General features: G+C 59.8%; 54 protein-coding genes and 3 pseudogenes (2 of these 57 running past the window's edge). 31 read left to right on the forward strand and 26 right to left on the reverse strand.

Annotated elements, in window-relative coordinates:
- The 6 genes from ACZRJ6_RS17315 to ACZRJ6_RS17340 form a co-directional block, all read left to right on the forward strand.
- Positions 1–672, forward strand: partial view of a GMC family oxidoreductase gene (locus tag ACZRJ6_RS17315; protein WP_463969366.1) — the end only. The gene continues 975 nt to the left of window position 1, outside the view; only the last 672 of its 1,647 coding nucleotides appear in the window; its start codon lies off the left edge, out of view; its stop codon occupies positions 670–672.
- A gap of 94 nt (positions 673–766) precedes the next feature.
- Entirely contained in the window at positions 767–2,389 is a 1,623-nt protein-coding gene (locus ACZRJ6_RS17320; RefSeq protein ID WP_463969365.1) for an MFS transporter, read from the forward strand.
- A 164-nt stretch (positions 2,390–2,553) separates the two neighbouring features.
- Positions 2,554–4,503, forward strand: coding sequence for a DNA topoisomerase III (locus ACZRJ6_RS17325; protein WP_463969364.1), 1,950 nt, complete (start codon positions 2,554–2,556; stop codon positions 4,501–4,503).
- A gap of 133 nt (positions 4,504–4,636) precedes the next feature.
- Positions 4,637–5,077 (forward strand): CBS domain-containing protein, encoded by a 441-nt coding sequence (locus ACZRJ6_RS17330; protein ID WP_463969363.1) that lies wholly within the window; start codon positions 4,637–4,639, stop codon positions 5,075–5,077.
- A 139-nt stretch (positions 5,078–5,216) separates the two neighbouring features.
- Positions 5,217–5,522, forward strand: coding sequence for a hypothetical protein (locus ACZRJ6_RS17335; RefSeq protein WP_463969362.1), 306 nt, complete (start codon positions 5,217–5,219; stop codon positions 5,520–5,522).
- Between the two features lie 81 nt (positions 5,523–5,603).
- Positions 5,604–5,933, forward strand: a complete 330-nt coding sequence (locus ACZRJ6_RS17340) for a hypothetical protein (RefSeq protein ID WP_463969361.1) — start codon at positions 5,604–5,606, stop codon at positions 5,931–5,933.
- 63 nt (positions 5,934–5,996) lie between these two features.
- On the opposite strand, the gene ACZRJ6_RS17345 is transcribed toward ACZRJ6_RS17340, so the two are convergent.
- On the reverse strand, positions 5,997–6,902 hold the full coding sequence (locus ACZRJ6_RS17345) for a LysR substrate-binding domain-containing protein (protein ID WP_133100410.1): 906 nt from the start codon (positions 6,900–6,902) through the stop codon (positions 5,997–5,999).
- 133 nt (positions 6,903–7,035) lie between these two features.
- On the opposite strand from ACZRJ6_RS17345, the gene ACZRJ6_RS17350 reads away from it, so the two are divergent.
- From ACZRJ6_RS17350 to ACZRJ6_RS17360, 3 genes are read left to right on the forward strand one after another with little or no spacing between them, the layout of a single operon-like run.
- Positions 7,036–7,734: a CoA transferase subunit A gene (locus tag ACZRJ6_RS17350; RefSeq protein WP_463969360.1), complete on the forward strand. Its 699-nt coding sequence runs from the start codon at positions 7,036–7,038 to the stop codon at positions 7,732–7,734.
- Positions 7,735–7,768: 34 nt separating this feature from the next.
- Positions 7,769–8,434, forward strand: coding sequence for a CoA transferase subunit B (locus ACZRJ6_RS17355; protein WP_133100412.1), 666 nt, complete (start codon positions 7,769–7,771; stop codon positions 8,432–8,434).
- Between the two features lie 11 nt (positions 8,435–8,445).
- Positions 8,446–9,627, forward strand: a complete 1,182-nt coding sequence (locus tag ACZRJ6_RS17360; RefSeq protein WP_463969359.1) for an acetyl-CoA C-acetyltransferase — start codon at positions 8,446–8,448, stop codon at positions 9,625–9,627.
- 134 nt (positions 9,628–9,761) lie between these two features.
- Here the strand turns inward: ACZRJ6_RS17360 and ACZRJ6_RS17365 are convergent, their stop codons facing one another.
- Positions 9,762–10,181, reverse strand: coding sequence for a PaaI family thioesterase (locus ACZRJ6_RS17365; protein WP_463969358.1), 420 nt, complete (start codon positions 10,179–10,181; stop codon positions 9,762–9,764).
- Positions 10,182–10,338: 157 nt separating this feature from the next.
- On the opposite strand from ACZRJ6_RS17365, the gene ACZRJ6_RS17370 reads away from it, so the two are divergent.
- Entirely contained in the window at positions 10,339–11,118 is a 780-nt protein-coding gene (locus ACZRJ6_RS17370; protein ID WP_463969357.1) for a DUF4349 domain-containing protein, read from the forward strand.
- A 31-nt stretch (positions 11,119–11,149) separates the two neighbouring features.
- Here ACZRJ6_RS17370 and ACZRJ6_RS17375 read toward each other — a convergent pair whose 3' ends face one another.
- Positions 11,150–12,235, reverse strand: a complete 1,086-nt coding sequence (locus ACZRJ6_RS17375; RefSeq protein WP_463969356.1) for a DUF1615 domain-containing protein — start codon at positions 12,233–12,235, stop codon at positions 11,150–11,152.
- Between the two features lie 160 nt (positions 12,236–12,395).
- Here ACZRJ6_RS17375 and ACZRJ6_RS17380 point away from each other — a divergent pair, with 160 nt between their 5' ends.
- Positions 12,396–13,010: a LysE family translocator gene (locus ACZRJ6_RS17380; RefSeq protein WP_463969355.1), complete on the forward strand. Its 615-nt coding sequence runs from the start codon at positions 12,396–12,398 to the stop codon at positions 13,008–13,010.
- Positions 13,011–13,061: 51 nt separating this feature from the next.
- On the opposite strand, the gene hemB is transcribed toward ACZRJ6_RS17380, so the two are convergent.
- Both hemB and ACZRJ6_RS17390 read right to left on the reverse strand, forming a co-directional pair.
- Positions 13,062–14,036 carry a porphobilinogen synthase gene (gene hemB, locus ACZRJ6_RS17385; protein WP_149413104.1) on the reverse strand — a complete coding sequence of 325 codons (975 nt, stop codon included), beginning with the start codon at positions 14,034–14,036 and terminating at the stop codon, positions 13,062–13,064.
- A 195-nt stretch (positions 14,037–14,231) separates the two neighbouring features.
- On the reverse strand, positions 14,232–15,074 hold the full coding sequence (locus tag ACZRJ6_RS17390) for a PhzF family phenazine biosynthesis protein (RefSeq protein WP_463969354.1): 843 nt from the start codon (positions 15,072–15,074) through the stop codon (positions 14,232–14,234).
- A 301-nt stretch (positions 15,075–15,375) separates the two neighbouring features.
- On the opposite strand from ACZRJ6_RS17390, the gene ACZRJ6_RS17395 reads away from it, so the two are divergent.
- Positions 15,376–16,077, forward strand: a complete 702-nt coding sequence (locus ACZRJ6_RS17395) for a histidine phosphatase family protein (protein ID WP_463969353.1) — start codon at positions 15,376–15,378, stop codon at positions 16,075–16,077.
- A 95-nt stretch (positions 16,078–16,172) separates the two neighbouring features.
- A complete protein-coding gene (locus tag ACZRJ6_RS17400; RefSeq protein WP_463969352.1) occupies positions 16,173–17,228 on the forward strand; it encodes a permease in 1,056 nt (351 codons plus the stop codon).
- Here ACZRJ6_RS17400 and mnmH read toward each other — a convergent pair.
- The 4 genes from mnmH to ACZRJ6_RS17420 all read right to left on the reverse strand — a co-directional run bounded on the left by mnmH (position 17,225) and on the right by ACZRJ6_RS17420 (position 20,527).
- On the reverse strand, positions 17,225–18,328 hold the full coding sequence (gene mnmH / locus ACZRJ6_RS17405; RefSeq protein ID WP_463969351.1) for a tRNA 2-selenouridine(34) synthase MnmH: 1,104 nt from the start codon (positions 18,326–18,328) through the stop codon (positions 17,225–17,227). The genes ACZRJ6_RS17400 and mnmH overlap by 4 nt on opposite strands.
- Positions 18,328–19,362, reverse strand: a complete 1,035-nt coding sequence (gene selD, locus ACZRJ6_RS17410; protein ID WP_463969350.1) for a selenide, water dikinase SelD — start codon at positions 19,360–19,362, stop codon at positions 18,328–18,330. The genes mnmH and selD overlap by 1 nt, the downstream gene beginning before the upstream one ends.
- A 129-nt stretch (positions 19,363–19,491) precedes the next feature.
- The gene (locus ACZRJ6_RS17415) at positions 19,492–20,238 is read right to left on the reverse strand and encodes a TerC family protein (RefSeq protein ID WP_463969349.1); all 747 of its coding nucleotides are present in this window, start codon (positions 20,236–20,238) and stop codon (positions 19,492–19,494) included.
- 28 nt (positions 20,239–20,266) lie between these two features.
- Positions 20,267–20,527: a hypothetical protein gene (locus ACZRJ6_RS17420; protein WP_149413112.1), complete on the reverse strand. Its 261-nt coding sequence runs from the start codon at positions 20,525–20,527 to the stop codon at positions 20,267–20,269.
- A gap of 149 nt (positions 20,528–20,676) precedes the next feature.
- Between ACZRJ6_RS17420 and nhaR the strand changes: the two genes are divergently transcribed.
- A complete protein-coding gene (gene nhaR / locus ACZRJ6_RS17425) occupies positions 20,677–21,582 on the forward strand; it encodes a transcriptional activator NhaR (protein WP_463969348.1) in 906 nt (301 codons plus the stop codon).
- Here the strand turns inward: nhaR and ACZRJ6_RS17430 are convergent.
- Complete coding sequence (locus ACZRJ6_RS17430) at positions 21,579–22,733, reverse strand: MFS transporter (protein WP_463969347.1); 1,155 nt, start codon at positions 22,731–22,733, stop codon at positions 21,579–21,581. The two genes, nhaR and ACZRJ6_RS17430, sit on opposite strands and share 4 nt — an antisense overlap.
- Positions 22,734–23,059: 326 nt before the next feature.
- Here ACZRJ6_RS17430 and sstT point away from each other — a divergent pair, with 326 nt between their 5' ends.
- Positions 23,060–24,283 (forward strand): serine/threonine transporter SstT, encoded by a 1,224-nt coding sequence (gene sstT / locus ACZRJ6_RS17435; RefSeq protein ID WP_463969346.1) that lies wholly within the window; start codon positions 23,060–23,062, stop codon positions 24,281–24,283.
- Between the two features lie 69 nt (positions 24,284–24,352).
- On the opposite strand, the gene ACZRJ6_RS17440 is transcribed toward sstT, so the two are convergent.
- A complete protein-coding gene (locus tag ACZRJ6_RS17440) occupies positions 24,353–24,862 on the reverse strand; it encodes a DUF1993 domain-containing protein (RefSeq protein ID WP_463969345.1) in 510 nt (169 codons plus the stop codon).
- 125 nt (positions 24,863–24,987) lie between these two features.
- Here ACZRJ6_RS17440 and ACZRJ6_RS17445 point away from each other — a divergent pair, with 125 nt between their 5' ends.
- Positions 24,988–25,635 carry a YceH family protein gene (locus ACZRJ6_RS17445; protein WP_463969344.1) on the forward strand — a complete coding sequence of 216 codons (648 nt, stop codon included), beginning with the start codon at positions 24,988–24,990 and terminating at the stop codon, positions 25,633–25,635.
- A 70-nt stretch (positions 25,636–25,705) separates the two neighbouring features.
- Here ACZRJ6_RS17445 and ACZRJ6_RS17450 read toward each other — a convergent pair whose 3' ends face one another.
- On the reverse strand, positions 25,706–26,524 hold the full coding sequence (locus ACZRJ6_RS17450) for a shikimate 5-dehydrogenase (RefSeq protein WP_463969343.1): 819 nt from the start codon (positions 26,522–26,524) through the stop codon (positions 25,706–25,708).
- A 155-nt stretch (positions 26,525–26,679) separates the two neighbouring features.
- Between ACZRJ6_RS17450 and ACZRJ6_RS17455 the strand changes: the two genes are divergently transcribed.
- From ACZRJ6_RS17455 to ACZRJ6_RS17465, 3 genes are all read left to right on the forward strand, one after another.
- Positions 26,680–27,030 carry a hypothetical protein gene (locus ACZRJ6_RS17455; protein WP_463969342.1) on the forward strand — a complete coding sequence of 117 codons (351 nt, stop codon included), beginning with the start codon at positions 26,680–26,682 and terminating at the stop codon, positions 27,028–27,030.
- A 245-nt stretch (positions 27,031–27,275) separates the two neighbouring features.
- Positions 27,276–27,470, forward strand: a complete 195-nt coding sequence (locus ACZRJ6_RS17460; protein WP_133100434.1) for a hypothetical protein — start codon at positions 27,276–27,278, stop codon at positions 27,468–27,470.
- Positions 27,471–27,583: 113 nt separating this feature from the next.
- Positions 27,584–27,763, forward strand: coding sequence for a hypothetical protein (locus tag ACZRJ6_RS17465; protein ID WP_463969341.1), 180 nt, complete (start codon positions 27,584–27,586; stop codon positions 27,761–27,763).
- Here ACZRJ6_RS17465 and ACZRJ6_RS17470 read toward each other — a convergent pair.
- On the reverse strand, positions 27,760–28,821 hold the full coding sequence (locus ACZRJ6_RS17470) for an AI-2E family transporter (RefSeq protein ID WP_463969340.1): 1,062 nt from the start codon (positions 28,819–28,821) through the stop codon (positions 27,760–27,762). The two genes, ACZRJ6_RS17465 and ACZRJ6_RS17470, sit on opposite strands and share 4 nt — an antisense overlap.
- Before the next feature lie 162 nt (positions 28,822–28,983).
- Between ACZRJ6_RS17470 and trhP the strand changes: the two genes are divergently transcribed.
- Positions 28,984–30,303, forward strand: a complete 1,320-nt coding sequence (gene trhP, locus ACZRJ6_RS17475) for a prephenate-dependent tRNA uridine(34) hydroxylase TrhP (protein WP_463969339.1) — start codon at positions 28,984–28,986, stop codon at positions 30,301–30,303.
- Between the two features lie 79 nt (positions 30,304–30,382).
- On the opposite strand, the gene ACZRJ6_RS17480 is transcribed toward trhP, so the two are convergent.
- The 3 genes and pseudogenes from ACZRJ6_RS17480 to ACZRJ6_RS17490 form a co-directional block, all read right to left on the reverse strand.
- Positions 30,383–31,204 carry a methyl-accepting chemotaxis protein gene (locus tag ACZRJ6_RS17480; protein ID WP_463993553.1) on the reverse strand — a complete coding sequence of 274 codons (822 nt, stop codon included), beginning with the start codon at positions 31,202–31,204 and terminating at the stop codon, positions 30,383–30,385.
- Positions 31,205–31,240: 36 nt separating this feature from the next.
- A pseudogene (locus ACZRJ6_RS17485) lies at positions 31,241–32,062 on the reverse strand (cache domain-containing protein); the annotation flags it as partial.
- A 119-nt stretch (positions 32,063–32,181) separates the two neighbouring features.
- The gene (locus ACZRJ6_RS17490) at positions 32,182–33,501 is read right to left on the reverse strand and encodes a Na+/H+ antiporter family protein (protein ID WP_463969594.1); all 1,320 of its coding nucleotides are present in this window, start codon (positions 33,499–33,501) and stop codon (positions 32,182–32,184) included.
- 476 nt (positions 33,502–33,977) lie between these two features.
- Here ACZRJ6_RS17490 and ACZRJ6_RS17495 point away from each other — a divergent pair.
- Positions 33,978–35,048: pseudogene (locus ACZRJ6_RS17495) on the forward strand (cache domain-containing protein); the annotation flags it as partial.
- A gap of 348 nt (positions 35,049–35,396) precedes the next feature.
- Positions 35,397–35,906, forward strand: a pseudogene (locus tag ACZRJ6_RS17500) (methyl-accepting chemotaxis protein); the annotation flags it as partial.
- Between the two features lie 84 nt (positions 35,907–35,990).
- Here ACZRJ6_RS17500 and ACZRJ6_RS17505 read toward each other — a convergent pair.
- From ACZRJ6_RS17505 to ACZRJ6_RS17520, 4 genes are read right to left on the reverse strand one after another with little or no spacing between them, the layout of a single operon-like run.
- A complete protein-coding gene (locus ACZRJ6_RS17505) occupies positions 35,991–37,310 on the reverse strand; it encodes a sensor histidine kinase (protein ID WP_463969338.1) in 1,320 nt (439 codons plus the stop codon).
- Entirely contained in the window at positions 37,307–37,975 is a 669-nt protein-coding gene (locus tag ACZRJ6_RS17510; RefSeq protein WP_463969337.1) for a response regulator transcription factor, read from the reverse strand. The genes ACZRJ6_RS17505 and ACZRJ6_RS17510 overlap by 4 nt, the downstream gene beginning before the upstream one ends.
- Positions 37,975–38,298: a PepSY domain-containing protein gene (locus ACZRJ6_RS17515; RefSeq protein WP_133100443.1), complete on the reverse strand. Its 324-nt coding sequence runs from the start codon at positions 38,296–38,298 to the stop codon at positions 37,975–37,977. The genes ACZRJ6_RS17510 and ACZRJ6_RS17515 overlap by 1 nt, the downstream gene beginning before the upstream one ends.
- The gene (locus tag ACZRJ6_RS17520) at positions 38,298–38,606 is read right to left on the reverse strand and encodes a PepSY domain-containing protein (RefSeq protein ID WP_463969336.1); all 309 of its coding nucleotides are present in this window, start codon (positions 38,604–38,606) and stop codon (positions 38,298–38,300) included. The genes ACZRJ6_RS17515 and ACZRJ6_RS17520 overlap by 1 nt, the downstream gene beginning before the upstream one ends.
- 158 nt (positions 38,607–38,764) lie before the next feature.
- On the opposite strand from ACZRJ6_RS17520, the gene ACZRJ6_RS17525 reads away from it, so the two are divergent.
- The 5 genes from ACZRJ6_RS17525 to codA all read left to right on the forward strand — a co-directional run bounded on the left by ACZRJ6_RS17525 (position 38,765) and on the right by codA (position 43,790).
- Positions 38,765–39,844, forward strand: coding sequence for a patatin-like phospholipase domain-containing protein (locus ACZRJ6_RS17525; RefSeq protein ID WP_463969335.1), 1,080 nt, complete (start codon positions 38,765–38,767; stop codon positions 39,842–39,844).
- 77 nt (positions 39,845–39,921) lie between these two features.
- Positions 39,922–40,278, forward strand: a complete 357-nt coding sequence (gene queD / locus ACZRJ6_RS17530; RefSeq protein ID WP_019692825.1) for a 6-carboxytetrahydropterin synthase QueD — start codon at positions 39,922–39,924, stop codon at positions 40,276–40,278.
- 111 nt (positions 40,279–40,389) lie between these two features.
- Complete coding sequence (locus ACZRJ6_RS17535) at positions 40,390–41,013, forward strand: NUDIX hydrolase (protein ID WP_463969334.1); 624 nt, start codon at positions 40,390–40,392, stop codon at positions 41,011–41,013.
- A 206-nt stretch (positions 41,014–41,219) separates the two neighbouring features.
- Positions 41,220–42,488 carry a cytosine permease gene (gene codB / locus ACZRJ6_RS17540; protein ID WP_463969333.1) on the forward strand — a complete coding sequence of 423 codons (1,269 nt, stop codon included), beginning with the start codon at positions 41,220–41,222 and terminating at the stop codon, positions 42,486–42,488.
- A gap of 66 nt (positions 42,489–42,554) precedes the next feature.
- The gene (gene codA, locus ACZRJ6_RS17545; protein WP_463969332.1) at positions 42,555–43,790 is read left to right on the forward strand and encodes a cytosine deaminase; all 1,236 of its coding nucleotides are present in this window, start codon (positions 42,555–42,557) and stop codon (positions 43,788–43,790) included.
- Positions 43,791–43,792: 2 nt separating this feature from the next.
- Here codA and ACZRJ6_RS17550 read toward each other — a convergent pair whose 3' ends face one another.
- The 6 genes from ACZRJ6_RS17550 to ACZRJ6_RS17575 all read right to left on the reverse strand — a co-directional run bounded on the left by ACZRJ6_RS17550 (position 43,793) and on the right by ACZRJ6_RS17575 (position 51,717).
- Positions 43,793–45,949 (reverse strand): lipase family protein, encoded by a 2,157-nt coding sequence (locus ACZRJ6_RS17550; RefSeq protein ID WP_463969331.1) that lies wholly within the window; start codon positions 45,947–45,949, stop codon positions 43,793–43,795.
- A 12-nt stretch (positions 45,950–45,961) separates the two neighbouring features.
- A complete protein-coding gene (locus ACZRJ6_RS17555) occupies positions 45,962–46,756 on the reverse strand; it encodes a hypothetical protein (RefSeq protein WP_463969330.1) in 795 nt (264 codons plus the stop codon).
- A complete protein-coding gene (locus tag ACZRJ6_RS17560) occupies positions 46,749–47,597 on the reverse strand; it encodes a DUF4123 domain-containing protein (protein ID WP_463969329.1) in 849 nt (282 codons plus the stop codon). The genes ACZRJ6_RS17555 and ACZRJ6_RS17560 overlap by 8 nt, the downstream gene beginning before the upstream one ends.
- Positions 47,597–49,642 carry a type VI secretion system Vgr family protein gene (locus ACZRJ6_RS17565; RefSeq protein ID WP_463969328.1) on the reverse strand — a complete coding sequence of 682 codons (2,046 nt, stop codon included), beginning with the start codon at positions 49,640–49,642 and terminating at the stop codon, positions 47,597–47,599. Before ACZRJ6_RS17565 ends, ACZRJ6_RS17560 begins: the two co-directional genes overlap by 1 nt.
- Positions 49,643–49,978: 336 nt before the next feature.
- Positions 49,979–50,959 (reverse strand): diaminopimelate epimerase, encoded by a 981-nt coding sequence (locus ACZRJ6_RS17570; protein ID WP_463969327.1) that lies wholly within the window; start codon positions 50,957–50,959, stop codon positions 49,979–49,981.
- Entirely contained in the window at positions 50,956–51,717 is a 762-nt protein-coding gene (locus ACZRJ6_RS17575; protein WP_463969326.1) for a FadR/GntR family transcriptional regulator, read from the reverse strand. Before ACZRJ6_RS17575 ends, ACZRJ6_RS17570 begins: the two co-directional genes overlap by 4 nt.
- Positions 51,718–51,951: 234 nt before the next feature.
- On the opposite strand from ACZRJ6_RS17575, the gene ACZRJ6_RS17580 reads away from it, so the two are divergent.
- The 4 genes in view from ACZRJ6_RS17580 to ACZRJ6_RS17595 are tightly spaced (at most 37 nt apart) and all read left to right on the forward strand, a layout consistent with a single transcriptional unit that may run on beyond the window.
- Positions 51,952–52,692, forward strand: a complete 741-nt coding sequence (locus ACZRJ6_RS17580) for an SDR family oxidoreductase (protein ID WP_463969325.1) — start codon at positions 51,952–51,954, stop codon at positions 52,690–52,692.
- Positions 52,693–52,720: 28 nt separating this feature from the next.
- Positions 52,721–53,566 (forward strand): ureidoglycolate lyase, encoded by an 846-nt coding sequence (locus tag ACZRJ6_RS17585; protein WP_463969324.1) that lies wholly within the window; start codon positions 52,721–52,723, stop codon positions 53,564–53,566.
- A gap of 20 nt (positions 53,567–53,586) precedes the next feature.
- Complete coding sequence (locus ACZRJ6_RS17590; RefSeq protein ID WP_463969323.1) at positions 53,587–54,864, forward strand: L-fuconate dehydratase; 1,278 nt, start codon at positions 53,587–53,589, stop codon at positions 54,862–54,864.
- A 37-nt stretch (positions 54,865–54,901) separates the two neighbouring features.
- On the forward strand, positions 54,902–55,195 hold the start of the coding sequence (locus ACZRJ6_RS17595; protein ID WP_463969322.1) for an amidohydrolase family protein. The gene runs 567 nt beyond the window's last position; only the first 294 of its 861 coding nucleotides appear in the window; its start codon is at positions 54,902–54,904; its stop codon lies off the right edge, out of view.

Consider the following 55,195-nt stretch of genomic DNA (forward strand, 5'->3'; position numbering starts at 1 on the left):
GGCCTGCGTTACCTCTATGACCGCAGCGGCCCGCTGTCCATGGCTCCCAGCCAGCTTGGCGCGTTTGCCCGGTCGGGGCCGGAACAGACCTCGGCAAACCTCGAATACCACGTGCAACCGCTGTCCCTGGAACGCTTTGGCGAACCGTTGCACGCCTTCCCGGCCTTTACCGCATCAGTCTGCGACTTGCGCCCACAAAGCCGCGGACGTATCGATATCCGCTCGGCCGACCCCAAGGATGCACCGCTGATCCAGCCCAATTACCTGAGCCACCCGGAAGACTTGCGGGTCGCCGCCGACGCCATTCGCCTGACCCGGCGCATCGTCGGCGCCCAGGCCCTGAGCCAATTCAAGCCGGTGGAGTACCTGCCCGGCGACGCCTTGCAAAGCGACGAACAACTGCAAGAAGCTGCCGCGCGGATCGGCACCACCATCTTCCACCCGGTGGGCACCTGCCGCATGGGCAGCGATAAAGATGCGGTGGTCGACGCGCAACTGCGGGTTCATGGTGTTCCCGGCCTGCGTATCGCTGATGCCTCGATCATGCCGCGCATCATCTCCGGCAATACCTGCTCACCGACGCTGATGATCGCGGAAAAAGCCGCGCATCTGATCCTGTCCCCCGACACAAGGAGCCTCGCCCCAGAGAGAGAACTGGTTACGGCAATCTGAGCACCCCCGTCTCCTACAGGGGGAGGTGGTGCGGCGACGCCGACACAGCGTCGACAGTGGAACAACAATAAATAATCACTGTGAGGGATACCCAATGTCAGAGCATGCTCAACCCCTGGACTCCGCGATCAGCGCGAGAACCAGCAACGAAACCAAAAAAGTCATCTTCGCCTCGTCCCTGGGGACCGTGTTCGAGTGGTATGACTTTTTCCTCTATGGCGCCCTGGCGGCGGTGATCAGCAAGCAGTTCTTTGCCGGAGTCAACGACACTACGGCGTTTATCTTTGCCCTGATGGCCTTTGCGGCCGGCTTTGTCGTGCGACCGTTCGGCGCGCTGGTATTTGGCCGCCTCGGCGACATGATCGGGCGCAAGTACACATTCCTTGTCACCATCATCCTGATGGGTGTGGCGACCTTTTGTGTCGGCCTGCTGCCAACCTATTCGAGCATCGGCATCGCCGCACCGATAATCCTGGTGGTGCTGCGTATGCTCCAGGGCCTGGCCCTGGGTGGTGAATACGGCGGCGCCGCGACCTACGTCGCCGAGCACGCTCCGGCCGACAAGCGCGGGTTCCACACCAGTTGGATTCAATCCACCGCTACCCTCGGCCTGCTGTTGTCGCTGCTGGTGGTGCTGGCGTGCCGTTATTTCACCGGTGACCAATTCGAAGTCTGGGGCTGGCGTCTGCCGTTCCTGCTGTCGATCGTGCTGCTGGGGATTTCCACCTGGATTCGCATGAGCCTGCACGAGTCGCCAGCGTTCCTGAAAATGAAAGAGGAAGGCAAGGCTAGCAAGGCGCCGATCCGCGAGTCCTTCGGCAAGTGGGAAAACCTCAAGGTGGTGCTGATCGCCCTGTTCAGCATCAACGCTGGCCAAGCTGTGACCTTCTACGCCGCGCAATTCTACGTGCTGTTCTTCCTCACCCAGTTCCTGAAGATGGACCCGGCCCTGGCCAATATGCTGCTGATCATCAGCGTGGTGATCGGTGCGCCGTTCTTTATCTTCTTCGGCTGGCTGTCTGACAAGGTCGGGCGCAAACCGGTACTGATGGTCGGCCTGCTGCTGGCTACCGTGCTGTACTTCCCGATCTTCAAGAGCCTGGCCCACTACACCAACCCGGCCATGGACCAGGCCAGCCAACAGGCACCGATCACCGTGCTGGCGGACCCGGCCACCTGCACCTTCCAGTTCGACCCGGTAGGCAAGGCACGTTTTGACAGCCCATGCGACAAGATCAAGACCTTCCTGGTCAAACAGGGCCTGCCTTACAACAGCGCCGCCGCTCCGGCGGGCAGCACAGCCCAGGTGAGTGTGGGCGAGGTGCGTATCGACGGCTTCGACGAAGCGGCCCTGCGTGGCGCCGTGACCCTGGCAGGCTACCCATCCTCGGCGGATGTGGCGCAGGTCAACAAAACCATGGTGGTGGTGCTGATCGTCGCCCTGATCCTGATCGCCGCCATGTGCTACGGCCCGCTGGCAGCGCTGATGGTGGAGCTGTTCCCGACACGCATCCGCTACACCTCGATGTCCTTGCCGTATCACATCGGCAACGGCTGGTTCGGGGGCTTCCTGCCGACGGTGTCGTTTGCGCTGGTGGTGTACACCGGCGATATCTTCTATGGCCTGTGGTACCCGGTAGTAATTACTGGGGTGAGTTTGATCGTCGGGCTGATTTTCCTGAAAGAAACGAAGAATGTGGACATAGATAATAATTGAGCCTCAAGCGGTAAGCTTCAAGCGGCAAGTAAGAGCGAGTCGGCTTTTACTTGCAGCTTGAAGCTTGAAGCTTTTAGCTGTACATCCATCCAGATAAAGGTTGCTCAAATCCCTTCCATTGCCCATCCTGCTCCCCATTCAACTTCGTAACGAATGTGGTGACCATGCGGCTGTTCCTCTGTGAAAAACCGTCCCAGGCCAAGGATATCGCTGCCGTGCTCGGCGCCAGCCGCCGTGGTGACGGTTGCTGGCTGGGTGCCGGGGTCACAGTGACCTGGTGCATCGGCCACCTGCTGGAAACCGCTCCGCCCGATGCCTACGACGCCCGCTACAAGCGCTGGGTACTGACCGACCTGCCCATCGTCCCGGAAAAATGGAAGATGCTGGTCAAGCCCAGGACCGCCAGCCAGTTCAAGGTGGTCAAGCGCCTGCTGGGGGAAGCCCAGGAACTGGTAATTGCCACCGACGCCGACCGTGAAGGCGAGATGATTGCCCGGGAGCTGGTTGAGCACTGCCGTTATCGCGGGCCAATCCAGCGGCTGTGGCTATCGGCACTGGACGACGCCTCGATCCGCAAGGCCCTGGCGGTCCTCAAGCCCGGCGCCGAAACCTTCAGCCTCTACCACTCGGCCCTCGGACGTTCGCGGGCCGATTGGCTGATCGGCATGAATATGAGCCGTCTGTTCACCCTGCTGGGCCGCCAGTCCGGCTACCAGGGCGTATTGCCAGTCGGCCGCGTGCAAACCCCCACCCTGCGCCTGGTGGTGGACCGCGACCGCAGCATCGCCGACTTCGTGCCGGTGGCCTATTGGGCCATCGATGTCGAGCTGCGACATGACTCGATCACTTTCACCGCCCAATGGCGCGCCACCGAAGACGCCTGTGACGATCAGGGCCGCTGCCTCAATCCGCAGCTGGCGCAACAGGCCGCGACGGCAATGAGCAACGCCGCCAGCGCGCGGTTGATCAAGTTGCGTACCGAACGCATGCGCGAAGTGGCACCCCTGCTCTTCGACCTTGGCACCTTGCAGGAAATCTGCTCGAAAAAACTCGGCCTCGGCGCCCAGGAAACCCTGGATATCGCCCAATCCCTTTACGAAACCCATAAGGTCATCACCTACCCGCGCAGTGACTGCGGCTACCTGCCCGTCAGCCAGCACGGCGATGCGCCAAAGATTCTGGCGGCGCTGGGCCGGGCCGATCCGGCAGTCAACGCACTGATGCCACACATGGATGCCCAGCGGCGCTCCCGGGCCTGGAACGATGCCAAGGTCAGCGCCCACCACGGCATCATCCCCACAGGCGCGGGAAAGGACCTCGGCCAACTGACCGGCAAGCATCGCGCGGTCTACACCCTGATTCGCGCACGCTACCTGGCGCAGTTTCTGCCCAACCACGAGTACGACCGCACCCAGGCAGATTTCGACTGCGCGGGCGAAGCCTTGCGGGCGGTGGGCAAAGTTATCGTCGAGCCAGGCTGGAAACGGGCCTTGCCCGAAGCCCTGGCACCGAGCAAAGGCCGCGAGGCGCCCGCACCACAGCCCTTGCCGGCACTGATACAAGGTCGGGACTACGCGGTGGCGAAGGTCAACCTGAAAGACCTGTGGACCCAGCCGCCGAAGCCCTTCACCGAAGGCGACCTGATCAAGGCGATGAAGAACGTCGCCAAGCTGGTGGAAGACCCGTTGCTCAAGCAGAAACTCAAGGACACCACCGGCATCGGCACTGAAGCGACCCGGGCCGGGATCATCCAGGGTTTGCTGGATAGGGGTTATCTGGTGAAAAACGGCAAGGCCCTGTCCGCGACACCCGCGGCGTTCAGCCTGATTGATGCCGTACCACGGGCAATTGCCGACCCCGGCACCACGGCCATTTGGGAGCAGGCGCTGGACATGGTGCAAAGCGGTGAAATGAGCCTGGAAGAATTCGTCTCCAAGCAGGCCGCGTGGATGAGCAAGCAGGTCAGCCGTTGCAGCGGGTTGAGCCTGACTATCAGCGGTCCGGCCAGCCCCGCGGGAAGTGGCGCCACACCCTGGAAAAACAAACGCAAGCCCGCCAAACGCAAGACCACCGCCAGCCCGAAACGCGCGGCAAAACCGGCAAACAAGACGTGAACAGGGAAAAAGTCCTGCCAATGACGTTTTTCGACGGGATATACACCGCTTTAGACCTTGCTCAGTCGTGGACCGTCTAGGATTCTGTAGGGATCGCTGACTTCCCAACAACAACACCACCGGAGTGGCCGCCATGAAGACCGTTGCACAAGTGCTCAAATCCAAAGAACAGAAAAACCAGGCAGTCCATACCATCAAGTCACACCAGACAGTGATGGAGGCTCTGATTCTGATGGCGGCAAAAAACGTCGGTGCCTTGCCGGTCGTTGATGAAGGCAAGGTTATCGGCGTCATCAGCGAGCGTGATTACGCGCGCAAACTGATTCTCAAGGGTCGATCCTCTGCCACGACAGCGGTCAGCGAAATCATGAGTTCACCGGTAATTACCGTCGACATTCACCAAAGCGTCGAGAAGTGCATGAACATCATGACCGACAGTCACCTGCGCCATTTGCCGGTGGTGGAAGATGGGAAGTTGCTGGGCCTGCTGTCCATCGGCGACCTGGTCAAGGAAGCGATTGCCGAACAGGCCGACCTGATCAAGCAGCTGGAGCAGTACATTCGCGGCGAGTGACAGCCATAAGTACCTACAGTCGTCCTCGACGCTGCTGGTGGAACGCTTGGGATAGCGAAAGCACTCGACCCACCCGCACAAAAAATGACGCTCAAGTCACAACTTCCTGCTTTCCCCTGCCTCCGCAACGATTTATGTAGTGATCAAAAATAATCACTACATAATCGTTGACGTAACCTTTTTGTCCTTGCATGATTCAGTTGTCTCCCGGATCGGGAGCGTTGGTAACAAGCGTTTTGAACAAGCTCGTCTGACCGCCGAGCTGTTTTTCCCGGATGTGCACTGCCCACAAGGCAGATTGATGAAGCTGACTGGCCCGAAAGGATCGGTACAAGGAGCTAAAACGCTGCTTGTCTTCGTTATGAAAGCATTGCGTAGCAGTTCATCAGCAAGACTACATGCATCAGGTTCAAGACCCTGCCCGTATTCGGCAGCCCGTCGCTGACGCCCGGTTTTCGGAACCGGAGACAACTAAACAGTGTTAACGAATCAATTGAAGATCGCCAACTGGTCAAGGGGCTTACACATGAATCTGAACAACCAACCAACTATTAATGAATTGGCTGAGATGTTCGCAGCGCAGAAAGACACACTCGACGACCATATCCTGTGGATTGGTAAATCGGGTCAGGTCCATATTGACTGCCTGGCGCCCCATACCGTGGAAGAAGAGTTCGACAAGAATAACCGTGAGCTGGCAGCGCGCCTGAAGATGTACCGCCGTGGCCAGGGTTATGTCGGCAAGAAGGCTGCCGCCGACCGCGGCTTTATCGAGCAGGTTTTCCATACGCTGAACAGCGAATGGCAGGCCCTGAAAGACAACTCGCAAGTTCGAGTAATCGATAAATACTGCTAATTGATAGCAACTAATAACTTAAGCCTGCTCGCTAAACCGAGCAGGCTTTTTTATTGCTGATTTTTATAACTGGGCCGGAAACCGTCCCTTCCCCGCCTCATCGCGAAAAATATCAAACAATGCCTGGGCTGCTGCCGAGAGTTCATGGCCGGGCTTGGTCAATACGCCAATGGGTCGTTCGATCACCGGATCGCGCAAGGTAATGCAATGGGCGCCCGCCTCCTGCATTTGCCGGGCACACAACGCCGGTACTGCGCTGACACCCAGGCCACTGGCGACCATTTTTCCCACCGTCGCCAGTTGATGACTTTCCAGCGCCACTGGCAATTTCATACCCAAGGCTCCCAGGTGTTCCTCCAGCATCACCCGCACCGTTGAAGGGCGTTGCAGGGTAATGAAGGGTTGCTCCAGCAGGCTTTTCCAGTCGATCTCGGCCATTTGCGTCAACGGTGAATCAGCGGGCACTACGGCGATAAAACGGTCCAGGTACAACGGTGTAAATCCCAGTGACGAGCTTTGTGGCGGTTCGAAGGCGACCCCTAGTTCCACTTGGCGATCACGGACCATTTCCAGCACCTGCTCGTTGATCACGTCATTGACCGTGACATTGACCTGGGGAAAACGCGCACGAAATATCTTCAGGATCGGCGGCAGCAGGTTACCGGCAAATGACGGCATCGCCGCCACTGTCACCCGCCCACGCTGCAGGGTGAAACGCTGGCGCAGTTCGTCCTCGGCGTTATCCCAATCAGCAATCAAGCGCCGAGCCAGGGGCAAGAGGGATTCACCTTCCGGGGTCAGCGCGACATTACGGGTATTGCGGCTGAACAGGCGCCCGCCCAGGCCCTCCTCCAGGCCTTTGATGGTCAGGCTCAGCGCCGACTGGGAAAGGTGCAGGCGCTCGCAGGCGGCAGCAAAACTCAAGCTCTGGGCCACGGCAAGAAAGGCCCGCATCTGTTTAACTGTCATGAGACTACTCCGGACCGTCGGCGACTATGCTGTTTTTTAAATCAATCAACCTTAAAAAACAACTTAACAAATCAATCCCACGGCGCAACACTCGGGGCATATGGCTGACCCACAAACAATAAAAGAGGTGCATATGGCAGGTTTCGATAAACGCGTGGCGTCCTATGAGGAAGCGCTGGCAGGTCTTGAAGACGGCATGACTGTACTCTCCGGCGGTTTCGGCCTGTGCGGCATCCCGGAAAACCTCATCGCCGAGATCAAGCGCAAAGGCACCCGCGACCTGACTGTGGTCTCCAACAACTGCGGCGTCGATGGTTTCGGCCTGGGCGTGCTGCTGGAAGGTAAGCAGATCAGCAAGGTCGTCGCCTCCTACGTCGGTGAAAATGCCCTGTTCGAGAAGCAACTGCTCAGCGGCGAAATCGAGGTAGTGCTCACCCCCCAAGGCACCCTGGCAGAAAAGCTGCGTGCAGGCGGCGCCGGCATCCCGGCCTTCTTCACTGCAACCGGCGTCGGCACCCCGGTTGCCGAAGGCAAGGAAATCCGCGAATTCAATGGTCGCCCTTACCTGATGGAAGAATCCATCACCGGCGACTTCGCCATCGTCAAAGGCTGGAAAGCCGACCACTTCGGTAACGTGATCTACCGCCACACGGCGCAGAACTTCAACCCGCTGGCCGCCACCGCCGGCAAGATCACCGTGGTCGAAGTCGAGGAAATCGTCGAACCGGGCGAGCTGGACCCGGCGCAGATCCACACCCCTGGCATCTACGTCGATAGGATCATTTGCGGCACCTTCGAGAAGCGCATCGAACAGCGCACCGTGCGCAAGTGACCTTTATCCAGCCCAAATAATAAGGAGACAACACATGGCTCTTACCCGCGAACAAATGGCTCAACGCGTCGCCCGCGAAATGCAGGACGGTTTTTACGTGAACCTGGGCATCGGCATCCCGACCCTGGTGGCCAACTACATCCCCGAAGGCATGGAAGTGATGCTGCAGTCGGAAAACGGCCTGCTTGGCATGGGCGCGTTTCCTACTGAAGAAACCATCGATGCCGACATGATTAATGCTGGCAAACAAACCGTTACTGCCCGTATCGGCGCTTCGATTTTTTCCTCGGCCGAGTCCTTCGCGATGATTCGCGGTGGGCATATCGACCTGACGGTATTGGGCGCCTTTGAGGTCGACGTCGAAGGAAACATCGCCTCTTGGATGATCCCCGGTAAGCTGGTCAAGGGTATGGGCGGCGCCATGGACCTGGTGGCCGGTGCAGAAAACATCATCGTCACCATGACCCACGCCTCCAAAGACGGCGAGTCGAAACTGCTGAGCCGTTGCAGCCTGCCGCTGACCGGTGCCAATTGCATAAAGCGCGTGCTGACGGACCTGGCCTACCTGGAAATCGAAAATGGCGCATTTGTCCTCAAGGAACGCGCACCTGGCGTCAGCGTTGAAGAGATTGTCAGCAAGACCGCCGGTAAACTGATCGTCCCGGACCATGTTCCAGAAATGCAGTTCGCTGCGCAGTGAGGAAAGATTCCATGCAAGACGTCGTCATTGTTGCTGCCACACGCACCGCCGTGGGCAGTTTCCAGGGCTCGCTGGCCAACATCCCAGCGCCGGAACTGGGGGCTGCGGTGATCCGCCGCCTGCTGGAGCAGACCGGCCTGGATCCCGCGCTGGTGGATGAAGTGATCCTCGGCCAGGTGCTGACCGCAGGCAGCGGCCAGAACCCGGCGCGCCAGGCCTCGATCCTCGCCGGCCTGCCCCACGCCGTACCCGCGCTGACCTTGAACAAGGTCTGCGGCTCGGGCCTCAAGGCCCTGCATCTTGGCGCGCAAGCCATTCGCTGCGGTGACGCCGAGGTGATCATCGCTGGCGGCATGGAAAACATGAGCCTGGCGCCCTACGTCCTGCCAGCCGCCCGCACCGGCCTGCGCATGGGCCACGCCAAGATGATCGACAGCATGATCACCGACGGCCTGTGGGATGCGTTCAACGACTACCACATGGGCATCACCGCCGAGAACCTGGTGGACAAGTACGGCATCAGCCGTGAAGCCCAGGACGCTTTCGCCGCCGCCTCCCAGCAAAAAGCCACTGCCGCCATCGAGGCCGGGCGATTTGTTGATGAGATCACGCCGATCCTGATTCCCCAGCGCAAGGGCGACCCGGTTGCCTTCGCCGTGGACGAACAGCCTCGCGCCGGTACCACCGCCGAATCCCTGGGCAAGCTCAAGCCGGCCTTCAAGAAAGACGGCAGCGTTACCGCTGGCAACTCCTCCAGCCTCAACGACGGCGCCGCTGCCGTGCTGCTGATGAGTGCCGACAAGGCCAAAACCCTCGGCTTGCCGGTGCTGGCGCGTATCGCCAGCTACGCCAATGCCGGCGTAGACCCGGCAATCATGGGTATTGGCCCGGTTTCGGCCACCCGCCGCTGCCTGGACAAGGCCGGCTGGCAGTTGAGCGACCTGGACCTGATCGAAGCCAACGAAGCCTTCGCCGCCCAGTCGCTGGCGGTGGGCAAAGAGCTGGAATGGGATACAGCGAAGGTCAACGTCAACGGCGGCGCGATTGCCATCGGTCACCCGATTGGTGCGTCAGGCTGCCGAGTGCTGGTGACCTTGCTACACGAAATGATCAAGCGTGATGCCAAGAAAGGTCTGGCGACCCTGTGCATCGGCGGTGGCCAAGGCGTAGCACTGGCCCTCGAACGCAGCTGACTCAAAGAGCACCATGGAACAGGCCCGGCTCCACGAAAAGCCGGGCCTTTTCTTTGCCTGGATTTACCCGGTACTTGCCACACGTCGCGTGCCCTGCGCTATTCACGTAGCTGTCGAGCTTTAGCGAGGCGGTGTCAGGAGCAACTCGGTACCTGCGGCACCGCAAACACCGCACTGGCCCGCACCACCACCTTCTCCCCTACCTGCAAGCTCACTGTGGCAAAAGCCATCTGCCGGCCGCGCTTGTGGTGCTCCAGTCGGACCTCGATCCACTCCCCCACCTGTACCGAACCCAGGTAGTCCAGGGTCATGCTGGCAGTGATCAGTGGCAATGGTGGCTCACTGGAAAACGCCATCGCGTAGCCCATGCCGACATCCGCCAGGGTTGCCAATACGCCGCCGTGGACGGTGCCGCGCCCGTTGGCGTGGCGGTTGTCGGCACGCAGGCCGAGTTCCAGTTGCAGGCCTTCGCCGCGACAGTACACCGGGCCCAACAAATCCAGAAGAGGGCTGCTGCGCGATAAGGAGATAAATCCTTCGGGGACACGGGTCATGGCAGGTGCGTCCTGGAGTGAGACTTGAGGTGTAACCCGGCCCATCCGTCGAGACCAGCAAGATCAGCGCGACAAATCCCGGGCGATGCTTTGCGTTAATCCTGCAGACCCGCTTTAATCGCTCTCGACCTTATCTTGCACACTCAAAGGAACTGCAATGCGCCACCTGGAAGGCAGATTCACCGCGCTGATGTTGTTGACGGCCCTGGCCCTCACCGGCTGCTCACCCAAGGATCATTCTGAAGCCACGGTGATCAATGGCGAACAAGGCCGCGCAGGTGCGCAATTGGCCTATGAACATGAATTGAGCCTGTCCTTGCCCGTCGCCGTGCTGGTGCCGCGCATGCAGGCCACCCGCGAAGCCTGCGAATCGGCACGTTTCGGTGCCTGCAATATCCTGCGTATTGAAGAGAACAGCGACGGTGGCACGATTGTGCTGCGTATCGCCCCCACCGGGGTCGAGCCGATGGTGGCCATGGCCGCCGAAGGTGGGCAACGCGGGCAACGGATCACCAGCGCCGAGGACTTGGCCGATGCCGTAGCTAACAACCGCCGCGGTCAGGAACGCTTGCAGGCACAGCAACAGCGCCTTGATGCATTGGCTGCGCGCAAGGACATCACCGTGGGCGACCTGATTGCCTTGACCAAGGAGCAGGCGAACATCGAGAACGCGTTGCAGGAACTGGCCCAGGTTGCCGCCGGCCACCAGCGGCGGCTGGACACCAACCGCGTGACCCTGAACTTCCGGCCATCCGATGGCACGCAACAACAGTCGCGCTTGAGCCGGATGTTCAGCAACCTTGGGGACAATCTGGTGGACGGCACCGCCGATGCCCTGGAACGGTCGAGCTACGTGCTGCCGTTCGTGATCCTGGCGTTCCCGGTGTTGTGGCTGTGGGTCTGGTTGTGGCGCAAGCTCGTGAAGCGCCGTCACTGAGCGTCGTCGTAGCAAGTTGGGCTGGGCCGTGTCAGCGCTTCATGCAGCGCTGATAGCGATCATCCACCCGTTTGGCAAACCAGGCCGTGGTCAGGTTGCGGGTGATCTTCGGGCTTTTCAGCACGATGCCCGGCAAAATCGCCCGAGGCAGCGGTTTGCCTTCGGCCTTCTCGGCCAGGGCAAACACGCGTTGATACAGGGTGGTGTCTTCGAAATCCAGTCGGTCACCCTGCTCCAACTGGCTGCGAATACTCGGGTTACGCATGTCCAGGGACTTGCCCAGTGAGCGCACCGCCAATTCCGTGGTGCCCGGCAGGATCGAGCCATAGCGGATCAAATCCCCATCCAGTGCCAGACTCTTCCCCGAAGCGCGACTGACAGCTGCCTGGAACGCGGCGTTGCGGCTGGCATACCAACCGGCGTTGAAATCGGCGAAGCGGTACAGCGGCTGATCGTAGCTCACCGGGTAGCCCAGCAAGTGGGCAATGCCAAAATACATACCGCCACGACGGGTGAACACTTCCCGGCGAATAGTGCCATCCACCGTGTAGGGATAACCCCGAGCCTGCTTCTCGGCGAAGGCAATGCTCACCTGCATCGGGCCTGCGGTATGCACCGGATTGAAACTGCCAAACAGCGTGCGCCCCAAGGGTACGACACTGATGAAATCATCAAAGATAGCGCTCAGATCCTTTTCCGTGCGCGCGGCACTCAAGCGTTCGGCATAGGATTTGCCCGTCGGCGAGCGCAATTGCAGTGCACCACGCACCAGCACAGCGGGCACATGCACCTTGGCCGCACGCCGCAGAATTTCATCCTGGGCAATCTTGCCCATGCCCGGCACTGGCGGGTCGACCTGATAGGTGGACTCCTGTTCGGTCACCGCCAATACCGCGCAGATATTCTCGGTGCTGGGGTAGATTTTCTGGGTATCGAACGCGGTATAGATGTCCTGGGCCCAGCCAGCGCGGTCCGGGACTTTCGCCGGCAGCAACCGCACGATCTGCGCCTTGACCTCGGCTTCGCTGCGCTCAGGCTGTTGCGCTGTACGTTGGCTGGAGCAGCCGGCCAACACCAGCAATGTGGTCAAGCAGAGGATCAGGCGGTGGGAATACATGGGGCTTCCTTGGGCAGCGACAGTCCAGTCATGGCAGATATCGACAGGCAAGTTTAACGCGGGTTCGCCGACCGGCTTGAAGGATCTCTCTGTAGTCGCCATCGCCACCGGAACATGACAGGATCAGGCTCTCACCATTCCAACAAGGAGTTTGAATGCCATGCTCAGCCTGAACTTCCTCATTACCTGCCTGATTGTCGTGCTGATCCCCGGCACCGGCGTGATTTTCACTATTTCCACAGGCCTGACGGCTGGCAAGCGTGCCAGCATCTTCGCGGCGCTGGGCTGCACCGCTGGAATCGTCCCGCACCTCCTGGCATCGGTATTGGGGCTGTCCGCCCTGCTGCACACCAGTGCATTGGCATTCGAGGCGTTGAAGTTCGCCGGGGCGGCTTATCTGTTGTACCTGGCCTACGCGACGTGGCGCGATCGCTCGGCGTTTGCCATGAACGACACTCCAACGGTTTCCAGCGCCCGCAGCCTGATGGTCAGAGGCTGCCTGCTGAATATCCTCAACCCGAAGCTGACCATTTTTTTCCTGGCATTCCTGCCACAATTCGTCAGCCCAGGCAGCACCGCACCAGCCGTGCAAATGCTGATGTTGAGCAGTGTGTTCATGGCAATGACGTTTGCGGTGTTTGTGATTTATGGCCTGCTGGCCAATGTTTTCCGCCGTGGCGTGATCGAATCGCCACGGGTGCAGAATTGGCTGCGCCGCAGCTTTGCCGCAACGTTTGCAGGATTGGGGTTGAATCTGGCGTTTGCGCAGCGGTAAGGCTACTTCCCTGTAGGCGCTGGCTTGCTCCTACAGAGGATTGGGGTTGGATCAGATCCCGGCCAACGCCAGATCCATCGCAAAGTAGGTAAAGATCAAATCCGCCCCGGCCCGCTTGATCGAGCCCAGGGTTTCCCGAACGATCCGCGCTTCATCAATGGCTCCAGCCTGGGCGCCGAACTTGATCATCGCGTATTCGCCGCTGACCTGATACGCCGCCACCGGCAAGCGCGAGGCTTCGCGGATGTCACGGATGATGTCCAGGTATGCGCCGGCCGGCTTGACCATCAGTGCGTCGGCGCCTTCCTGTTCGTCCAGCAGGGATTCGCGCACGGCTTCGCGGCGGTTCATCGGGTTCATCTGGTAGCTTTTACGATCGCCCTTGAGCGCGCTGCCGCCGGCTTCGCGGAACGGGCCGTAAAGCGCCGAGGCAAATTTGGTGGAATAGGCCATGATCGGGATATGGCTAAAACCAGCCTCATCCAGGGCCCGGCGAATGGCCTGGACCTGACCGTCCATGGCCGCCGAGGGCGCGATCACATCGGCACCGGCGCGGGCGGCGGCCACGGCTTGCTTGCCAAGGTTGACCAGGGTGCGGTCGTTGTCCACTTCACTGCCGTGCATCACGCCGCAGTGGCCGTGATCGGTGTATTCACAGAAGCAGGTATCGGACATGACGATCATTTCCGGCACCGCATCCTTGGCGATAGCGGACATGCGCGAGACCAGGCCGCGCTCGTTCCAGGTGTCGCTGCCGCTGGCGTCCAAGTGATGGGAAACGCCGAAGGTCATCACCGATTTGATCCCGGCACGGGCGTAACGCTCGATTTCGCCCGCCAGTTTCGATTCAGGGATGCGCATCACGCCGGGCATGCTGGTGATGGGCACGAAATCGTCGATTTCTTCTTCGACGAAAATCGGCAGTACCAAGTCGTTAAGGGTGAATTCGGTTTCCTGGAACAGGCTGCGCAACTCAGGGGAACGGCGCAGGCGACGGGGACGGGCTTCGGGGAACTGGCTAGACATTGGTTTTCCTACAATTTTCTACAAGAAGGGCCAACGCATGTGGCGAGGCAGATAGCTTAATAGGGCGAAAGCTTATGCCCGGTTTGACCGAAAACACAAACACCGCATCCATAACGGTGCCTTTGCGTTTGCGTAATAATGGCTTTTGCGACTATGCCCGGGACAAACAAAAGGCACGCTGGCGGCGAATAACCGTTAAAGGGTCAACCGCCCCTCAATACACACCGAGACCGCGCCGCCAATCCATATCTCGTCGCCTTGCTGTTCCACGCGGATTCGCCCGGCGCGGCCCATGGCCGTGCCCTGGCTGACCACATAGCGGCTCGGCGCCAGGCCCTCACCCAACAGCCATTGGGCGACGCCAGCGTTGAGACTACCGGTCGCCGGGTCTTCCGGGGCGCCGTCGCCAGCAATGAAGGCGCGGACTTCGAACTGCGCTTCGTCGCCGTCCCGATCCGGGTTCCACGGGGCGATCACGCCTACCGCCAGCCCCTGCAGTTGCGAATAGTCCGGACGCAAGCCCAACACCTCCTCACGATCAGCCAACATTACCGCCAGCCAGCCTGCACCGTTGTCGGCCCACTGGGTACGCACGATGGCACCCGGTTCAAGGCTCAAGGCCAGGCGAACACGCTCCACCAACTCGGCCTCGACCGGACCGGATCGCAACAGCGGTGGTGCAATAAACGCCAGTTCGTCACCTTGACGACGGATACGCACCAGGCCGATTTCGCACTCCTGGATGATCTCCTCACCCATAGGCTTGCCACCGGCACGCAGCCAAGCATGACAACTGCCCAGGGTTGGGTGCCCGGCGAAGGGCAATTCCTGCAGCGTGGTGAAAATTCGCACACGATAGTCGGCACGTGGGTCACGGGGTTTGAGCAGGAAGGTGGTTTCGCTGAGGTTGGTCCACTTGGCGAAGTCGGCCATCTGCTGGTCGCTGAGGCTGTCGGCGCCCAGCACCACGGCCAGTGGATTGCCTTTGAGGGGCTGGGAACTGAAAACGTCCAGTTGCTTGAAATCGAAGGAAGGCATGGGGCTGCACTCAAATGGAGATTAGGCTGTTGGAATATTCAGGTCAGCGGTTTATCGCATGGGTCATTGGGAACGATGATAATCATCTGGCGGGCAACCTGCACCGGTCTTCAATTCGCAACATCTGCTGACTATTATCCCTTGGAACCGAACGAAAACGCGTGAGTACACTCTTAAGTGCGCTCAACCCACTGAAGGGAGACCCGCCGCCACACCGACACGAAACACCGCACGACGCTGGATGCGTCGTTGGGGCCTGGCTTGTCCGCCTTAATCCGATGCACTGAAGACTCGAACCATAATGAAGATCAAGCCTCTGTGCCTTGCCAAACGCCTTAAACGATATTCATACACCATGTTGCCGCTGCTACTGGTAGGCGGAGCGCTGGTTCTGACCCTGGAAGCCCGAGAAAGCCGTGCCCAGCAAGTGGACGGCGTGCAGACCCTGGTGTTCCTGCGCCACGGCGAAAAACCCGCCGGCGGCCTGGGCCAGCTCAATTGCCAGGGCCTCAACCGCGCCATGAACCTGGCCACCGTGCTGCCAGAAAAATTCGGCAACGCCAACTTTGTGTTCGCCGCCAACCCGACGCGCAATGTCGAAGAAGGCGAACTAGACAACTCCTACAGCTACATTCGCCCGCTGATGACCATCAGCCCCAGCGCCATCAAGCTCGGTTTGCCAGTGAACATCAAGTTCTCGGCCAACGACACCAGCGCCCTGGCCGATGAACTGGTGGAGGACAAGTACCACAACTCGATCATCTACACTGCCTGGTCCCACGGCTATCTGCCGGAGTTGATCAACAAGGTGGCGAGCGAAGCGGTCGGTGAAAAGCACACCATCACCGATGACTGGTCCGGCAGCGATTTCGATACCCTGTATGTGCTGACCCTGACCTGGCACAACGGCAAGGCCACCTTGCTCAGTCGCAACTACAAGCAGGGCCTGGATAATGGCCTGAAGACTTGCCCGGATGCTACGCAGGTCAGTGCTGATACCTGAATGCACTGAATCTGTGGCGAGCGGGCTTGCTTGCTCGCCACAAGAGCCACACGGAGTATGATGCGCCGCTATCGACTCATCTGCGGAATCCCAACATGTCCAACCTCACCTCTACCAGCCTCGCCCGGGGCTGGTCCTTCTGGTGGAAGCCTGCGCTTTTTCTGCTGGTGGCCTGTGTCGGCCTCTACTACGTAAAGTGGTCGCCCTACTACTTCAAGGCGTTTGTGGCTGCGGATAACCACAGCATTGGCGCCTCAATTCTCAACGACGAGCAAAGTGCACCACTGGCGGCAGCGCTGGCCTATGCCAAGGTGTATTTCCTGGCCATCTGGAAAGCTGCCGTCCTGGCCGTGATTCTCGGCTCGTTGCTGCAAGTGCTGATCCCCCGGGACTGGCTATTGCGTCTGTTTGGCCGTGCCGGGCTGGGTTCAACCCTGCGCGGTGGGCTATTCGCCTTGCCGGGGATGATGTGCAGTTGCTGCGCCGCACCGGTGGCCGCAGGCATGCGTCGGCAACAAGTGTCAGTGGGCGCCGCGCTGGCGTTCTGGATTGCCAACCCGGTACTTAACCCGGCAACGCTGGTGTTCATGGGCTTCGTGCTGGGTTGGGGGTTTACTGCCTTGCGACTGGTGGCGGGGATTGTGCTGGTGGTCGGTGTGTCCCTGGTGGCGCAGCGTATCGCCCGTCCTGATCAGGTACCCGAAGCGGCGCTGGACGCCGTGGCCGAAGTCAGCACCACCGACAACCAACCGTTCCTGACCCGCTGGCTGCGCACCTTGTGGCAGTTGTTCTGGAGCACTATTCCGGTCTATATCCTGGCGGTGTTGCTGCTGGGTGCGGCGCGGGTCTGGCTGTTTCCCCACGTCGACGGGGCGATGGCTGACAGCCTGTGGTGGCTGGTGCCTCTGGCGATTGTCGGCACGCTGTTCGTAATACCAACAGCGGCGGAAATCCCTATCGTCCAAACCATGATGACCTTGGGGATGGGCACCGGCCCTGCAGTGGCCTTGCTGATGACCCTGCCGAGCGTGAGCCTGCCGTCGCTGTTGATGCTGCGCAAGGATTTCGATGCGCGAGTGCTGGTGACGGTGGCAGGGCTGACCATGCTCATGGGCGTGCTGTGTGGTTTGATCGGGGCCTTCATTCTCTAAACTGACCGAACAGCCCGCTCGCGCAAATACTCCAATACGGCCACCTGTTCCCCGGAGAACTCGATTCGTACGCCTTTGCCTTCACGCTGGAAGGCGTACATCGGGTCGTAATACTCTCGCAACAAGCCTTCGATCCAGCCCCGATGCAGGTCTACGGCACCGCTGCGCGCCTGTTCCGCCAGGGCGTCCTGCATGATCGCCTGCAACCGTTGAAACCGCTCGCCGCCCAAGCGTTTATGGATGTTACCCAAGCTTTGGGTTAGACGCTCGGCAAATAGCCGGTAACCCGTTTCGCCAAATACCTCGATGAATTCAGCACACAAGTCGATCACATAATCGCGCAGGATTCGTTCGACCCGGCCTTCAACGCTGTCTTCCAGCCACACCAAGGGAAAGGCTTGCATACCTTTATGCAAGGTCAATGGCAGGGCACAACTGCCGATCATGCGGCTTTCGTCCTCTACCACGAACTGTTCGATGCCAAGCGCACGTTTTTTCAGCAGGTCGACCGCCAGGCGATTCTCAAAATCGATGTTGGAGGGCTGCGTCGTGGCGCGCTTGCCAAAGCTGGAACCACGGTGATTGGCGTGGCCCTCAAGGTCCAGGGCATTGTTCAATTGACCGAGCACTTCGGTTTTGCCGGTGCCGGTCATGCCGCCCAGCAAAACGAAATCACACTGGGTGGTGGCCTGCTCGACGGTGTCGAGCAGGAACGTGCGCATAGCCTTGTAGCCACCCCCGACCCGGGGATAATCGATTCCCGCCTCACTTTTCAACCATTGCTGGACGATCTGCGAGCGCAGCCCGCCGCGAAAGCAGTACAGATAACCGTCAGGGTTGGCGCGGGCGAACTGCGCCCACTGCTCGATACGTTCGGCCTTGATCGTCCCGGACACCAACTCATGCCCGAGCACAATCGCCGCCTGCTGGCCCTGCTGTTTGTAACAAGTGCCCACGCGCTGACGTTCATCGTCGTTCATCAGCGGCAGGTTGATCACCCCTGGGAACGCGCCCTTGACGAACTCTACCGGCGCACGGGTATCCATCATTGGCCGGTCGTTGAGAAAGATGTCGCGGTAATCGGTGATGTCGATGGGCATCAAAACACCTCTACCGCGTTGGTCTGTCGCTCAACCAGTTGACCAATCGGCTCCAGGTTCAAGCCCAACTCAGCCGCTACTGCCAGGAACTCGGCATCACCCTCGGGCGTAACCGCTACCAACAGGCCGCCACTGGTTTGCGGGTCGCACAACACACGCTTGTGCAATTCAGTCATGCGCCCCAGTTTGCTGGCGTAGCTGTCGAAGTTGCGCAAGGTACCGCCGGGCACGCAGCCCTGCTCCAGGTAGTACTCGACCCCTGGCAGGCGTGGGACTTTTTCATACTCGATGCGCGCGGTCACACCGCTGCCGTCGGCCATTTCCACCAGGTGGCCCAACAGGCCGAAACCGGTGACATCGGTCATTGCTGTGACGCCAGACAACTTGCCAAAACGGCTGCCAGGCTTATTGAGGGTGCACATCCAATCCCGCGCCAGGCCGATGTCGGTTTCCCGCAGTTTGCCCTTTTTTTCCGCCGTGGTGAGGATGCCGATGCCCAAGGGCTTGGTCAGGTACAACTGGCAGCCGGCGGTGGCGGTGTCGTTGCGCTTCATATGGCGCTTTTCCACTAGCCCGGTAACGGCAAGACCGAAGATCGGCTCCGGGGAGTCGATGGAGTGACCACCGGCCAGGGGAATGCCAGCAGCGTCACACACCGAGCGGCCACCGCGAATCACCTCACGGGCAATCTCCGGGGCCAGTACGTTGACCGGCCAGCCGAGAATGGCGATGGCCATCAACGGGTCGCCGCCCATGGCGTAGATATCGCTGATAGCGTTGGTGGCGGCGATGCGGCCGAAGTCGAAGGGATCATCGACAATCGGCATAAAGAAATCAGTGGTGGAGACCACGCCACGTTCGTCGTCGATGGCGTAAACCGCCGCGTCGTCGCGGGAGGCGTTGCCTACCCAGAGCTTGGGATCAAGGTTCTGCGCGCCGCTGCCGGCAAGAATCACTTCCAGTACTTGGGGGGAAATTTTGCAACCACAACCCGCACCGTGGCTGTACTGGGTCAGGCGAATCGGCTCGTTCATGGTTTACCTCCGGACATCAAGGTGACGGATTCTAACAGAGCCGTCCGGCAAACCTGTGTTCTTGGTGTCAGACAGCAAAAAGGCCAGCCGCGCTGATCAGAGCGCGGCCGGCCTTTGTTGTTTCAGCCCTTAGTGTTTTTCAGCAAGCCGTCTATGCCGGGTACGCCGTGCAATGTTCAGGCACTCGATCACCGCCGAGAACGCCATGGCCGCGTAGACGTAGCCTTTTGGCACATGAGCGCCGAAGCCTTCGGCAATCAGGGTCATGCCGATCATGATGAGGAAGCCCAGGGCCAGCATCACCACCGTCGGGTTGTCGTTGATGAACTTGGCCAAAGGTTCGGCCGCCACCAGCATTACGATTACCGAGACCACCACGGCAATGATCATGATCGGCAAGTGCTCGGTCATACCCACGGCGGTGACGATGCTGTCGATGGAGAACACCAGGTCCAGCAGCAGGATCTGGCCGATGGCCGAGGCAAAGCCCAGGGACACGCTCGGCGAATTGCTTCCAACCTTTTCCGGCTCAGGGTCCATGCTGTGGTGGATTTCGGTAGTCGCCTTCCACAGCAGGAACAGGCCACCGGCGATCAGGATCATGTCTTTCCAGGAGAACGCATTCCCCAGGATTTCAATGACTGGCTCAGTCAGCTGCACGATAAACGCGATGGTGCTCAACAGGCCCAGACGCAAAACCAGCGCCATGCTGATACCGATACGCCGTGCCTTGGCCCGGTGTTGCACGGGCAATTTATTGGTGAGAATCGAGATGAAGATCAGGTTGTCGATCCCCAGCACGATTTCCATGACGATCAAGGTCGCCAGGGCCACCCAGGCGGTAGGGCTCGCGGCCAGTTGTACAAGGTAGTCCATAGGTCAGTCCTGACTCGGTGTGCTGGGGTTAGGTTTCCTGCGAGGAGGCTTCACGCGTCTCGCTGTCGGATTGCTCTTCGGCGTTTTTCTCTTTGGGGCTGATCAACCCTTGGGTCGCCTCGCTCAACGCCTGCTCGGCCGCCTGATGAGTATCGTCGATGACTTGCTTGGCCGACTCGCTCGCTTTACCCAGCAGTTGCTGCGCACTTTTTTCGGCCTGATCACAACCACTGATCATGACCAATGAAAGCGCAAGCAACGACGCTGCGCCCAGGGAATTGAGTTTCATGATGCGTTCCTCGTTAGAACCGTTGGACCCAAGCATTGAGCCCGCGATAGCGAGGCATTCTAAGGAAGCAAACAGTTCAGGAAAATTCGTATTTTTTCCGCTTATACTTCGGTTTACACGAACTAATAATTTTCCCTTGAAGGCGGCCCATGCTCAATTACCGACAATTGCACTACTTCTGGGTGGTCGCCAAGACCGGCAGCATCGTGCGCGCCTGTGAGCAATTGAACCTCACGCCGCAGACTATCAGTGGGCAAATCAGCCTGTTGGAGCAGACTTTCGGCGTGGCGCTGTTTCAGAGGGTGGGGCGCAAGTTGGAGTTGACTGAGGCCGGACGGCAGGCGCTGCCTTATGCCGAACAGATGTTCCAGATGGGCAATGAATTGGAGGCCATGCTGCGGGCCCAGCCCAATGAACAGCAAATTCTGTTTCGTGTCGGCGTCGCTGATGTGGTGCCCAAGTCGATCGTCTACCGGCTGATCGCGCCCATCATGGAATTGAGCGAGCCGATCCGCATTACCTGCCGCGAAGACAAACTCGAACGCTTACTGGCTGACCTGGCGATCCAGCGGCTGGACCTGGTGATCTCCGACAGCCCGATGCCCTCGCACCTGGATATCAAGGGCTACAGCCAAAAACTGGGGGAATGCGGCATCAGCTTCTTCGCCACCCAGGCATTGGCTGACCGGCATGGCGGCGAGTTCCCACAGTGCCTGCAGGGCGCCCCGCTGCTGATTCCGGGGGCGGAAACGGTGGTGCGTAGTCGTTTGTTACGCTGGTTTGCCGAACAGCAGATCCAGCCACGGATTGTCGGTGAGTTTGACGACAGCGCCTTGATGCAGGCTTTCGGCCAATCCGGCAGCGGCATTTTCATCGCCCCCAGCGTCATCGCCGATGAGGTCAAGCGCCAGTACAGCGTGGCCCTGATCGGCCAGACCGACGCGGTGACTGAATCGTTCTACGCTATCTCGGTGGAGCGCAAGGTCAAGCACCCCGGCATCGTGGCGATTACCGAAGGTGCCCGGCGAGAGCTGTTTACCTCACTGCCCGGCTAGACGCAGACTTCGCGGGTCTTGGCGGTCATCAGCCAAAACGCCAGGAGGATCGACAGCAGGATAAAACCGGAGGCGGCAAAGCCAAGGCTGCCCAGCCCAAGGGTATCGATCACCCGCCCACCGACCATCGCACCCAGGCCAATGCCCAGGTTGGCCCCGGCGATATTCAGCGAAGCGGCAAACGCCGGCGCATGAGGTGCTACTTTCATCAGTCGTACATGGCTGACCAGGAACAGCGCCGCCTGGGTCACGCCCCAAATGCCCATCGCCGCCGCCAGGCCCAGGGTGGAATGAATAGCCGGCACCAGCGCCACCATACCGGTGATCATGAAACCGCAGAACACCATCGAAGCGATCAGCGGATGGCGGTCGACCATGCGTCCGCCCAATGAGTTGCCGATCAGGCCAACGGCGCCAAAGCCCATCAAGCACCAGCCCACCAGTGTGCCGTCGAAGCCGGCCAAACGCTCCAAGATGTCCGCCAGGTAGGTATAAACGGTGAACATGCCGCTAAAGACCAGAATCGACAGCAGAACGTGGCCTTGCATCAAAGGGCTGCGCAGGATTTTGAACTGCGAGCGCAAGGTCACCGCTTCTTTCTTCACCGTGGTGGCAGGCAGGTAGATAAACAGCAACAAGGCCTTGGCAGCCGCCACCACGGCCAGAATGCCAAAGGCTGTGCGCCAGCCAAACATATCGGAGATCAACGTGCCCACCGGAATGCCGAACACCGTGGCACAGACGATGCCGAAGCCGATCTTGGCAATGGCCCGGCCCGCGTACTCCGGCCCGACGATGTCCACGGCGGTTTCACTGGCCAGGGCCCAGAACACGGGTAGCCCAAGCGCCGGAATTAGCCGCGCCACGGACATGACCCAGATATTGGGCGCCAGGGCCGCCAGGGTATTGGCCAGGCTGAACATGATCAGGATCGTGATAAACAGGCGCTTGCGCTCAAAGCGGGCGAAATAGGCGGTAAGGAACGGGCCGAAGGCCGCCACGGTGAAGGCGAACAGGGTCACCAGCAAACCGGCCTGGGACACGCTGACATCCAGGTCGCGGGCGATGGAAGGCAGCAGGCCGACGATGACGAACTCCGTGGTCAGCACGGTAAAACCGGCTGCCGAGAGCAGCAGGATGGGCAACAGCATGAATAACTCCAGAAACAGCGACGCCAACGACAGCCCGAGGGCCCGCTGACAGGTATGGAATAAAAAGGATGTTGAATGTTAACAGAGTGTGTCGAGCTTGGGGGCCGGTAAGGTTGAATGGTCTGATCTCTGAGCGACCTAATGCCGCATCCTGGGCGGGACACGTCCTACAGCATGTTAGACTTCGTCGATTGCACCAGGCGCATTCGGCTACCGTGTGCCCTCATCAAAACTTTCCAGCGTTTTACTCTCTGGCAGCCTGCCCGGCTTCTGCTGCCTTGGTTGCACGCACCGCCGCATACACTAAAAAAACTAGAGACGCCCTTATGACTGCTGTCCCGCCCCTCTTTCGTCGACTCATGCGCGTCAGCCTGGTCACGCAAATTATCATCGGCCTGGTGGCCGGTATTCTGCTGGCTCTACTTTTGCCCAGCGTCGCCCAATCCACGAGCTTTATCGGCAAGGTGTTTGTCTCGGCCCTCAAGGCAGTCGCACCGATCCTGGTATTTGTACTGGTCATGGCCTCAATCGCCAACCACAAGCACGGCCAGGAAACCCATATTCGGCCGATCCTGTTCCTGTATCTGCTAGGCACCTTTGCCGCTGCCGCCGTTGCGGTGATTGCCAGTACGCTATTCCCTTCCCCCCTGGTGCTCGTGACCCACGATGTGGCCGTGAGCGCCCCCGGCGGCATCGGCGAAGTGCTGCAAAGCCTGTTATTCAGTGTAGTGGACAACCCTGTCAGCGCGCTGATGAACGCCAATTTCATCGGTATCCTGGCCTGGGCCATCGGCATGGGCGTCGCTATCCGCCATGCCGGCGAAACCACGCGCACCGTGCTGAATGACCTGTCCAACGGGGTCACGTTGATCGTACGCATGGTGATTCGCTTTGCGCCGCTTGGGATCTTCGGCCTGGTGGCCTCGACACTGGCCACCTCCGGTTTCGGCGCGCTGCTGGGCTACGCGCACCTGCTACTGGTGCTGATCGGTTGCATGCTGTTCGTAGCGTTGGTGGTCAACCCGGCCATCGTCTTCTGGAAACTGCGCCGCAACCCTTACCCGCTGGTGCTGATGTGCCTGCGGGAAAGTGGCATCACGGCGTTTTTCACCCGCAGCTCAGCGGCCAATATTCCGGTCAACCTGGCGTTGAGCAAGCGCATGGGACTGCATGAAGACACCTATTCAGTGTCGATCCCACTGGGGGCAACCATCAACATGGCCGGCGCCGCCATCACCATTACCGTATTGACCCTTGCCGCCGTGCATACCCTGGGCATTGCCGTCGACTTGCCAACCGCCATACTGCTCAGCGTAGTGGCAGCGGTCTGTGCCTGTGGTGCGTCGGGCGTTGCCGGTGGCTCGCTGTTGCTAATCCCCCTGGCCTGCAGCCTGTTCGGCATCCCCAGTGAGATTGCCATGCAAGTGGTCGCCGTGGGCTTCATCATTGGCGTGCTGCAGGACTCGGCGGAAACCGCACTGAACTCATCTACCGACGTGCTGTTCACTGCCGCTGCATGCCTGGGCCAGGATGCAAAAACTGCGGCATAAACCGTCAGCTACAAAAAAGCCCAGGCCAACTCACTGCGAGCTGGCCCGGGCTTTTTTATGTCTCTGGGCTTAGAACGCGCCCATGTAATCGCGCTTGCCCACTTCCACTCCGTTATGACGCAGCAAGGCGTAGGCGGTGGTGACGTGGAAGAAGAACTGCGGCAGGCCGTAGGTCAGCAGGTAGGACTGGCCGCTGAAGCGCTTCTCTTTAGGTGTGCCTGGGCGGGTGACGATTTCGATACCTTCCTTACCGTCGACTTGGGCTGGGGTGATGGTGTCGATAAAGGCCAGGACCTTGGCGATCAGTGCTTGCAGGTCGGCGAAGGTGACTTCGGTGTCTTCATATTTCGGCACTTCGATCTCAGCCAGGCGCGCAGAAACACCCTTGGCGAAGTCGACAGCAATCTGCACCTGACGCACCAGCGGGAACATGTCCGGGAACAAGCGCGCTTGCAGCAAGGCGTTCGGGTCGATGTTCTTGGCGGTGGCGTGGGCTTGGGCCTTGTTCAGCACATCGCTCAGGGCGTTGAGCATTTGCTTGAAGACCGGGAGGGAAGCGGCGTACAGGGAAATAGTCATGACAGTCTCGACAGTTGTGGCAGGGTTCGGATCAGGCACGATTATAGCCATGCAGGCTGCCAGTGCCGCTTGTCTTTTATTTTTTCGAGATTAGGCTAGTGGGCTCACAGCATAGGGAAAGCGCGATGACCAGCGAGCACGACACCACCTCCTCAGAGCCACGTCTCAACAGCACGGAAATCCGCGTTTTGGGTTGCCTGATCGAAAAACAGGCCACCAATCCTGAAACCTACCCGCTGACGCTTAACGCCCTGGTGATCGCCTGCAACCAGAAAACCAGCCGGGAACCGGTGATGAACCTCAGCCAGGGTCAGGTCGGCCAGAGCCTGCGTGCCCTGGAAGGTCGCGGCTTTACCAAGCTGGTGATGGGCAGCCGTGCCGACCGCTGGGAGCACCGTGTGGACAAGGCCCTGGAGCTGGTGCCAGCCCAGGTGATTCTCACCGGCCTGCTGTTCCTGCGCGGCCCGCAGACGGTCAACGAACTGCTGACCCGCAGCGGGCGCATGCACGACTTTGAAGATACCGAGCAAGTGGTGCATCAACTGGAGCGCCTGATCGCTCGCGACCTGGCATTGCTGGTGCCTCGTCAGACGGGGCAGCGCGAAGATCGCTATACGCATTCCCTGGGGGACCCGGCGGATATCGAGGTGATCCTTGCCGCCCGCGGCAATCCGCAGGACCGTGGCGCTGGCGGCGGTGTTTCCCTGGAGCGCATTGAAGAACTGGAAGCGCGAATTGCAGCGCTGGAAGAGCGTCTTACCCGCCTGGAATAAAACCCTCTGTGGCGAGCGGGCTTATTGTGGCGGTCACAGGCACATTGTTCGCCCTTAACTGCTTGCCACATTACCCCCTCGCAAACGCCACCGCCGCCTGAAACTGCTCATCCGTCGGCCGCACACCGGTATACAACACAAACTGCTCCAACGCCTGGATCGCGATCACTTCCAGACCGGTAATCACCCGTTTTCCCTGGGCACGACCACGCAGGATCAACGGGGTTTCAGCGGGAATCGCCACCACATCGAACACAGTGTCAGCAGCATCGATGGCATCGGCGTCAAAGGCCAACTGCTCGGCTTGCGGGCCGCCGGTCATGCCGATGGGCGTCACATTGATCAGCATCTGCGGGCGCAGGTCGCCCAGTTGCGCCTGCCACTCATACCCCAGGCTTTGCGCCAATGCCCTGCCAGCGGCTTCGTTGCGAGCAACAATCACGCCCTTGGTGTAACCGCCATCGCGCAATGCGCTGGCCACGGCCTTGGCCATGCCGCCGCTACCGTGCAGGACGAAGGTCAAATCCTTGGGCACCGCATGTTTGTTCAGCAATTGTTCAATGGCGATGTAGTCGGTGTTGTAGGCCTTGAGGTGCCCAGCGGTGTTGACGATGGTGTTGATCGAGGCGATGGCCCGCGCCGAGTCGTCCAACTCGTCCACCAAGGCAATGCAGGCTTCCTTGAACGGCATGGACACACCGCAACCGCGAATGCCCAGGGCGCGGATACCGGCAACGGCACCGGGCAAATCCTGACTGCTGAAGGCCTTGTAGTAAAAATTCAGACCCAGTTGTTCATACAGGTGGTTGTGAAAGCGCAGGCCAAAATTCCCGGGGCGCCCCGACAGTGACATGCACAGTTGGGTGTCCTTGTTGGGGTTCATCAGCATGAGTAACTCCTTGAGTAAGCAAATCGGTACAGACCTTACACAACCTTTACCTACCGGCTGTGCTGTTTTTCAGAAATACGCTGTCTTAAAAGTATCCCCGCGACAATCCTTGAGTCTATTGATTGCAGACCACAAGCGCAGGGGCCAACCGAGGAATGACCATGATTCGTAAACTCCCCAAGATCGCCTTGCTGATCGGTGCACTGGCTGTGGCAGGCCAAGCCTCTGCCCACGGTGGTGGCTGGGGTGGCCCGGCCGTAATCGGCGCCGTCGTCGGTGCCGCCGTAGTGGGTTCGGTGATCGCCAACCAATCCCGGCCGGTCTATGTAGAGCAACCGGTGTATGTCCAGCCGCAGCCGGTATACGCGGCTCCACCGCCGGTCTACTACCAACCACAACCGGTCTACGTGCAACAGCCTGTTTATTACCGCCCTGCCCCGGTTTACTACGGGCCACCACGAGGCTATTACGGTCCACATCGCGGCTATTATGGTCGCGGCTGGTAACTTGTTTGACTGAGACACCTGAACAGGCCTCGCAGCAGCTGCGGGGCCTTTTTTATGGCTCATACGGCCTGAATAAATCTTGCCAAGGTCGTTGTGAGGACAATCGCTGCGGTTAAATCCGACATCATTGAGCTCAATGTGCACTTGCCCAAACCGGGTTCGTGCTGTCATGTTTTCGTCATGTCACGCTTTCACTATCAAAACTGTCCACCCCTAACAAGTCATAACAACAAGGACGCCCCAGCATGCCCACACAGAACCCGCACCGCACCGCCGGCCTCTGCACTTCCAGCAAGGTCTATAGCGCCTTGACCGAACTCAAGCACCTGGAAGGCCATCGCAGCGCCAAGTTCCTCTCGCTGCTAACGGAAAATCTAGTCCGCAAGGGCCTGCTCAGCGAACAGGAAGTGGTGAGCATGCTCGATCAGGTGGTTGACTGATCGCAGCATGCCGCGCTTGTCTCGATGACAGTGATGTCGACTATCGAGCAGGGTGATTTCTCCTCAAGGCGTATGAACCGTAAGGTGAGCGCCATAGAGAAATGGAGGTAGATATGCCCACTATTCAAATCATGTCCGTCATCGGCAGCGCCGTTCCCGCCCCACTCAGGGATCTGGGTTTACTCGCCTGCTGGTACCTGGTACGGGACGGTGAGGCCATCAGCGGCCCGCTCACCTCATTGCCCGACGCCCAGGCCCTGTCACGCAAGATGGCTCACTGTTTCCAAGCCTAAGGCAATCGTACACGTGGCTTGGTTTCGACGAACAGCGCCCAGCTCGACATGAACAACGCAGCGATCAACGGCCCGATGACAAACCCATTGAGACCGAAGATCGACAGGCCGCCCAAGGTCGAGATCAGAATCAGGTAATCGGGCATCTTGGTGTCCTTGCCTACCAGGATCGGCCGCAGCACGTTGTCCACCAGGCCGATCACAAAAATGCCGAACAGCGCCAGCACCACCCCTTGCCAGATCAAACCGCTGAGCAGGAAGTATGCCGCCACCGGGGCCCAGACAATCCCCGCGCCCACCGCCGGTAGCAGTGATAGAAACGCCATCAATACCGCCCACAGCAATGCACTGGGAATATCCAGAAACCAGAAGATCAAGCCGCCCAGCGCGCCCTGGGTCACGGCCACCAGTAAGTTGCCCTTGACGGTAGCGCGCACCACCCGGTTGAACTTCAGTTGCAGGCGACGCTTCTGTGGTTCGGCCAGCGGCACCGCCGTGCGCACCTTGCGTACCAGTTCAGGGCCGTCGCGCAGCAGGAAAAACAGCAAGTACAGCATGATGAAAAAACTGACAAGGAAATCAAAGGTGCCCTGGCCAAAGCTGAACGCCTGGCTGGCGAAGAACTGGCTGCCTTGCATGGCGCTCTTGACGATTTTTTCCCGCAGCCCTTCCAGGTTGCCCATGCCGAAGCGATCCAGCAGGTGCTGGAAATACGGCGGCAGAAGGGTCTTGAATTGCTCGATATAGCCGGCAATGTCCAGTTTGCCGCTTTCAATATTCTTGTACAGCGTCGCGCCCTCCTGCACCAGCAAGGCACTGGTGATGATCACCGGCAAAATCGCGATCACCAGGCAGACCAGTAGGGTGGAGAGTGACGTCAGGTTTCTATTCCAGCCAAACCGCAGCTGCAGGCGCTGCTGCAGGGGCGCAAAGACAATCCCCAGAATAATCGCCCAGAACACTGCACCGTAGAACGGCAGCAGTATCCAGAGAAACGCACTGGTCACCAGAGCCAGCAGCAACAGCAGGGTTTTGAATTGCAAATTCGTTTGGTTCATGTCCAATCCATGCCAGAAAAACACAAAGCGCCCAGCGCGCCCTGTTGCTTAGTCCGCCGCAAATCCTGAGAGTGCCATCTTTGTCCCTACAGAGTAGACGCAGATCAATAAAGCCCAGGCCGGGCTCGATTACCCTGCCACCCTTTTGCGATCGAAGTCCTCATGCTCCCTGCCCTCGCCCCCGAATTGCTCGCCCCCGCCGGCACCCTGAAAAACATGCGCTACGCCTTCGCATACGGCGCCGATGCGGTGTACGCCGGGCAACCGCGCTACAGTCTGCGGGTGCGCAATAACGAGTTCGACCATGCCAACCTGGCCCTCGGCATCGAGGAGGCCCATGCCCAGGGCAAGCGTTTCTACGTGGTGGTCAACATCGCGCCCCACAACGCCAAGCTGAAAACCTTCCTCAAGGACATGGCGCCTGTGATCGCCATGGGGCCGGACGCGTTAATCATGTCCGATCCGGGTTTGATCATGCTAGTGCGCCGGCACTTCCCGCAGATGCCGATTCACCTGTCGGTGCAGGCCAATACGGTGAACTGGGCGAGCGTCGAGTTCTGGCAGCAGCAAGGGATCTGCCGGATCATCCTGTCCAGGGAACTGTCCCTGGAGGAAATCGCTGAAATCCGCCAACAGGTGCCAGCCATGGAGCTGGAAATTTTTGTCCATGGTGCGCTGTGCATGGCCTACTCCGGACGCTGCCTGCTGTCGGGTTACATGAACAAGCGTGACGCCAACCAGGGCACTTGCACCAATGCCTGCCGCTGGAAGTACCAGGCGACGCCTGCGGTGGAAAACGCAGCCGGCGATATTGTCCAGGAATATCAACCCGAGCCGACCCTGGGCCTTGGCGCCCCCACCGACCAAGTATTCCTGCTCCAGGAAGCCAATCGCCCGGACGAACAGATGCCGGTGTTCGAAGACGAGCACGGCACCTACATCATGAACGCCAAGGATTTGCGGGCGGTGCAGCACGTCGAGCGCCTGACCCGGATGGGCGTGCATTCGCTGAAGATCGAAGGCCGGACCAAATCACATTTCTATTGCGCACGTACCACCCAGGTCTACCGCCAGGCCATTGATGACGCGGTGGCCGGACGGGAGTTTGACCGTGGCCTGATGACCAATCTGGAGTCCCTGGCCCAGCGCGGCTACACCGAAGGCTTCCTGCGTCGGCATGTGCATGACGAGTACCAAAACTATCAGAACGGCAGCTCAGTGTCGGAGCGTCAGCAGTTTGTCGGTGAGTTGACGGGTGAGCGGCGCGGGGAGTTGGCCGAGGTCAAGGTGAAGAATCGCTTTGCCGTGGGCAATCATCTGGAGTTGATGACGCCGGCGGGGAATTTTCATTTTGATCTAGGGATGATGCAGAACGGTAAAGGCGAGGCCATCGAGGTAGCACCGGGGGACGGGCATACCGTGTATGTGCCGATACCCATGGAGATGGGTCTGCAGTTTGGGCTTTTGATGCGCGATGTTTAAGGGAAATTGAGGGTACCTGTTCCGGCCTCATCGCGGGCTTGCCCGCAATGAGGCCCGTACAGGCGCCTCATTGCTTGAATCAGATCCTGAACTGCCCCACCAACTTGCCCAGCCGCTGCCCCAGATCAGCAAGGCTACGGGACGTCTGCGCGCCCAGCTGAGTCTCATCCGCCACGCTGTCCACCGCCACGGCAATCTGATGCACGCTGCGATTGATTTCTTCGGCCACGGCAGTCTGCTCTTCGGCGGCGCTGGCGATCTGCGCGTTCATTGAGTTAATGGTGCCGATCAACTGGGCCATGGCGTCCAGGGACGCACCGGCTTCGTTGGCCTGAGCCGAGGTGCCGTCGCCAGCATCGCTGGAGCGGCGCATGGCTTCCACGGCCGACTCGGTGCCCTTTTGCAGGCGGTCGATCATGCCCTGGATTTCCTGGGTGCTTTGCTGGGTGCGGCTGGCCAAGGCCCGCACTTCATCGGCCACCACCGCAAAACCACGGCCGGCTTCACCCGCGCGGGCCGCTTCGATGGCGGCGTTGAGGGCCAGCAGATTGGTTTGCTCGGCAATCGAGCGAATCACCCCGAGCACGCTGACAATCGACGAAACGTCCTGCTGCAGGCTGTCCAGGGACACGCCGCTGCTGCGGATGTCATTCACCAGCGCATGGATCTGCGCAATGCTGCCGTCCACCACACGCTTGGCAGCCTGGCCTTCGGCGTCGGTCTGTTGCGCCGCCACTGCCGCACCCTGGGCACTGCGGGCCACTTCATGGGCCGCCGAGGACATTTCATTGATAGCCGTCGCCACTTGGTCAGTCTCGTGACGTTGGCGCTCCATCGCCTGTTCCGAGCGATGAGCCTGGTCGGTGACCTGGCTGACAAGGCCGGTGAGTTGCGAGGTCATTTCGGTGATCTGGCGCACCAGACCGTGGATCTTGTCAACAAAACGGTTGAACGAACCCGCCAACTCTCCAAGCTCATCCTGGCTGGTGATTTCCAGACGACGGGTCAAGTCACCTTCGCCGGCGGCGATGTCGTCAAGGTTGATTTTCATCAGGTGCAGCGGCCGCAAGATGGTATTGGCCACCAGCATGCCGACAGCAGCAATCACCAACAGCACCACCACTGCGATGCCGATGATGTTCATCAGCACGCCTTGCATGCGCTCATGCACCTTGACCTCGACCTCGGCGACCTGGGCTTCGATGCCATCCAGGTTGACCGCGGTACCGATGACCATGTCCCACTTGGGCAAGTATTCGGTGTAGCCGAGTTTGGGCACCAAGGCCGTTTGCCCAGGCTGCGTCGAACTGTATTGCAGGTAATGCGTGCCATCCTTGCCCACTTTTACCAGGTCACGATTGACGTAGACGCCGTTGGGGTCCCGGTTGTCCTTGAAGCTTTTGCCAACGCCCTCAGGGCTGTTGCCCTTGAACAGGCGAATGGTTTCGGAGTCGTAACCAAAGAAGTAGCCGTCCTTGCCGTAGCGGGTGTTCGACAGCAGCTTGACCACCTGCGCCCGCGCGGCCGTGTCGCCTGGGGCGGCGGCATCGTAGAGCGGTTTGATGGTAGTCATTGCCACCTCGACATAACTCTGCAGGGTGGCCTTGGCGTCATTGAGTAAGCCCTGGCGGGTTTCTTCGACCTCGTTACGGGCTTGCTCCTGAAGAATCCACACGGTGGTCAGGCTGATGACCACGGCAAACAACAGAACAGGCAGTACTGCGAGGGACAATACTTTGGCCTTCAGGCTAAGGCGCATGGCTTTTCTCTCTCGAATGGGGACGACGTAAGAGGGTTAACGGCCTGGGGGGATAAAACTGTAGGAGCGGGCTTGTTGTGGCGAGCGAGCTTGTCGGATCGCCACAAGACAATTCAACGTCACAAGGTCATCGCGGCAAACCAGCCAAACGCCAGCAACGGCAGGTTGTAGTGCAGGAACGTCGGCACCACAGTGTCCCAGATATGGTGATGCTGGCCGTCGATGTTCAAACCCGAGGTCGGGCCCAGTGTCGAGTCTGAGGCTGGCGAACCGGCATCGCCCAGGGCGCCGGCCGTACCGACGATGCAAACGATCGCCAGCGGGCTGAACCCCAGCTGCACACACAGCGGCACGAAAATCGCGGCAAGGATCGGCACCGTGGAGAACGACGAGCCGATGCCCATGGTCACCAGCAGCCCGACCAGCAACATCAGTAAGGCGCCCACACCACGACTATTGCCGATGAAGGCGGCGGACGCTTGCACCAGGGTCTGCACTTCGCCGGTGGCCTTGAGCACTTCGGCAAAACCCGACGCGGCGATCATGATGAAGCCGATCATCGCCATCATCTTCATGCCTTCGGTGAACAGGTCGTCAGTGTCACGCCAGCGCACGATGCCCGACACCGAGAAGATCAGGAACCCGGCCAGGGCGCCGATGATCATCGAATCCAGCCACAACTGGATAATGAACGCCGAGGCAATCGCCAGGCCGGCCACCAATAGAGTCAACGGGTTGTATTGCACGGCGACCTGCTCGACTCGCTCGATTTTCTCCAGGTCGTACACGCGTTTCTTGCGGTAGCTGATAAACACCGCCACCAGCAGCCCAAACACCATGCCCAGCGCCGGGATGCCCATGGCGTGGGTGACGTTGACCTGGCTGATGTCCACCCCGCTCTTGGCAACGTTGGCCAGCAGGATCTGGTTGAGGAAGATATTGCCGAAACCCACGGGCAGGAACATATAGGGGGTGATCAGACCGAAGGTCATGACGCAGGCAATCAGGCGGCGGTCCAGTTGCAGCTTGGTCAGCACATATAGAAGCGGCGGCACCAGCAGCGGGATAAAGGCGATATGGATCGGCAGGATGTTCTGCGAGGCGATGGCCACCGCCCAGAGCAAGCCGATCAGTACCCATTTGACGTGGTTACCACCGTTGGCTTCCTGACGATCCACCAACAGCAGGGCCTTGTCTGCCAAGGCGTGGGCCAGGCCAGACTTGGCAATCGCCACCGCGAAAGCACCGAGCAAGGCGTAGGACAACGCCACCGTGGCGCCGCCGCCCAGGCCGCTGTTGAACGCCTTCAGCGTCGCATCGATACCCAGCCCACCGGTCAAGCCGCCCACCAGGGCGCCGACAATGATCGCGATGACCACATGCACACGGGACAGGCTGAGCACCAGCATGGTGCCGACCGCGGCAATGACTGCATTTATCATGGTTACCTCAAGACAGAAAACATAAAAAACAGCAACAAACGGCACACATCCGCCCTGGCTACCGTCGAGAACGGCTGCCGGAAGGGAAACAAAAAGGGAGTTTTATTAGAGGGCGCGCACTTTGCAGCAGGTGGAGCAGCATGTCAAAGAGCGACGTCGCTGGCAGCGATGCAATTGGGCGCATGAATAAAGAAAAAACCCGAGCCGCCGATACAGTTAATCATCTCTGCCGTAACCAAAGGTTAAGGATCTCCATGTCGCTCAGACAGCTGTCCATTCAATGGAAAATCACCCTCCTGGCCGGCCTTTGCCTACTGGGGATCGTGACCCTGCTGGTGGGTCTTTCGCTGTATCGCATGGAGCAGAGTTCTCTGCGGGTCAAAGCCTCCAGCATGGAGATGCTCGACGTCGCGGCCCAAGCCCGTATCGAGGCCCAGGGTGAAGTGCAGGCACTGGGCATTCGCCAGCAATTCATGGACGCCTATCAGTACGGTCACGGATTTTCCCGTCAGGTACTGTTCCTGCGCGAACAAGCCGAGAAGCGCTTCCTGGATGCCTTCGACCTGCGCGAAGACCTGACCCGCCAGGTAAAGGCGGCGCTGCAAGCCAACCCGGACCTGCTGGGCCTGTCCCTGGTGTTCGAGGCCAATGCGTTGGATGGTAAGGACGAACTGTTTACCGACCAGAAAGATCTGGGCAGCAACGAAAAAGGTCGATTCGCCCTCTACTGGTCACAGCCAACACCCGGCACATTGACCTCCATGTCGCTTCCCGAAAGCGACATGTCCGACACCAGTGTCGGACCCAGCGGCGAAAAAGCCAACGCCTGGTTCACCTGCCCACGCAACACCCTCAAGCCGTGTGTGATCGAGCCCTACTTCTATGTGATCGATGGGCAAAACGTGCTGATGACCAGCATCGTCTTCCCGTTGATGGTGGACGGCAAAGTCATCGCCTCGCTGTCGGTAGACATCAACCTCAACAGCCTGCAGGCAATCAGCCAACGCGCCAGCCAGAAGCTTTATGACGGCCAGACCAACGTCAGCATCATCAGCCCGGTGGGCCTGCTGGCCGGCTACAGCCCGGACGCCAGCAAACTCAGCCAGCGCCTGGACAGCGTTGACACCGCCAGCGGCGCGCAACTGATCAGCGCACTGGCCGCCGGCACCCAGACACACAGCCTGCGCACCGACCATCAACTCAAGGTGCTGGCGCCCTTCCAACCGATTCCCGACGGCAAGTCGTGGGGCGTGTTGCTGGACGTGCCTGAAAAAATCCTGATCGGTCCCGCCGAAGCCCTAAAGGCCGAACTGGACGCTGATAACACCAAGGGCACCCTGCTGGAACTGGGCCTGGGCCTCTTGGCAGCGGTGGTCGGTCTGTTGCTGGTGTGGCTGATGGCACGCAGCGTGACCCGGCCAATCCTTGGCGTGGCACGCATGCTGGAAGACATTGCCAGCGGCGAAGGCGACCTGACCCGACGCCTGGCCTACGACAAGCGGGATGAACTCGGTGAGCTGGCCGGCTGGTTCAACCGTTTCCTCGACAAGCTGCAACCGATCATCGCCGAGGTCAAGCGTTCGGTGCAGGACGCACGTGGCACCGCCGACCAGTCCGCCGCCATTGCCACCCAGACCAGCGCCGGCATGGAGCAGCAATACCGCCAGGTCGATCAGGTGGCCACCGCCTCCCACGAGATGAGCGCCACCGCCCAGGACGTCGCCCGCAGCGCCGCACAGGCAGCACAGGCCGCCCGCGATGCCGATAAGGCCACCCGCGAAGGCCTGACCGTGATCGACCGCACCACCACCAGCATCGGGCATCTGGCTGCCGACATGAGCACGGCGATGGCTCAGGTCGAGGGCCTGGCCGCCAACAGCGAGAAGATCGGTTCGGTCCTGGAAGTGATCCGCGCCATCGCCGAACAGACCAACCTGCTGGCGCTCAACGCGGCCATCGAAGCCGCCCGTGCCGGTGAAGCCGGTCGTGGTTTTGCGGTGGTTGCCGATGAAGTGCGCAACCTGGCCCGGCGTACCCAGGAGTCGGTGGAGGAAACTCGCCTGGTGATTGAGCAATTGCAGAACGGCACCCAAGAGGTGGTTGGCTCCATGAGCAACAGCCATCGCCAGGCCCAGGGCAGTGTCGAACAAGTAGGCCAGGCGGTCACGGCCTTACGCCAGATCGGCGAGGCGGTGACGGTGATCAGCGATATGAACCTGCAGATTGCCAGCGCCGCCGAGGAGCAAAGTGCCGTGGCCGAGGAGATCAACAGCAACGTGGCGACTATTCGCGATGTGACCGAGTCGTTGTCCGAGCAGGCCAACGAGTCGGCGCGGGTTAGCCAGGCGTTGAATAGCCTGGCCAATCAGCAGCAGGGGTTGATGGATCAGTTCAAGGTTTGAGGCACTGGCGTCATCGCCCGTTCGATGACAATCCAGTGTGGTTTGTCTGCGATAGCTATGGGTAGCTGCACATTGTTGCGGCCTTCAGCCATGACGGCGGGGCAATTCGATCGCCACCTTCAACCCGCCCAACGCGCTCTCCTGCAACTGCAATGTCCCATCCCACACCTCGACGATATCCCGCACGATCCCCAGGCCCAGCCCGTGGCCGGCGGTCTGCTCATCCAGTCGCGTGCCGCGGCTGAAGACCTGATCACGCTGGGCCTCGGGAATACCAGGCCCATCATCCTCGACACTCAGACTAAAGCCTTGCGCAGTTTCAACGATGCTCAAGCGTATCTCGGCATCCGCCCATTTGCAGGCGTTGTCCAGCAGGTTGCCAAGCAGCTCCAGCAAGTCCTCGCGGTCCCACGGCAATTGCAGACCAGGACGAACGTGGTAGCTCAAGTCCAGGTGCTCGCCGTGGATCATATTCAGGGTCGCCAGCAATCCCGGCAATTCTCCATCGCAATCAAACAAAGCGCCCGGCAAGGTCTCCCCGGCCAGCCGCGCGCGATTGAGTTCACGGTTGAGCCGTTGCTGCACCTGCTCCAACTGCTCACGCAACAGCTTGCTCAACTGTGGATGGTCCTTGAGCTGTTCGCTGGACGCCACGCTCAGCAGTACCGCCAGCGGGGTTTTCAAGGCATGGCCTAGATTGCCCAGGGCATTGCGTGAACGTTTGAGGCTGTCTTCAGTGTGGGCCAGCAGATGGTTGATCTGTGCCACCAGCGGCTCCAGTTCCACCGGCACCTGGGTGTCCAGTTGCGAGCGCTGGCCTTGTTGCAGTTGGGCGATCTGTTCGCGGGCGATTTCCAGTGGGCGCAAGGCCCGGCGCACGGTGACCCGTTGCAGGATCAGGATCAGCAGCAACGCCGCCAATCCCAGCACCAGGCCGACCTGGCGCATTAAGCGAAAGCTTTCCCTGACCGGTGAGTAGTCCTGGGCCACGCTGATGGAAATCGATTGGCCAAAACGCTTGTAGTCCGAACGCAACACCAGCAGTTGCTGGCCTTCTGGCCCCAGTTGCAGGTTGCCCTTGAGACCGGCCTGGGGCAGTTGCGGCAACTCCTGGTCCCACAGTGAGCGAGAGCGCCAATGAGTGTTACCAAAGTCGATACGGAAATAGTGCCCGGAAAACGGCCGCTGATAGGCCGGAGACAGACGCTGCTCATCCAGCTGTACGCCGTTGGGTCCGCGTACCAGTGCCACCAACAGGTTCTCACTGTCGTTGCGCAGCCCTGATTCGAGGTAACGCTGCAAACCCACTTCGAACAGCCACAGACTGGTCTGCGCCAGCACCAGGCCTATGATCACCATCACGCTGATCAGTCCCAGGCTCAACCGCCGCTGGATGGATTTCACGTTGGGGCGGCGCCAAAGCGGTAGCCCTGGCCGCGCCGGGTTTCGATCACGCTGCGGCCCAGCTTGCGGCGCAGATGGTTGACGTGGACTTCCAGCACGTTGGAGTCGCGTTCGGTCTCACCGTCGTACAGATGCTCGGCCAGGTGGCTTTTCGAAAGAATCTGTTCGGGGTGCAACATGAAATAGCGCAATAACCGGAACTCGGCGGCGGTCAGTTGAATCTCTTCACCGCCGAGGATGACGCACTGACGGCCTTCGTCCAGGTGCAAGCCGGCCGCCTGCAGGGTCGGCTGGTTAGGCTGGCCATGGGAGCGGCGCAGCAGGGCCTGGATGCGCAGGTACAACTCTTCAGGGTGGAATGGTTTGCTCAAATAGTCATCGGCGCCGGCCTTGAGCCCTTCGATGCGTTCGGCCCAGGAGTCGCGAGCGGTAAGGATCAGCACCGGGGTGGCCAGCGCGGCGGCGCGCCATTGAGCCAATACTTCAAGCCCGGGCAAACCCGGCAGGCCGAGGTCGAGGATGATCAGGTCGTAAGGTTCGCTACGCCCCTGATAGACCGCATCGCGCCCGTCCGCCAGCCAGTCCACCGCATAGCCTTGGCGGTTGAGCCCGGCCATCAGTTCATCGGCCAGCGGGACGTGGTCTTCCACCAGAAGCAGGCGCATCAGTCATCTTCCTTGTCTTTAAGCACTTGACCGGTGTTGGCGTCGAGTTCGATCTCGCGCACCACACCGTCGACGGTCAACAGTTCGATTTCATAGATATAGCGCACCGAGCGATCCTTGTGCTCCTCCAGCTCCGCATCCAGCAACTTGGCGCCCGGATAGCGCGCCATGGCTGGCCCCAACAGGTGCTCAAGGGGTGCGATTTCGCCCTTCTGGCGCAGGTGCAGCGCTTCGTCCTGGCCCAGGTCCCGGGCAGCTACCACCGAGCAAAAAGCCAGGAGCACCAGTGCCACTCGACTGCTGGTGCGTAGATTTACCTTCATTACGTATCCTGATGATCCTTGAGGACAACCCCAGTGACGGCATCCAATTCCAGGTCCCACTCAATGCCCTGGGCATCGCGCAGTTCAACCTGATAAAGGTACTTGCCGTATTCCTCTTCAAGCTCGGTTTCAGTCACCGTCGCTCCGGGATGCTTGGCCAGTGCCGTGGCATTGAGCTTCTCGAAAGACACAATGGTACCAGCGTCGCGCAGTTTCAACGCCTCATCCGGCCCCAGGTCGCGGGCCTGGGCCAGGCTGGCGGTGAGGGCGATGATACTGGTGGCAACTAAAGCTGTGAGGTTTTTCATGGTGCGTCTCCGTTTCAGGATGTTTTTCCTACGGGGCTCACGGTAACGCCTGCAACTTAACTGAAACTGAATTGCCACCATGGCAATTATCCTAAACACCTTGCCCTCAAACGTGCGAGATTTTCTATACTGCCCTGCTCGCGTCAAAAGAGAACGGTATGACCGCTATTCACATCAAGTTTCCAGCCCTCACGCTCAAGGCCGGCAAGCGCGCCTTTTCGCGCATTCGTGAACAAGGTTTGAAGCCGGTTGATGTCGGCATTCTCCCCGGCGCGGCAGGTGGCCCGAAAGCCCTGGGCATCCAGGGCCTGGACCTGGCGCTGTTCGGTGACTGGCTGGCACGGGAACCCCGGGAGCGCTCACTGATCGGCGCGTCCATTGGCTCCTGGCGCTTTGCCAGCGCCTGCCTGCCCGACCCTGTGCAAGGCCTGCTTGACCTTGGCCGCTTGTACAACGAACAGCGTTTTGCCAAGGGCGTGACCATGGCCGAGGTCAGCCAGAGCTGCCAGCGCATGCTCGATGACCTGCTGGCCGGACGCGATGCAACGCTGCTGACCAACCCCCTCTATCGCCTGAACATCGTCGTGGTCAAAAGCCATGGGCTGCTGGCCGACGATCACCGTGGCCGCCTGGGCCTCGGGTTGTCATCGGTGATTGCCGATAACCTGCGGGGCCGTGCACGGCTATCACGACACTTTGAGCGGCTGATCATCCACGACCCCCGCCAGGCACCGCCGCTGCACCCGCTCAAGGATTTTCCCTCGCGTTTTCTCGACCTGGACACGGGCAACCTGCGCCAGGCGCTGCTGGCATCCGGTTCGATCCCGATGGTCATGCAAGGGGTGCGCGACCTGCCGGGAGCCGGTGCCGGAACTTACCGCGACGGCGGCCTGCTGGACTACCACCTCGACCTGCCCTACCAGGGCGATGACATCGTGCTGTACCCGCACTTCACCGACCGGGTCATCCCTGGCTGGTTCGACAAGGGCCTGCCTTGGCGACGTGGCAGTCAACAGGGCCTACAGAATGTATTGCTACTGTCACCGTCGAGGGAATACCTGGCCCGCCTGCCCCACGGCAAACTGCCAGACCGTAGCGACTTCAAGCGTTTCATGGGCGATGACGCGAGCCGCAACAAATACTGGCAAGCGGCAATGAGCGAAAGCCGTCGATTGGGCGATGAGTTTCTGGCGTTGGCCGATAGCGGACAATTGGGTGAACGCCTGACGCCCCTCTGATCAGCCGGTGTGCCCTGCGCCGGATCAAGCTGTTAAACTCGCCGCCTGCCAGACACCTGACCGAGCTGAAAAACACTGTGGAAATTTTTAAAGAATTTACCTTCGAGTCCGCCCACCGCCTGCCTCACGTGCCCGAAGGCCACAAATGCGGGCGCCTGCACGGCCACTCGTTCAAGGTGGCCATCCACCTGAGCGGCGACCTCGACCCGCATACCGGCTGGATCCGCGACTTCTCGGAGATCAAGGCGATTTTCAAGCCGCTCTACGAGCGCCTCGACCACAACTACCTCAACGACATTCCAGGCCTCGAAAACCCAACCAGTGAAGTGCTGGCCAAGTGGATCTGGAATGAGTTGAAACCGTTGTTGCCGGAACTCAGCGCAATTCGGATTCATGAAACGTGCACCAGTGGCTGCATCTATCACGGCGAATAAGCCGGCGTTGTGAAAAACCACCTTTATAGGTGGTTTTTTTATGCCTGCCGGCCTTGCTCCACAGGCCAGCAGCGATTAAAACGGGACTTCCCGGCATTCAAGGACCCCACCATGGAAAACACCTGGCTGGCTCAGGCCAAACGCCTGCAAGCATTGGCCTCAACAGGGTTGCACTTTTGCAAGGATGACTTCGAGCGTGAGCGCCTGGAGGAAATCGCTCATATTGCCCACAGCATGCTGGCGCAGTTGGGTAACTTGCCGCTGGAGCGCATCACCGGGCTGGTCTCGGACTTTGCCCAGCGCTATTCAACGCCGATGATTGATGTGCGCGGTGCGGTGATCGAGGGCGACCGTATCCTGCTGGTGCGGGAACTGACCGATGGCTGCTGGGCATTGCCCGGTGGCTATGCCGATATCGGTTTGTCGGCCGCTGAAAACATCATCAAGGAAATCCGTGAAGAGGCTGGCTTAACCGTCACCGTACGGGCGCTGTACAGCGTTACCCATAAAGCCAAAGGCTTATACCTGCCCGATGTTCGGGACTTCTACAAACTGTACTTTCTCTGTGAGCGAATCGATCAGGCCGCACCAATGGCCGGTTTCGAGACCACGGATGTCGGCTTCTTCAGTCTGGATGACCTGCCGCCACTGTCACGGGGCCGGACCATTGAGAGTGATCTTGAGGCAGCGTTTGCGTTTCATCGCGGTGAGACGACTCACACCCTCTTCGATTGAGGCAACGGGGCGGTGATCCAATTTGTATCACCGTCGCACCGCTTTCGCGCCTGATCGGGCAGAAAGTACAACTATTCCCACCGAACGCCCCTGCTTGGCTATAAATACTGTGCAACCTGCACAGCAAGCACCGTGCGCCTCTCACTGCCGCGCAATTGGCACGACCGGTGCAACAGGCCTGTGTCACTCATTCAAGGGAAAGGCACATGACGCAGAAAGAACCGGGCAACGATTACCCTCTCAGCGAAGTACCCATGCACGCGCGCAAGGGCCTTGCCTCCACGGCCATGGTGCTGCTGGGTTTCACCTTTTTTACCGCGACCATGTTCGCCGGCGGCAAGCTGGGAGTGGCCTTCAGTTTTACCCAGATGCTCGGCGTCGTGGCACTGGGTAACCTGCTGTTGGGTATCTATGCCGCAGGCCTGGGTTACATCGCCTTCAAGAGCGGTTTGAACTCGGTACTGATGGGGCGCTTCTGCTTCGGCGAAGTGGGCAGCAAGTTGAGTGACCTGATCCTCGGCTTCACCCAAATCGGCTGGTACGCCTGGGGCACCGCCACCGCCGCCGTGGTGCTGGGCAAATATTTCGAATTGAGCCAGGGCAGCGTGCTGGCATTGATGGTGCTATTTGGCATGGTGTTCTGCGCCACCGCCTACGTGGGGTATCGCGGGCTGGAGATTCTGTCGTATATCGCGGTACCGGCCATGTGCATCCTGCTGTTTCTGTCGATGTGGGTCGCCACGGTGAAAGTCGGCGGGCTCGACGGATTGCTGGCCGTGGTGCCCACGAGCGAGTTGGGTCTGTCCACGGCCATTACCCTGGTGTTCGGCACCTTTGTCAGCGGCGCAACCCAGGCCACCAATTGGACCCGATTTTCCCGCTCGGCCAAGGTGGCGGTGCTGGCCAGCCTAATTGGCTTCTTTATCGGCAACGGTCTGATGGTGCTGATTGGCGCCTATGGTGCCATCGTCTATCAGCAACCAGACGTGGTGGAAGTGTTGCTGCTGCAAGGTTTCGCCCTGGCGGCAATGGCCATGCTGCTGCTCAATATCTGGAGCACCCAGGACAACACCATCTACAACTTCGCCGTCGCCGGTTGTAACCTGCTGCGCACCCGACGCCGCAAGACCGTGACCCTGATCGGCGCGGTGATCGGCACGCTACTGGCGCTGCTGGGCATGTACGACATGCTGGTGCCTTACCTGATTCTGCTGGGCACGGTGATTCCGCCGATTGGCGGGGTGATCATGGCCGACTTTTTCTACCGTTATCGCGGCCACTACCCACGCTTGGCCGAGGCCCGCTTGCCGGCGTTCAACTGGCCTGGGCTGACGGCCTACGCGGTTGGTACCGTGCTGGCATTCAACTCACCATGGGTGGCACCGTTGGTGGGGATTGCCGCCGCGTCCGCAACCTATATCATGCTGACCGCCCTGCTGCGGGTACGCGCACCGTTGGCTGACGCCCAGGTATGAGCCTGACCCTGGCGGATGTGCTGGCCGCTGTCGCCTGATTGTTTTTTGCCAAAGAGGAACTTGCCCATGCACATCATCAACGCTCGCCTGCGCAACCGTGAAGGCTTGCATGATCTGCACCTGGAATATGGCCGGATCGCCAGCATCACCCCACAAGGTGCCGCACCGACACTGAGGGCGGACGACCTGGATGCCGGCGGCAACCTGGTGGTGCCACCCTTCGTCGAGCCGCATATCCACCTCGACGCCACCCTCACCGCTGGCGAGCCGCGCTGGAACATGAGCGGCACACTGTTTGAGGGCATCGAGTGCTGGGGCGAACGCAAGGCCACCATCACCCAGGAAGACACCAAGACTCGCGCCAAAAAAACTATCCAGACCCTGGCCGCCCATGGCATCCAGCATGTGCGCACTCACATCGACGTCACCGACCCGGACCTGACCGCGCTGAAGGCCATGTTGGAAGTGCGCCAGGAAAGCACGCACTTGATCGACCTGCAGATCGTCGCTTTTCCCCAGGAAGGCATCGAGTCCTACCGCAACGGCCGCGAACTGATGGAAGAAGCCATTCGCCTCGGCGCCGATGTGGTCGGCGGTATCCCGCACTTTGAGTACACCCGCGACCAAGGCGTCAGCTCGGTGAAGTTCCTGATGGACCTGGCCGAGCGCACCGGTTGCCTGGTGGACGTGCATTGCGACGAAACCGACGACCCACATTCGCGCTTTCTTGAAGTGCTGGCCGAAGAGGCCCGCAGCCGAGACATGGGCAGCCGGGTTACCGCCAGCCATACGACGGCGATGGGCTCCTACGACAATGCCTACTGCGCCAAGTTGTTTCGCCTGCTAGGGCATTCGGGTATCAGCTTCGTCTCCTGCCCCACCGAAAGCATTCACTTGCAAGGGCGCTTCGACAACTTCCCGAAACGCCGAGGCGTAACCCGAGTCAACGAATTGCTGGAAGCCGGCATGAATGTCTGCTTCGGCCAGGACTCCATAGTCGATCCCTGGTATCCACTGGGTAACGGCAACATCTTGCGGGTGCTCGAAGCCGGGCTGCACATCTGCCATATGCTCGGCTACCGTAACCTGCAAAGCGCCCTGGACCTGGTCACCGACAACAGCGCCCAGGCCATGGCACTGGGGGATCGTTACGGGCTGGAGCCGGGGCGTCCGGCCAACCTGCTGATCCTTTCTGCCGACAGCGACTACGAAGTGATTCGCAGCCAGGGATTGCCGTTGTACTCGATTCGCGGGGGCAAGGTGTTGATGAAGCGCCAGCCCGCCCAGGTGGAGTTTTTGTAGCTTTACACGATCGAATCGATATCCAGGGTTTGCGCCCTTCCCGGTCCCCAGTCGTCAGCCGGTTGCGGCGGGATACTTGCCACTTGCGACAGTTCGCGGTTCTCCTGATGGGTAAACCAGCGTTTCAGGCAGGGCTGCAGTATTGGGGATTGGGCGTGACTGCCGTATACATCCCGGACTTGCAGCCGGCGCCAGCGTAGTGTTTCCAGGCGTTGACGGGCGGTGTCCAGGCGGTCGACTTCGAGACTCAAGGCCTGGCTGTCCTCGTAGCCTCGCTGGTTGGCAGGACGGCGCAGATCCAGCTCACGGTTCTTGTCCCGAAGTTGTTGCTGCATGGCGGTGAGGGCCTGTTCGATTCGCTCAAACTCCCGAGGAGTCACCAGCGTACCGCGGGCGTCCAGGGTTTGTTGCCAGCGACGCAGGGTGGCCCAGGCCGCCGGGATGTAGCTGGCGACCATAAAGTGCTGGCTGGATTGGACCAGTTGCTTGATCAGGTTTGCTCGATCAGGCATGTCTGCGTTGAGTCGCAAGGCGCGATTGCAGGCTGCCTCCTCGATGGATTCACAGCCTGGGGTCCACAAGACAGAGGACTGAGTGCCGTCCGGCAAGATGATCGGCATGAAATGTTGTTGCGCGCCGTGATGTTGATAGGGGTTGCCGTTCAGGCGCACCAGCCCCAGCGCAAATAGCAGGCCGCCGGCTGCAGGATGGCTGAACAGCGCCACGGCACCCGGGACCCAGAGTTTGGCAGTGGTGTTCATCCAGGGTGCCGGGACGCTGGGGACCGGGTCGTTGTGATTGACGATGCGGTGGTGTACCAGGGCGGTGGCGCCGTTGGTGAACTCAGAGTCGGCGGCGCGCGGGGCGCCGTAGGTGTAGAGGAGGATGTTGTAGTGGACATCTTGGGTTCTGCGCAAACCCTCCGCGAGTAACAAGGCGATCGCGCCACCCAGGCTGTGGCCACAAATTACAATGCGTTGCCCTGAATAAAATTGGTCCAGATAACGCAGCACAAAATCGCGCATGGCTTGATAAGCCTGATAAAACCCTTCATGGGCTTTCCCTACCCCACTAACGAATGGAACCTGATGGGCGTTCGCGTCACGTATCCCATCGGCACCACTGGCCGTGCCCCGTACCGCAATCAGGATCACTTCATGGTGATGGCAGATAAATGCCTGCGTATCAGTACCTCGCTCAACATCGTCGAAAAAGTGCAGCTGCGCAGGATGCTCCTGTTTATTCCCCAACTCCGGTCGATTTTGCGCATACAACTCGGGATCAAACGGCAAAATTTCAAAGCGTTGTGAGTACGGCACATCTTCATACAACGGGTAAAAGCATTGCACCTGGGCGGGATCAACTTTCCAGGCCTCCTGATAACCCGCTAATTTTTCCGCAAAGAGATGACCAACGCTCGGGTCCAGGGGAAAGCTCACCTGATCCACCGGCTGAGTCGCAGGTTGCTGACCGAAATCGCAGTAACTGAGGGTTGCCATCAGGGCCAACTGATACAGATTCAAAGCGCAGAATTGGTCATCGGTTGACAGTATCGGGCGCAGTGCTCGCAGCGGGCGAACTTCCAACACTGTGTGTTGATTGGGAAACAGGACCAATCCTGCCAGTGATGGTTGAGGTGGTCCGAACCCTAGGTCTGCCATCATTTTCAGCGCATGCCGCTGAGGCTGATGAGTCCGCGGCGCCGGTGGCGGCAGGTGCGCAACGTGCCGGACTAAATCGCGCACTTCGACCTGATAGAACTTGTCCGCTTGCTGCCGCGCCGGATTGCTCTCTGGGCGCTGAGCGTCGGCACGAGAAAAACGGGTATGTTCGGCACGGACTTGGAGTTCGGTGATGGGTAATGGATACCTATCGCGGCGCTGCAGAACTCCGTGGTAATCCTCACCTGCCAAATAGGCTGCATCGAAGATCACTACCACGGGACCGCGATATTGATTGTCCAGCCGTGCAAAACCGTTTCCGTTCAAACGTCCCGCGTGTTGCTGCCCTGTGCTGTCGAATACCTTATAGGCAAGGCCTCCGTAGGCGTTCCCATCACCCGAGTCGTCCACAAGACAAAAACTCAGCCAGCATCCACGCAACGGACAAACCGGCATTTTTCCGCTAAAAAAAGGTTGCTTCCATTCTTCAAGAGCCATGGCCGAATATCCTTATTCAGTGCACGTTGGATAAATATTGCATAGACGCCCATCAGGCATTTTGAAAGGCTTGAAATCAGTGGTATTTCCCCGACAAAACGCGTATTGATCTTCTAGGTTTCTCCCCATGCAACGCTTCCAGCCCTGGGGAAAGCGAACCCAATTGTCTCCCATGTAAGGTCGCTCCTCCTCCGTAACGGCCAACACCATCCTCACTGTGTTTCCCCTCAGCTCATCCCACTGCACAAGACCACCTGCTCGGCCTTTATGCATTTGTCCGTCGACATTCAACGAACTGCACCTCATGACCTTCCTGATCGCGTGTAACGGCCCTGACGTCCGAAACAACCACTGACACTGCGCCGCCAGCTCTTGAACACCCGACGCAGGCATTCCGGGCATATCAGTCTCCAACCGATCCAGTACATTTATATAGGCATAATCCCCACCAACCGCTGACCAGTGCTCGCCCCACTTGCCATAAATATCAAACGTAATACTGCCCAATACCAACGGACAGCCATTCACCTGCTCCGTCAACGGCACGTCAAAACTGACCCGATTAGCTACCGGTTTGCCAGCCGTATCGAAAACCTTGAACTCCGGCCGCTTGCCCCGACGTTTGGGCAACGTGCAGGTCTCGCCTGTCGCGGGACGATAAACCGCGTCGCCTCTGAATCTAAAATTCGCCGGCAGATCGACCTCCAGGTTGAAACTGTCAGCAGGCTTCAACGCACATCCCGATATAGCAAACACAGCACTGACGAGCAGCATCCGTCTTACGATCACCGTGATCTGCTCACTCATGACATTTCTCTCCCTGCGACCGACGCCACTGCTCAACCACCCGCTGAAAATGATCCGCGGCCACCTCCTCCGGCATCGACTGCCAGCGAATTACAGCTGTTCCAACTGCCTCAGCCAGACGTTGAACCACCAGAAACTCCAGCTGTTCCGGGCTTTGCCACTGCCAGATACGTGCCTGTTCCAGCACGTTGTTCAACCAGACTTTCGGGTCTTGGTGTTCTGCCAAACGGGAGAGGTCCTCACTGTGCTCAGCCAACAGATAGCGCAAAATATTGGTCTGCAAAATCGTCATGGCCTGAGGGTTCGGTACTTTGAGCCAAGGCGCAGGATCAGGCACCGGATACTCACCCGGCATCGGGTTGTCGGCACTACACCAATGCTCACCCTGCCAATAACACACGCTGATAAGTGACCCGAGAAAGGCGGGCCATTGCTGGGTTGGCAGGTGGGCCAAGGCTCGCGCCAAGGTGCGGTTATCATGAAAGCGGTACAGTGCCTGGCTTCCCGCTGGCCCCACCAACAGCCGCTCACGCCAATGCCGGATAACGGCGCCCAAGTCGTCATCGGCCAGACTGCCCAACCATCCCCAATGGGTTTGCGGGGCTTGCAGCAAGGTTTGCAGCGCGGGCTCGCTGATAGTTTCGAGCAACAGGATAAGCGGACCATTTGCCGCCAACTCCGCCACCGCAGTTTCACTATAGAAGCTGCGGTATTGCGACAAGGTGCGGCTCGCCAGCAGTTGCTGACGGGTTTCGAACGGGGCCACATCTTGTAGTACCAGGCATAGTTGGTGCCCTGCCTGCTGCTGTTTAGTCATCCACTTGCCAAGGGTGATATCCATCAGGCCACCCTCCCCATCGGCTCACACACACCTTCCCGGCAACGCACACACACCGGGCAGAAGTCCGCTCCCAGTTGCCTGGCCAACTCCATGATTGCGCCTTGTGCAACAGCAACTTTCGCACTGGTTGCAACGAGTGGCGCCAGCGCCGCTACATCACCCGGCGCCAACGGAGTTGCCGACCGCGTAGTGCCAGGCATTCCGCCAAAGGTAATGGGTCGGCTGCTAAAAATGCCCCCCGCCTGAATCAGCAAATGCTCACCGCCCGCCTTTAAGCTCAACTGCGCACCGGCATCGATCACCAGGCTGGCGCCAGCCTTGAGATGAACCTGTTGCCCGGCTTCGATTATCAGGGTCTGGCCAACATGGGTCTGGCTGTTGCCATGCACCTGTAAATGATCATCCGCCTCAAGCCGGACTTTGCGATCACCGACCCCGCTACGATGCTCCTCAGCCTGGAGCGTGACAGTGCTCAATCCATGAATGGTTTCCCGGCGCTCGCCCGAAACCTCCAGGCGGCTGTCGTTGCCGATGACCTGTTCCATATCCCGTTGAGCCCGCAGGTAGACAAGCTCCTCGCCACGGCGATCTTCCAGATGCAATTCATTGGCGCCACCGGGCGGGGAACTGCGAGTGCGCAAGACACTCCGGGTCTTGTGTTGCGGCAACGGATAAGGCGTGGTTTGCCGGGCGTTGGGCAGGCAGCCATTGATCAGCGGCTGGTCCGGGTCGCCCTCCAGAAAGGTCACCAGTACTTCCATCCCCACCCGCGGGATCATCACGGCGCCAAAGCCGTCGCCCGCCCAACCTGAAGCCACCCGAACCCAGCAACTACTCTTGTCGTCATCCTTGCCGGCCCGATCCCAGTGGAAGCGAATCTTCACCCGACCATGCTGGTCGCAATGCACATCCTCACCCGCAGGCCCCGTGACAGTGGCGGTCTGGCTCCCGCTGATGCGCGGCTTGGGGTGTTTGAGCGGTGGACGGAAAGGCGCACGCCAAGGCGTCGCGGTGAATCGGTTGCGGTAGCCGTGGAAGGCGCCGGTGTCCGCGGTCGCCTCCTCCAGCACTTGGGGTTGGTAGCCTTCATGACGTACGCCGGTCACCAGCCACAGGTCGTTACACGACGCCTGTGGATGATCCTGCAATTGGAGAAAGTGCCCACTGCGCAACGCCGACTGATCGCTCTTGCCCAATGCCCGATGTCGGTCCCGCTGATGCCGCTCCAGCCCGCGTCGAGCCAGTTGCGCACCGCGCTGATGGCCGGTGAAACCCGCCGGGTAATAAAAGTCCTCAAGGACCTCACTGGATAATGGCCCGGCCTGATCCTGCAGGTGCAGGGACGGGTGCTCGAAATCGTAGTCCCGCCGCACCACCTGGCGACTACGGGTCGAGAGACGTACATCAAACCGCTGGATCACCCGTTGCTCGGCCACCAGCCCGCCCCTGGGCCGATAACGCTGCGCCGCCAGCCGGCGGAACACCGTCTGGTCATCACCGAACACCAGCATATGGCCGTCCGGGCTATGACGCAGGTGGTAATGAATACCCTCCTCTTCACACAACCGATGGATGAAATACAGGTCGGTTTCGCCGTACTGCACACAAAATACTCTCGGCGGGTAGACCACGGGGCCCAGCTCGAACGTATACGCATCCGCCAGGATGCCGTGCTGTTCCAGCACCGCCGCAATGATTTGCGGCACGCTGCGCTGTTGGAAAATCCGTTGGTCGCGGCGATGGGTGAGATACGCCAGGCGCGGTGCCAGCGTCAGGTGATAACGGGTTAACCGCTCACCCGTTTCATCCCGGCCAATGGCGTAGATCTGCCCGTGAAGGCCTTCACCAGGGTCCCCGAAATCCAGGTAAGCGGGCTGGTGCAGGAAGCTTTCCAGGTCCAGGGAGGGGTTTTCGCTGACCAACTGTACATGGATGGAAAAAGGTTGATTGATGGATTCACTGCCCTTGAAGGCAAGTACCTGAAAGTCATTGGCCAGCCCCGCAATGATCAGTTTGAAACGTGGTGCAACAAACGCGTTAAACATCCATTGTTACCCGCCATTAATTACAAAACTAAAATAACGCCTCCTACACAACCGCGCACAATGCTGTTTAAACATTGAAATGCACGGATGATAAAAAGCGTCTGGACGGCGTTAATCATAGCTATTTCAGGCAAAATTCGGCCTCTGCAAAATAAAACAGAAGTTTCGTACAACGATATTGGAAGTATCTTTTATTAAATAGAGAAATGCAGCCAAGTAGCCAGCATTGAACAATAGGAAAAGTCTTACGCCATTATTCACATTGGAAACTTAACCATTAGGAATTAACTGAGCGCACTCATTAAACCGAAAATAACCCTATACAACGTCCAGCCCTCAAAAATCCTGGCGCCGCGCCGTTCCAAACAGGCTGACACTACTCAACTCACCCTCATGCTCCTCAAGCCGAACAGGTGCCGTGCCACCCGGCATGACCACCGCCACCGCTCCTGCCGCAACCCAGCCCACATGCCAAGCGGCACAGGCCACCGCGCTGGCACTGGTGCCGGAAGACGCTGTGGGCCCTTCGCCACGCTCGAATACCCTGGCCATCAGGCGATTGTCAGACTCGCGGGCCACCCATTGCAGGTTGACCCCGGCCGGACAAGGTCGTCCCACGCCAGCGGGAGGTGCGAAGGCGACAGCCATCAACGGCTCAAACAGCGCCGGTTGCAGCATCTGCTGATTGCTCGGCAGCGCCGAAGCATCAGGCACGAAGGTCACGCAATGGGGATTGCCCACCCGCACAAACTGACTGCGATTCCACAGGGGATTGAGCCTAGAAAGCCCTGGGACATGGCTCGGTCCGCTGCTGTTGAGCACCAGCGACGGCGCACCCACTGCCAACGGCCCGAACTCAGGCCGCCCCAGCGCCAACCAGAAACCCTGGACCTCTTCGAGAAGTGCAGGCTCGACCCATGTCACCACCGGCGACAATGCATCCGCCTTATCGTGATGGACTCGCAACTCACACGCCCCGGACATCAACCCCTCATCAGTCAGCGCCTGGGCAAATATCGTCAAGCCATTGCCACTGCGTTCGGCCAAGGTGCCGTCGGTGTTGACGATCAACAGGTCAAATGGCGGCGCGGCCTGAAACGGCCCCACCAACAGGCCGTCACAACGATGGGTCTTGGCGTCCGGCGGGCGCGGCAACGAGCCCCAGCCGCACTCGGATGCGATGGCCGCCAGCGCCCAGGCCTGCCGAGAACCGGCGGCCAGGACGGCGGTGGCCGGCAACTCTATGCCCAGCTCACGCAGCACGGCCGGGCTGACCACCCCATAGATATTGCCGCGCGCGTCGTAAAAGCGGGTCATTGCGCCGTCCGCATAAAGATCCGCACCACTTCCTCCAGATGCTTGCGCATGGCCTGGCGGGCGCCTTCGGCATCCCGTTGTTCCAGGGCGTCGAGGATGCGGCGGTGCTCGTCTTCGGAGCGATGGGGCATGTCGTCAGATGTGTAGTGGGCCTGCAAACGCTGGAACATGCTGCCGTAGCGATGTCCCAGCAGGTGCGCGATCATCAGTGCATAGGCCGGGTTGCCCGATGCCTGGGCGATGCGGATATGGAATAGGCGATCGCCGGGATGGGTGTGGGAACCGTCACGGTTGTCCTGGGCGTTGCGCTCGAACGCCTCGCGGATACCCGCCAGTTCTTCGTCGGTAGCGTGCTTGGCCGCCAGGGCGGCGGTTTCCGGCTCGATCAGGCGACGGGCCTGGAGCAGGGAAAACGGCGGGATCTCGGCGTTGAAGTCGACGTGCAGGTTCAGCTCCGGATCAAATTCCTTCCATTGGTCACGGGTGGCCTGGGCCATCACCGGTTCCTGGCTGATTTTCGGTTGCGCCGGTTCACAAACCAACACGCCGTTGCCGACCCGCACGTCCACCAGGCCGATGACCTCCAGAGCAATCATCGCCTCCCGCACCGAGGCGCGACTCACCCCCAGTAATTTGGCCAATTCCCGCTCCGCCGGTAGACGGCTGCCAGGAGGAAATTCGCCGCTGTCGATCAAGGCCCGCAACTGGTCGGCAATCTGACGATAAAGGCGTTGGTTATCAATAACTTGAAATGGCATCTAGGCTCAGCTCGGTTCACGCACAGCACGCCGACTGGGTTCAACTTGCAAAAAAGCCGCTTGTTGACCGGGAAGTCTCGTGCTAAAAATTGGACCAATGGCCTGACCATTGGATCGTTTCCAGTGCAGTGATCATAGCAAACTCGCAAGGATTGGCTATGGGCTACGTCGAGGCTAGCTACGCCCTTAATGGCCTGACCATTGAGCCAATAATAACAATCAAGGGAGTCTGTCATGGACCTCACCGGTAAACGCGTGCTGATCACCGCTGCCGCCCAGGGCATTGGCCGTGCTAGCGTCGAAGCCTATCTGGCTGCTGGCGCCGAGGTATTTGCCGCCGACATCAATCAACAGGCACTCGCTGACCTGCCTGGCGCACGTACCGTGCTGCTGGATGTAACCGATGCAGCCGCCATCCAACGCATCGCTGAACAGTTGGGCCCGATGGATGTGCTGTTCAACTGCGCCGGGGTGGTCCACGCCGGCAATATCCTCGAATGCCCGGAAAGTGACTGGGCGTTTGCCATGGACCTCAACGTCACCGCCATGTACCGCATGATCCGCGCCTTCCTGCCCGGCATGTTGGCCGCAGGTGGCGGATCGATCATCAATATGTCGTCGGTAGCCTCCAGCATCAAAGGCGTGCCCAACCGCTTCGCCTACTGCGCCAGCAAGGCAGCCGTGATCGGCCTGACCCGCTCGGTGGCCGCCGATTTCGTCACCCAACGTATTCGCTGCAACGCCATCTGCCCCGGCACCGTTGAATCGCCGTCACTGCATCAACGCATCGCCGAACAGGCCACTCGCGAAGGGCGGCAACAGGATGAGGTATACGCCGCATTCACCGCCCGCCAGCCAATGGGCCGCCTGGGCACGCCGCAGGAAGTTGCCCAACTGGCGCTGTACCTCGGCTCTGACGCCAGCGCATTTACCACCGGCACCACGCAGATTATCGACGGCGGCTGGAGCAACTGACCGCCCCACCTTTATAAGAGGATTGCCCATGAAATTGTTGCGCTATGGCGAAAAAGGCCAGGAACACCCGGCCCTGCTGGATGCGGATGGCCAGTTGCGAGACTTGTCGGCCCATATCAGCGATATCGCAGGTGACACCCTGCTGCCGCACACTCTCGCCCGCCTGCAAGACCTTGACCCCGCCAGCCTGCCGTTGGTGCCCGGCAACCCGCGCCTGGGTGCCTGTGTCGGGCAAGTAGGAAAATTCATCTGCATCGGCCTGAACTACGCCGATCACGCAGCGGAAACCGGTGCGCCAATCCCTGATGAGCCGATCCTTTTCAACAAGTGGACCAGCGCCATCGTCGGCCCCAACGACAATATCGAAATCCCCCGCCACTCACGCAAGACCGACTGGGAAGTGGAACTGGGCGTGGTGATCGGCCAAGGCGGACGCTACATCGACGAAAGCCAGGCCATGGAACACGTGGCTGGCTACTGCGTGATCAACGATGTCTCCGAACGTGAATTCCAACTGGAACGCGGCGGCACCTGGGACAAGGGCAAGGGCTGCGACACCTTCGGTCCACTCGGGCCGTGGCTGGTGAGCCGCGATGAAATCGCCGACCCCCATCAACTGGCGATCTGGCTGGAAGTCGACGGGCATCGCTACCAGAACGGCAACACCCGCACCATGATTTTCCAGATCCCCAAGTTGATCAGCTACCTGAGCCAGTTCATGAGCCTGCAACCCGGAGATGTGATTTCCACCGGCACGCCACCCGGCGTCGGCCTGGGGATCAAGCCTATGCCGGTGTACCTCAAGGCCGGGCAAAAAATCCGCCTGGGCATCGAAGGCCTCGGCGAACAGAACCAGATCACCGTCGACGCCTGACAAGAGCCAAGGAGCCGTTCATGACCACTGTTACCGCGATTCTCGTCGAAGATATCCGCTTTCCCACATCCCAGTCCCTGGACGGCTCCGACGCCATGAACCCGGACCCGGACTACTCGGCCGCCTACGTGATACTGCAGACCGATAACCCGGGCCTTGAAGGCCACGGCCTGACCTTCACCATCGGCCGGGGCAACGAGATTTGCTGCGCAGCGATCAAGGCCATGGAAAACCTGCTGGTGGGCCTGACTCTGGAATGGATCACCGCAGACATGGGCCGCTTCTGGCGCCATGTCACCAGTGACAGCCAGTTGCGCTGGATCGGTCCGGACAAGGGCGCGATCCATCTGGCCACCGGCGCTATCGTCAACGCGGCATGGGATTTGTGGGCCAAGGCTGAAGGAAAACCCCTGTGGCGCCTGGTCGCCGACATGAGCCCGGAGCAGTTGGTGCGTTGCATCGATTTTCGCTACATCACTGACTGCATCACACCCGCCGAAGCCCTGGCCTTGCTGCGCCAGCGCACCGAAGGCAAGGCCGAGCGCATGGCCGACCTGCAAGCCAATGGCTACCCCTGCTACACCACCTCGGCGGGCTGGCTCGGCTATGGCGATGAAAAGCTGCGACGCCTGTGCCAGGAAGCAGTGGACGCCGGTTTCAACCACGTCAAGCTCAAGGTCGGCCACGACTTGCAGGATGATCTGCGCCGCGTGCGCATCGCCCGTGAAGTGCTGGGGCCAGACCGGCAACTAATGATCGACGCCAACCAGGTGTGGGAAGTTGACACTGCCATCGACTGGGTGCGGGAATTGGCATTTGCCAAACCCTGGTTTATCGAAGAGCCCACCAGCCCCGACGATATCGAAGGCCATCGCAAGATTCGCCTGGCCGTCGCACCGGTCAAGGTGGCGACGGGCGAGATGTGCCAGAACCGCATCATTTTCAAGCAACTGATCATGCGTGAAGCCATCGATGTGGTACAGATCGACGCCTGCCGCTTGGGCGGGGTCAACGAGGTGCTGGCGGTGATGCTGATGGCCGCCAAGTATGGCTTGCCAGTGTGTCCACATGCCGGTGGCGTCGGGCTTTGCGAATATGTGCAGCACCTGTCGATGATCGATTACCTGTGCATTGCCGGTACCCATGAAGGACGAGTCATCGAGTTTGTCGATCACCTGCACGAACATTTCGAAGAGCCTTGCGTGGTTCGTGGTGCGGCCTATATGCCGCCCCAGGCGCCGGGTTTCTCGATCCAGATGAAAGCCGCGTCCCGGGAGCAATTCCGCCACCGGCCGTGACCTGAACCGCACTTTGAATGGACGGAGCACAATAATAATGTCGTCCCCATCACTGCTCAGGCTCGATGCGCACCAGCATTTCTGGCGCTACCGAGCCGCTGATTATCCGTGGATCGGCGTACCTGAAGCCGGCCTGCGCCGGGACTTTATCCCACAGGATTTAAAGCCCTTGCTCGACGCCGCTGGCCTGGATGGCTGCATCGCCGTGCAAGCTCGCGCCGGTGAACAGGAAACCAACGCGCTGCTGGAAATGGCACGGCAACACCCGTGGATATTCGGCGTGGTGGGTTGGGTCGACCTGTGCGACCCAGCCCTTGAACAGCACCTGCAT

The organism is Pseudomonas sp. C321, from assembly GCF_055407105.1.

What these genes read in the sequence shown, in the direction of transcription:
- ACZRJ6_RS17390 (WP_463969354.1), bottom strand. Translation starts at nt 15,074, where the DNA reads ATGCCTTCCTTCGATTTCAAGCAACTGGACGTTTTCAGTTCCCAGCCC.
- ACZRJ6_RS17480 (WP_463993553.1), bottom strand. Translation starts at nt 31,204, where the DNA reads ATGACCTCGCAACTCACCGGCCTTGTCAGCCAGGTCACCGACCAGGCT.
- ACZRJ6_RS17555 (WP_463969330.1), bottom strand. Translation starts at nt 46,756, where the DNA reads ATGAGTGAGCAGATCACGGTGATCGTAAGACGGATGCTGCTCGTCAGT.
- ACZRJ6_RS17535 (WP_463969334.1), top strand. Translation starts at nt 40,390, where the DNA reads ATGGAAAACACCTGGCTGGCTCAGGCCAAACGCCTGCAAGCATTGGCC.
- ACZRJ6_RS17380 (WP_463969355.1), top strand. Translation starts at nt 12,396, where the DNA reads ATGCTCAGCCTGAACTTCCTCATTACCTGCCTGATTGTCGTGCTGATC.
- ACZRJ6_RS17450 (WP_463969343.1), bottom strand. Translation starts at nt 26,524, where the DNA reads ATGCTGATGAACCCCAACAAGGACACCCAACTGTGCATGTCACTGTCG.
- ACZRJ6_RS17580 (WP_463969325.1), top strand. Translation starts at nt 51,952, where the DNA reads ATGGACCTCACCGGTAAACGCGTGCTGATCACCGCTGCCGCCCAGGGC.
- ACZRJ6_RS17460 (WP_133100434.1), top strand. Translation starts at nt 27,276, where the DNA reads ATGCCCACACAGAACCCGCACCGCACCGCCGGCCTCTGCACTTCCAGC.
- ACZRJ6_RS17520 (WP_463969336.1), bottom strand. Translation starts at nt 38,606, where the DNA reads ATGAAAAACCTCACAGCTTTAGTTGCCACCAGTATCATCGCCCTCACC.
- ACZRJ6_RS17325 (WP_463969364.1), top strand. Translation starts at nt 2,554, where the DNA reads ATGCGGCTGTTCCTCTGTGAAAAACCGTCCCAGGCCAAGGATATCGCT.
- ACZRJ6_RS17440 (WP_463969345.1), bottom strand. Translation starts at nt 24,862, where the DNA reads ATGACTATTTCCCTGTACGCCGCTTCCCTCCCGGTCTTCAAGCAAATG.
- ACZRJ6_RS17340 (WP_463969361.1), top strand. Translation starts at nt 5,604, where the DNA reads ATGAATCTGAACAACCAACCAACTATTAATGAATTGGCTGAGATGTTC.
- ACZRJ6_RS17350 (WP_463969360.1), top strand. Translation starts at nt 7,036, where the DNA reads ATGGCAGGTTTCGATAAACGCGTGGCGTCCTATGAGGAAGCGCTGGCA.
- ACZRJ6_RS17565 (WP_463969328.1), bottom strand. Translation starts at nt 49,642, where the DNA reads ATGTTTAACGCGTTTGTTGCACCACGTTTCAAACTGATCATTGCGGGG.
- ACZRJ6_RS17400 (WP_463969352.1), top strand. Translation starts at nt 16,173, where the DNA reads ATGTCCAACCTCACCTCTACCAGCCTCGCCCGGGGCTGGTCCTTCTGG.
- ACZRJ6_RS17395 (WP_463969353.1), top strand. Translation starts at nt 15,376, where the DNA reads ATGAAGATCAAGCCTCTGTGCCTTGCCAAACGCCTTAAACGATATTCA.
- codB (WP_463969333.1), top strand. Translation starts at nt 41,220, where the DNA reads ATGACGCAGAAAGAACCGGGCAACGATTACCCTCTCAGCGAAGTACCC.
- ACZRJ6_RS17320 (WP_463969365.1), top strand. Translation starts at nt 767, where the DNA reads ATGTCAGAGCATGCTCAACCCCTGGACTCCGCGATCAGCGCGAGAACC.
- ACZRJ6_RS17575 (WP_463969326.1), bottom strand. Translation starts at nt 51,717, where the DNA reads ATGCCATTTCAAGTTATTGATAACCAACGCCTTTATCGTCAGATTGCC.
- ACZRJ6_RS17525 (WP_463969335.1), top strand. Translation starts at nt 38,765, where the DNA reads ATGACCGCTATTCACATCAAGTTTCCAGCCCTCACGCTCAAGGCCGGC.
- ACZRJ6_RS17330 (WP_463969363.1), top strand. Translation starts at nt 4,637, where the DNA reads ATGAAGACCGTTGCACAAGTGCTCAAATCCAAAGAACAGAAAAACCAG.
- trhP (WP_463969339.1), top strand. Translation starts at nt 28,984, where the DNA reads ATGCTCCCTGCCCTCGCCCCCGAATTGCTCGCCCCCGCCGGCACCCTG.
- hemB (WP_149413104.1), bottom strand. Translation starts at nt 14,036, where the DNA reads ATGTCTAGCCAGTTCCCCGAAGCCCGTCCCCGTCGCCTGCGCCGTTCC.
- sstT (WP_463969346.1), top strand. Translation starts at nt 23,060, where the DNA reads ATGACTGCTGTCCCGCCCCTCTTTCGTCGACTCATGCGCGTCAGCCTG.
- selD (WP_463969350.1), bottom strand. Translation starts at nt 19,362, where the DNA reads ATGAACGAGCCGATTCGCCTGACCCAGTACAGCCACGGTGCGGGTTGT.
- ACZRJ6_RS17420 (WP_149413112.1), bottom strand. Translation starts at nt 20,527, where the DNA reads ATGAAACTCAATTCCCTGGGCGCAGCGTCGTTGCTTGCGCTTTCATTG.
- ACZRJ6_RS17570 (WP_463969327.1), bottom strand. Translation starts at nt 50,959, where the DNA reads ATGACCCGCTTTTACGACGCGCGCGGCAATATCTATGGGGTGGTCAGC.
- nhaR (WP_463969348.1), top strand. Translation starts at nt 20,677, where the DNA reads ATGCTCAATTACCGACAATTGCACTACTTCTGGGTGGTCGCCAAGACC.
- ACZRJ6_RS17585 (WP_463969324.1), top strand. Translation starts at nt 52,721, where the DNA reads ATGAAATTGTTGCGCTATGGCGAAAAAGGCCAGGAACACCCGGCCCTG.
- ACZRJ6_RS17345 (WP_133100410.1), bottom strand. Translation starts at nt 6,902, where the DNA reads ATGACAGTTAAACAGATGCGGGCCTTTCTTGCCGTGGCCCAGAGCTTG.
- ACZRJ6_RS17550 (WP_463969331.1), bottom strand. Translation starts at nt 45,949, where the DNA reads ATGGCTCTTGAAGAATGGAAGCAACCTTTTTTTAGCGGAAAAATGCCG.
- ACZRJ6_RS17360 (WP_463969359.1), top strand. Translation starts at nt 8,446, where the DNA reads ATGCAAGACGTCGTCATTGTTGCTGCCACACGCACCGCCGTGGGCAGT.
- ACZRJ6_RS17415 (WP_463969349.1), bottom strand. Translation starts at nt 20,238, where the DNA reads ATGGACTACCTTGTACAACTGGCCGCGAGCCCTACCGCCTGGGTGGCC.
- codA (WP_463969332.1), top strand. Translation starts at nt 42,555, where the DNA reads ATGCACATCATCAACGCTCGCCTGCGCAACCGTGAAGGCTTGCATGAT.
- ACZRJ6_RS17560 (WP_463969329.1), bottom strand. Translation starts at nt 47,597, where the DNA reads ATGGATATCACCCTTGGCAAGTGGATGACTAAACAGCAGCAGGCAGGG.
- ACZRJ6_RS17430 (WP_463969347.1), bottom strand. Translation starts at nt 22,733, where the DNA reads ATGCTGTTGCCCATCCTGCTGCTCTCGGCAGCCGGTTTTACCGTGCTG.
- ACZRJ6_RS17510 (WP_463969337.1), bottom strand. Translation starts at nt 37,975, where the DNA reads ATGCGCCTGCTTCTGGTGGAAGACCACGTCCCGCTGGCCGATGAACTG.
- ACZRJ6_RS17465 (WP_463969341.1), top strand. Translation starts at nt 27,584, where the DNA reads ATGCCCACTATTCAAATCATGTCCGTCATCGGCAGCGCCGTTCCCGCC.
- ACZRJ6_RS17470 (WP_463969340.1), bottom strand. Translation starts at nt 28,821, where the DNA reads ATGAACCAAACGAATTTGCAATTCAAAACCCTGCTGTTGCTGCTGGCT.
- ACZRJ6_RS17365 (WP_463969358.1), bottom strand. Translation starts at nt 10,181, where the DNA reads ATGACCCGTGTCCCCGAAGGATTTATCTCCTTATCGCGCAGCAGCCCT.
- ACZRJ6_RS17455 (WP_463969342.1), top strand. Translation starts at nt 26,680, where the DNA reads ATGACCATGATTCGTAAACTCCCCAAGATCGCCTTGCTGATCGGTGCA.
- mnmH (WP_463969351.1), bottom strand. Translation starts at nt 18,328, where the DNA reads ATGCCCATCGACATCACCGATTACCGCGACATCTTTCTCAACGACCGG.
- ACZRJ6_RS17590 (WP_463969323.1), top strand. Translation starts at nt 53,587, where the DNA reads ATGACCACTGTTACCGCGATTCTCGTCGAAGATATCCGCTTTCCCACA.
- ACZRJ6_RS17445 (WP_463969344.1), top strand. Translation starts at nt 24,988, where the DNA reads ATGACCAGCGAGCACGACACCACCTCCTCAGAGCCACGTCTCAACAGC.
- ACZRJ6_RS17375 (WP_463969356.1), bottom strand. Translation starts at nt 12,235, where the DNA reads ATGTATTCCCACCGCCTGATCCTCTGCTTGACCACATTGCTGGTGTTG.
- ACZRJ6_RS17370 (WP_463969357.1), top strand. Translation starts at nt 10,339, where the DNA reads ATGCGCCACCTGGAAGGCAGATTCACCGCGCTGATGTTGTTGACGGCC.
- ACZRJ6_RS17515 (WP_133100443.1), bottom strand. Translation starts at nt 38,298, where the DNA reads ATGAAGGTAAATCTACGCACCAGCAGTCGAGTGGCACTGGTGCTCCTG.
- ACZRJ6_RS17355 (WP_133100412.1), top strand. Translation starts at nt 7,769, where the DNA reads ATGGCTCTTACCCGCGAACAAATGGCTCAACGCGTCGCCCGCGAAATG.